Genomic DNA, 56,226 nt, shown 5'->3' with positions numbered 1-56,226 from the left:
GTGCTGCAGACCCGTCGTCCGGTACAGATCCTGCGGGGAGACCTTTTCCCATACGCGCTCGGGGGCGCCGTCGGTGCGGCTGTCGCGGTAGTGGTGCGGCGTGCCCAGCAGCGCGCCGTCGCGGTCGAGCAGTCCGTAGTCCACGGCCCAGGTGTCCACGCCGACGGAGGCGATCTCACCGCCGCGCCCCGCTTCCCGCAGCCCGTCGAGCACCCCCTGGAACAGGGCGGGCAGGTCCCAGTGCAGCCCCGTCGGCAGCCGTACGGGTGTGTTGGGGAACCGGTGCGACTCGGTCAGGCCGAGGTCGTGCGGCCCGACCCGGCCGACGATGACGCGGCCGCTGGTGGCGCCGAGGTCCGCGGCGGCGTAGCGGGTGGTGCGGGGCATGGGGACTCCGGGGAGGTGCGGGGGAGATGTCAGGAGCGGTGGCGGGGCGCCGGATGCGGTCGGCGCCCCGCCCGGCGGCTCAGCGCAGGAACGCCGCCGCGACCCCCGCGTCCACCGGAATGTGCAGCCCGGTGGTGTGGGTGAGTTCCCCGCCGGTCAGCGCGAACACCGCGTTCGCGACGTGTTCCGGGAGCACCTCGCGCTTGAGCAGGGTGCGCTGGGCGTAGAACTCGCCGAGCTTCTCCTCCTCGATGCCGTACGTGGCAGCGCGCTGCGCGCCCCAGCCGCCCGCGAAGATGCCCGAGCCGCGCACCACGCCGTCGGGGTTGACGCCGTTGACCCGGATTCCGTGCTCGCCCAACTCCGCGGCGAGTAGGCGTACTTGGTGTGCCTGGTCGGCCTTGGTCGCCGAGTACGCGACGTTGTTGGGTCCGGCGAACACCGCGTTCTTGGACGCGATGTAGATGATGTCGCCGCCCATGGCCTGCTCGCCCATGACCCGTGCCGCCTCGCGCGAGACGAGGAAGGAGCCGCGGGCCATGATGTCGTGCTGCAGGTCCCAGTCCTTCGCCGTGGTCTGCAGGAGCGGCTTGGAGATGGAGATCCCGGCGTTGTTGACGACCAGGTCGACGCCGCCGAACGCGAGCGCCGCCGCGCGGAACGCCTCGGCGATCTGCTCCTCGGACGTGACGTCGACCGCGACGGCGACGGCCTTGTCCGGACCGCCAAGATCCTCGGCGACGGCCGCCGCACCCTCGGCGTTCAGATCGGCCACGACCACGCACGCGCCCTCGGCGACCAGTCGCTGCGCGATCGCCTTGCCGATGCCGCTGCCCGCGCCCGTCACCAGGGCGACACGGGTGGCGAGCGCCTTCGGCTTCGGCATCCGGCGCAGTTTCGCCTCCTCCAGCTCCCAGTACTCGATACGGAACTTCTCGGACTCCTCGATGGGCGCGTACGCCGAAACGGCCTCCGCGCCGCGCATCACGTTGATCGCGTTGAGGTAGAACTCGCCCGCGACCCGCGCCGTCTGCTTGTCCTTGCCGAAGCTGAACATGCCGACGCCTGGCACCAGGACGATCGCCGGGTCCGCGCCGCGCATCGCCGGGGAGTCCGGGGTGGCGTGCCGGGCGTAGTAGGCGGCGTACTCCTCGCGGTACTCCGCGTGCAGCTGCTTCAGGCGGGCCGCGACCGCCTCCAGATCGGCCGTCGGCGCCAGGTCGAGGACGAGCGGGCGCACCTTCGTCCGCAGGAAGTGGTCGGGGCACGAGGTGCCGAGCGCGGCCAGGCGCGGGTGCTCGGCGCTCGCAAGGAAGTCGAGGACCGTGCCGGAGTCGTCGAAGTGGCCGACCTGGGGCCGGTCCGTGGAGGCCAACCCGCGGATCAGCGGGGCGAGTTCGGCCGCGCGCACCCTGCGTGCGTCGGCGCCGAGCTCGTCGTACCCCTCGATGCGCGGGCCGAACGGCTCGGCCTTGCCGTGCTCGGCGAGGAAGGCCTCCGCGGTGCGGATGATGAACAGCGAGTTCGCCTCGCACTCCTCGGCGCTGTCACCCCAGGCCGTGATGCCGTGCCCGCCGAGGACGCAGCCGATGGCCGCCGGGTTGGCGGCCTTGATGGCGGCGATGTCCAGACCGAGCTGGAAGCCGGGCCGGCGCCACGGCACCCATACGACCTGTTCGCCGAAGCACTCGGCGGTGAGCTTCTCGCCGTCGGCGGCGCAGGCGAGGGCGATACCGGAGTCGGGGTGCAGATGGTCGACGTGCGCGGCGTCCACCAGGCCGTGCATGGCGGTGTCGATGGAAGGCGCGGCGCCGCCCTTTCCGTGCAGGCAGTAGTCGAACGCGGCGACCATCTCGTCCTCGCGCTCCACCCCCGGATACACGTCCTTGAGCGCGCGCAGCCGGTCGAGCCGCAGCACGGCGAGCCCGCCCTCGGTGAGCGTGCCGAGGTCACCGCCCGAGCCCTTGACCCACATCAGCTCCGTGTCGGCGCCGGTCACCGGGTCGGTCGCGGTCGCCTTGGCGGAGGTGTTGCCGCCGGCGTAGTTGGTGTTACGGGGATCGGCGCCGAGGCGGCGGGAGCGGTCGAGCAGCGCGGCGACCTGGGGGTGGGTGGCGGAGGCCATCGGATGTCCTTGGGGCTCAGGGGTGTACGGGAAGGGGCGAGGGGGCGTGCCAGGCGTCGCGGGCCCGCGTAGATCCGCCGGAGGGCTCAGGCGCCCCAGCCGGCCTGCTCGCCCCCGACGCGCTCGGCGACGATGTGCTCCTGCCAGCCGCTGGCGCGGTAGGCAGCCATGGGGTCGGGGTGCAGGCCGCGCTCCTCGCGCAGTTCGCGCAGGAGGGGACGTACATCGGTGTTGTAGGCGTCCATCAGGACCGAGTTGGCGGTCAGGACGTCGCCCTCGCGCTGTGCGGCGGTCAGTGCGTCACGGTCGACGAGGAGCGCCTTGGCGGTGGCCTCCTGCACGTTCATCACCGAGCGGATCACCGCGGGGATCTTGGCCTCGATGTTGTGGCACTGGTCGAGCATGAAGGCGACGTTCATGGCGGGCTCGAAGCCGCCGTTCTTGTCGACCTCGTGCAGGATCCGGAAGAGCTGGAACGGGTCCGCGGCGCCGACCATCAGGTCGTCGTCGGCGAAGAACCGCGAGTTGAAGTCGAAGCCGCCGAGCCGTCCCTCGCGGAGCAGCAGCGCCACGATGAACTCGATGTTGGTGCCGGGCGCGTGGTGCCCGGTGTCCACCACGACCTGGGCGCGCTCGCCGAGCTTGAGGCACTGCAGGTAGGAGGTGCCCCAGTCGGGCACGTCCGTCGCGTAGAAGGCGGGCTCGAAGAACTTGTACTCCAGGAGCATCCGCTGGTCGTCACCGAGCCGCGCGTACACGGTCGCGAGCGACTCGGCGAGGCGGTCCTGGCGGGCCACGATGTCGTCCTGGCCCGGGTAGTTGGTGCCGTCCGCGAACCACAGCTTCAGGTCCTTCGAGCCGGTCGCGTCCATGACGTCGACGCACTCGAGGAGGTGCTCGACGGCCTTGCGGCGCACCTTCGGATCGGGATGGGTGACCGAGCCGAGCTTGTAGTCGTCGTCCTGGAAGGTGTTGGAGTTGATCGCTCCGAGCTCCAGGCCGCGGTCCTTCGCATACGTCGCCAGGGCCGCGTAGTCGTCGACCGCGTCCCAGGGGATGTGCAGCGCCACCTTGGGTGCGATGCCGGTGAACTCGTGCACCTTGGCCGCGTCGTCCAGCTTCTCGCGCGGGGTGCGGGGCACTCCGGCCTGGGCGAAGACCTTGAACCGGGTACCGGAGTTCCCGTAGCCCCAGGACGGCGTCTCTATCCGCTGGTTGGCGAGTGCGGCCTTCACGGCGGCGATGTCAGGCATGGTCACCTCGGGATGGGCGGGGAACAGACAATGAAACGAATAATGAAACGATTCAGCCGCCACGGAAGCTAGCCCCTGCCTCTGGTGCCGTCAAGGGGGCAGGAAACCGCGAACCGCGTTACTGAATCGTGTTGTTGATCTGGGTGATCCCACGGAACCCGGGCTCTTCCTGCACTGTTCAGGGACATGGAGCCCATGATCGCCGTCTCCAGCGGCACGAGGTGCGGGCTTCGGGGTGCGCCGAGCTCTTGACCGCCGTCGCCGGCCCCCGTTAGCTTCCGGGCAACTTCAATGAAACATTTCACGTCGGCCGATCCGGGGCGCAGCGGCCGACGTCCCCGGAAGTCTTCTGGCCCGGCCCTTGGCAACCCCGGCACACAACGGAGAACCTCATGACGCAACCCGAACCGGATGCCGTTCCGGTGCTCGCACTGGAGGGGGTGAGCAAGTCCTTCGGCGCCGTACGCGCCCTGCGCGGCGTCTCGTTGAAGCTGTACGCCGGTGAGGCGCACGCCCTCGCGGGTGAGAACGGCGCCGGCAAGTCGACCCTGATCAAGGCCCTCGCCGGGGTGCACCGACCCGACAGCGGCACCGTCGTCCTCGACGGGAAGCCGGTCGAATTCCACGGTCCCGCCGACGCCCGCGACGCCGGTGTCGCCGTCATCTACCAGGAGCCCACGCTCTTCCCCGACCTGACCGTCGCGGAGAACATCTTCGTGGGCCGCCAGCCCGCACGCTCACTGCGCCGCGTCGACCACCGTGCGATCAAGCAGGCCGCCGCCGAACTCTTCGCCCGCCTCGGCGTCGACCTCGACCCGGAGCAGCCCGCCCGCGGCCTCTCGATCGCCGACCAGCAGCTCGTCGAGATCGCCAAGGCGCTTTCCTTCGACGCCCGCGTCCTGATCATGGACGAGCCGACCGCCGCGCTCACCGGCAGCGAAGTGGCCCGCCTCTTCGGAGTCGTGCGGGCGCTGCGCGAACAGGGCGCCGCGGTGCTGTTCATCTCGCACCGCCTCGAGGAGATCTTCGAGCTGTGCCAGCGCGTCACCACCCTGCGTGACGGCGCCTGGATCGCGAGCGAGCCGCTCGACGGCCTCACCGAGGACGATCTCGTACGCCGGATGGTCGGCCGTGACCTCGACTCCCTCTACCCCAAGCAGGACACGGAAGTCGGCGAAGTCGCCCTCGCCGTGCGCCGGCTGACCCGCGAAGGTGTCTTCACCGACGTCACCTTCGACGTACGCCGCGGCGAGATCGTGGGTCTCGCGGGCCTCGTCGGAGCCGGCCGCAGCGAGGTCGCGCGCGCCGTGTTCGGCGTGGACCGCTTCGACGGCGGCGAGGTCGAGGTGCTCGGCAAGAAGCTCAAGCCGGGCGCCCCCAGCCTCGCGATGGCCGCGGGCCTCGCCCTCGTACCCGAGGACCGCCGCGCCCAAGGCCTCGTGATGGACATGTCCATCGAGCGCAATATCGGCCTGACCGGCTTCGCCGACACCACCCGCGCCGGTCTGATGGACCGCAGGGCCGAACGCAGCCGGGCCGTCGACTGGGCCGTGAAGCTCCAGGTCAAGTACGCCCGCCTCGCCGATGTCGTCGGCACCCTGTCCGGCGGCAATCAGCAGAAGGTCGTCCTCGCCAAGTGGCTCGCCACGGCGCCCCAGGTGCTCATCGTGGACGAGCCGACCCGCGGCATCGACGTCGGCACCAAGGCCGAAGTGCACCGGCTGCTGTCCGCGCTCGCTGCCGAGGGCGTCGCCGTCCTCATGATCTCCTCCGACCTGCCGGAGATCCTCGGCATGGCCGACCGCGTCCTCGTGATGCACGAAGGACGCCTGAGCGCCGAGATCTCCCGGGCCGACGCCACCGAAGAGACCGTCATGGCCGCGGCGACGGGCCGCGCCGCTCGAGGGAGTGACGCGGCATGACGACCACCGTGGAACCGGTCCGCAGCTCACCCGCCCCGCAGGCCACCGCGTCCCGCAAGTTCATGGACAAGGTGTTCAAGGCACGCGAACTCGCCGTCGTGGCCGTGCTCGTCGTGATGCTCGGCGCCACCCAGATATCCAACGGCGAGTTCCTCTCCGAACAGGGCATCAAGGACCTGCTGCTCAACGCGACCATCCTGGTCCTCGTCGCCGTCGGCCAGGCCGTCGTCGTCATCACCCGCAACGTCGACCTGTCGGTCGGCTCGGTGCTCGGCATCTCGGCCTTCGCCGCCGGCATCTACCTCCAGGACGGCGGCAGTCCGCTCATCGCCGTACTCCTGGCCGTCGGACTCGGCGCGCTCTTCGGCGTCCTCAACGGCGCGCTCGTCAGCCTCGGCAAAGTACCCGCCCTCGTCGTCACCCTCGGCACGCTCTACATCATCCGCGGCATCGACTCCATCTGGGTTGGCTCCCGGCAGATCACCGCCGACGCCCTGCCCCAGTCCTTCGTCGACTTCGGCCACGACGGCATCTGGGCCGTGCCCTACCTCGCCCTGCTCGCCCTCGTCGTCCTGTTCGCGGCCGGCTACTACCTGCGCAACTACCGCAGCGGACGCGACATGTACGCCCTCGGCTCCAGCCCCGAGGCCGCCACCCTCGCCGGCGTACCGGTCCGCAAGCGGATCATGACCGCCTACGTGCTGTGCGGCGCCCTGGCCGGACTGGCCGGCGCGCTGTACCTGGCGCGCTTCGGAAACGTCGACTCCGCCACCGGCAACGGCTACGAACTCACCGTCGTCAGCGCCGTCGTGGTCGGCGGCGTCGCCTTCACCGGCGGCTCCGGCAGCGTCTGGGGCGCAGCGCTCGGCGCCGTCCTGCTCACCTCGATCAACAGCGTGCTCCCGGCGATCGGCGTCAGCTCGGTCTGGGTCACCGCGATCAACGGATTCCTGCTGCTCCTCGCCATCGCAGCCGACCGGATCCTCGCCCTGCGGGTCGCCGCAGTCCTTCGCAAGAAGGCCGCACAGATGAGGAGTGCCCGCCACCATGACTGACACCCCCCTGAAGGCCGCCCCGCGGTCCTTCTTCGGCACGGCGATCCGCTGGGACACCGCCGTCGGCGCCCTGCTCATGGTGCTGCTGCTCTGCTCGTTCTCGTTCGTCGACAACTTCGGCAACGCGCTGAACGTCTCGTTCCTGATCGGCAACACCCTGCCCATCGCCCTGATCGCGCTGCCGATGACGATGCTCGTCATCTCCGGCGAGGTCGACCTGTCCGTGGGCTCCACGGCCGGCCTGTCCGGCGCGGTGATGGGCGCCCTGTGGAACCAGGGCATGACCATCGAGACGATCATCCCGCTGTGCCTCGTGCTCGGCGTCGTCTGCGGCCTGGTCAACGGACTGCTCGTGACCCGCCTCGGACTGCCCTCGCTCGCCGTCACCATCGGCACGATGGCCGCCTACCGGGGCATCGCGCAGATCGTCCTCGGCTCCGACTCGGTCACCGACTTCCCCTCCCAGTACCTGGACTTCGGCGCGGGCCGGATCGGCGACACCTTCATCCCGTACGCCTTCCTGCCCTTCCTCGTCCTGTTGGCCATCGCGGTCGTGGTCCTGCATGCCACGCCCGTCGGCCGCTCGCTGTTCGCCATCGGCGCGAGCGAGGATGCCGCCCGGTTCGCCGGTGTGCGGGTCAAGCGGCTCAAGCTGTCGATGTTCGTCATGACCGGCGCGCTGTCCGCACTGACCGGCGTCTTCTGGGCCCTGCACTACGCCAGCGCCCGCTACGACAACGCCACCGGACTCGAACTGTCCGTCATCGCGGCGGTGCTGCTAGGCGGCATCGACTTCGACGGCGGCAAGGGCACCCTCGGCGGCGCGATCGCCGGTGTGTTCCTGCTCGGCACCCTGCAGAACGTGATGAGCCTGCTCAACGTCTCCGCCCAGTCCCAGATCGTCGTCACCGGCGTGCTGCTCGTCGTCTCCGTACTCGCCCCGCGTGTGGGCCGGCAGATTGCTGATGCGCGGGCCCGCGGCAAAACGGCGGCCGGACCACCGCCGGCCGGACCACCGTCGGCCACCTCCGAAGCGGCCGGACCACCTGCCGCCGCCTCCACCTAACGCCAAGCACCACGCCGGCACACAGCCCCGCGAACGTCACGTCACGCCACGTCCCGTAACTCACCACACTGACGAAAAGGCAGGACCCCCATGTCCCGGACCGCCACCGCCAGAAGCCGCCGCCTCACCGCCGCACTCGCCGTCACCGCGGCGCTCACCCTCGGTGCCACCGCCTGCGGAGGCACCACCAAGGACGACGCCAACAAGGAGGACGCCAAGTCCGCCGCCGCGGGCAAGGCCGACCCGAACGCCGCCATCAAGAAGGGCCTCACGGTCGCCTTCCTGCCCAAGCAGGTCAACAACCCGTACTTCACCACCTCCGACAACGGCGGCAAGGCGGCACTCGAGGAGCTCGGCTCCACGTACAAGGAGGTCGGCACCAGCAGCGGCACCGACACCTCGGGCCAGGTCTCGTACGTCAACACGCTCACCCAGCAGCAGGTCGACGGCATCGCCGTGTCCGCGCAGGACCCGGGCGCCCTGTGCACCGCGCTGAAGCAGGCCATGAAGAACGGCGTCAGCGTCGTCACCTACGACTCCGACACCAAGGCCGACTGCCGCCAGGTGTTCGTCTCCCAGGCCAGCGCCGAGGACCTCGGCCGCACCCAGGTCCAGGAGATGGCGAAGCAGATCGGCGGCAAGGGCGAGATCGCGATCCTCTCGGCGGCCCAGACGGCCACCAACCAGAACACCTGGATCGACTTCATGAAGGACGAGCTGAAGAAGCCCGAGTACAAGGACATCAAGCTCGTCAAGACCGCGTACGGCGACGACGACGCGCAGAAGTCCTTCCAGCAGACCCAGGGCCTGCTCCAGGAGCACCCGAAGCTGAAGGGGATCATCTCCCCGACCACCGTCGGCATCAAGGCCGCGGCCCAGTACCTGTCGGGCTCGAAGTACAAGGGCAAGGTCAAGCTCACCGGCCTCGGCACGCCGAACGACATGCGTGCGTACGTCAAGAACGGCACCGTCGAGGCCTTCGAGCTGTGGGACCCGGCGAAGCTGGGCGCGCTCGCCGCGCACACCGCGGTGGCCCTCGAGTCGGGGCAGATCACCGGCAAGGAGGGCGAGACGTACAAGGCCGGCGACCTCGGCGAGTTCACCATCGAGAAGGACGGCGTCGTCACCCTCGGCAAGCCGACCGTCTTCGACAAGTCGAACATCGACGACTTCAAGTTCTGAGCCGCACCGGTGCGGGGGCCGTCTCCAGGGGTGGCCCCCGCACCTCTTGTGCAGGACACCGAGTGGAGGACACCGACCCATGCAGCGCGTCTGCTTCCTGCTCCAGGTCAAGGCCGACCGTATCGACGAATACCGGGCCCGCCATCAGCACGTATGGCAGGAGATGCGCGACGCCCTGACGGCGAGCGGCTGGCACAACTACTCGCTCTTCCTGCGCGAGGACGGCCTCCTGGTCGGCTACGTGGAGACCGAGGACTTCGAGGCGGCCCGCGCGGCGATGGACGCCACCGACGTCAATGCGCGCTGGCAGGCCGAGATGGGGGACTTCTTCACGGACCTGGACGGACAGGCGCCGGATGCGGCGATGCGTCCCCTCACCGAGGTCTTCCATCTGACATGAGCGCACCTGGCATGAGCGCACCTGGCATGAGCGCACCTGGCATGAGCGCACCTGGCATGGACACACCTGGTCTGAGCACCGGGCACAGCTTCTTTGGCAGGATGAAGTCCTGCCGGACCCCTTTCGCGCGACGTCGGATCATGCGATGACGGGGACGGCACGTGAGAGACAACGGGGAGACGGCATGGCGGGCATCCGGCCGAAAGTCGGCATCAAGTACGTCGCGCAGGAGGCCGGCGTCTCCATCGGCACGGTCTCCAACGTGCTCAACCAGCCCGACCGCGTCTCCGAGGAGACCCGGCGCCACGTCGAGAAGGTCATCTCCCGCCTCGGATACGTCCGCAGCGAGTCCGCCCGGCAGCTGCGCGCGGGCCGCAGCCGGATGATCTCGCTGCTCGTCCTCGACATGGGCAACCCGTTCTTCGTCGACATCGCACGCGGCGCCGAGCGCTCCGCGCGCGAGGCGGGCATGGGCGTCATGGTCTGCAACAGCGGCCAGGACGCGCACGAGGAGGGCGAGTACCTCAACCTCTTCGCCCAGCAGCGGGTGCGCGGCGCGCTCATCACACCCGCCGACCCCAGCGGACGCACCCTGCGCGAGTTCCGCCGCCACGGCATCCCCTTCGTCCTGGTGGACCGGGTGGCCGGCGCCGAGGACGGCTGCTCGGTCGCCGTCGACGACGTGGCGGGCGGCGCGCTCGCTGCCCGCCACCTGGCGTCCGCCGGCCACCGGGCCATCGCCTTCGTCAGCGGCCCCGGCCACCTCAAGCAGGTACAGGACCGCCGGACCGGAGTGCAGCGGGCGCTGGCCGAGCTGGACCTGCCCCCCGAGACCCTGCAGGAACTGCCCACCGAACGCCTCGACGTCGCCGCCGGCCGCGACGCGGGCGCCCGACTGCTCGGTCTCGCCCAACGCCCGACCGCCGTCTTCTGCGCGAACGACCTGCTCGCCCTCGGCGTCCTGCAGTCCCTGTACGCGGCCGGGGTCAAGGTCCCCGACGACATGGCCATCGTCGGCTACGACGACATCGAGTTCGCGGCGGCGGCCACCGTCCCTCTCACGTCGGTACGCCAGCCGGCCGTCACGATGGGCGCGATGGCCACCGAACTGCTCCTGCAGGAGACCGGCGACCTGGCGGACGAGCACGAGCACCAACATGTGGTGCTGCAGCCGGAGTTGGTGGTGCGGCAGTCGAGCGCGGGTTGGAACTGACGTCCTGCGCACAGCGGTGACTGTGATCTGACCGGTGGGGCGTGGACCTCCGCGTACGCCGGTATCTGCTTCAAGTGAACGAAGCCAGGCGTGAACACCGTGATCGCCTGGTGCCGGATCCGGATCATCAACTGTCAGTGGTGCCGCTGAGAATGAACGGCATGAGCCACACGATTCCCGTACGCCTGCCGTCCGCACTTATTGAGCATCATGCGATCGATCTGGAGCGCAGGTACACCGACGGCTGGGGAATGCGAGTCGACGACGTGGCCACGGCCCCGAGCGGCGACCTGTACGTCCTGGCGTACGTGTACCGGAGCACGGGCAGCTGGGGTGATGATGCTGCCGACATTGACCCCGACGCCACCAAGGCGAACTTCGGCTACACGGTGCTCACCAAGTACGCGCCGGACGGCACCGTGTCGGCGACCGCCGTTTCCGGACAGGACCGGCACCTGCGCCAGGACACCACATACGGCGGCCCGAAGCCCGGCCTGGGAGACGACCTGTGGTGGGCCAAGGGTCTGTGCTTGCTGCCGGACGGCACACTCGCGGCCACCGGCCCGGACGACCACACCCACCTGATCACCGCCGACCTCGCCACGGTCACCGCCCGGCACACCATGCCCCGGCGACGACACGACGACGGGCCGAAGAACCCGTTCGCCAGCTGGATCAGCGCCACCCCCGGCGGCCGTCTGCTGTGCACGACCGGCGAGTACGGCGTGTACAACTACGGCAATCTCCTCACCAACATCGTCTCCCTCACCGACCAGCCGCTCACCGCCGACTCGAAGCCGACCCTGCGGGCGCTGGTGTCCATGGAAGCCGAGCCGGAGAAGCACACCGAGGCGGACCTGCGCCCCGACCTGCTGTGGCGCGGTGAGCCGGTCGGCATGGCCCACCGGCCGCGGCCGTCGCTGTCCGAGCACCTCACCCAGCTCGAGCCGACCGCGGGCTCGTTCGCCTGGAGCGACTCGCGGCTGGGCCGGCCCGCGGTCCTGCGCGAGGACCTGTTCGTCGTCCCCGTCTTCGGGCACATCTACCGCGGCGGCAGCCGCGGGCAGCGCTTCGCATTCGTCCTCGTCGATGACCAGGGCCAGATCGTCGGTCAGCTCGGCGGCATGCACCTGCACCGCGACAGCCCTTTCACCGGGCACATCTTCGAGATCGCCGCCGACCCTGTGCGAGGGCGGGTGTACCACCTCAATCGCTACGGCCTGTTCGTCTGGACCGCCGACGGCGTCCGCGTCCAGCGCCTGGACCTCCAGGACAAGCGCTACAAGCTCCTCAAGCACTTCACCCTGCGCGACTGCACCCCCGACGGAGAGCTCATCCTCGTCCACCACACGCAGCACCTGATGCTCCGCATCCCCTGCCCCAGCACGCCCGGCGGCCTCGGCCCGCGGGTCGAAGACGCCCTGCGCGCCTACGCCAGGGAGCGCACCGCGCTGAAGAAGCAACTGCAGCCGGTGAATTGGCACTGGATCGACCACACCACGCCCGTGCACCGCCTGTAGGACAAGCGCAGCAGGGGAACGAGTCGCGGTGTCCGGACTCCCGGCCCGTCGCCAAGCTGCCCACCAGGAACGGTAGTCGGTGCCATGAGTACGGGTACTCATGGCACCCGCGTGCGGCAGCGAGAAGGATGACAGGCATGCGGCTATGGGTGGACATCGGCATCGCCTGCGCGCTGCTACCCGCCGACGCCGTCTTCGTCGGGTGGCTGCTTCTGCGTACCGCGTTTCAGGGGTACGACTTCGGATCGAGCGGTCCCTCTACGTACAGGGCGGCGCGCCAGGGAGCTCTCCTCACCGGGGCCTCGCTAGCTGCTGGGCTGGCCTTGTTCTCGGCTTTTCAGCTGTGGATCGCCGGCGCCGTCCACACGGTCATCGTGCTCACGGGAGCACTGTGGTTGTCTGCTGTGGCTCGCGCGAATCCGGAGCGGCACTCAAGGCGTGCAGGGCGCAGGAACCCGTCGGCGCACGGCGCCACCTCAGGCCCGCGGGAGCGGACGGTCCATTTGACGCGACCGGCTCCGCCGCCTCCTCCCGGAGTGGCTGAGCGCGGCACATGGCTGGTTGCCGAGCTGGCGACGACGACAGAGATTTGCCTTGATGCCGGCACCGTTCAGGTCTTCGCATACGACGCAGATGACGGAGACCCTGGTCGCCCATCGATGGGCCATGACCTGACTGAGTACCTCGGCGCCTGCGACGCCCCGGAGACCGGCAGGTCCGACAACGGCGATGTGGCCGTCATCGTCGCCGTTCTGCCAAGAGCGCGGAGCAACGACAGCGCCCCGTACGCCCCCATAGCTGACGCGACGCTCTACGCATCGCGAGGCCGTCTGGCAGTGAGGGGCTCCTGGAACGGGGTCCCGGACCGGACCAACTTCGAGTTGCCGCCCGGTTGGGCTCGCATCCGCATGTCCCGCACGACATTCGAGAGACCAGGCGGCGCACCCATGGATGGTGACGTGAGCAATCAGGTGGTGGCGGTGCTCCGTATCGAGGTCTGGCCCGTGCCGGAGCCGGGGGCCGGACGCATCTATGCCGGCACTTCGCGCCTGTAGATCGTCGCCGGCGCCGCGCCCATCTACCGCGGCCAGCCTGGTTACCGCTCCGGCCTGGACCGCGACGGAGACGGCATCGCCTGCGACCGGTAGGCCACTGGGACGTCACACCCTCAAGCCCGTTCTGCAGGTTCGGCAAGCTGGTGCGCTCCTGCGGCAACTGCTCGACCCAGTACAAGCGCACGATCATCATCAACGACGTGGACATCACCGCGCCCGGCAAGTCGATCGTCGGCATCAACACCAACACCAACTACGGCGACACGGCCGCGCTGCGGAACATCCGTATCCACGGAGACAGCAGCAAGAAGATCGAGACGTGTGTGCGCTTCACCGGGAACAACTCCGGTGACGAGCCGGTGAAGACGGGCGTCGGCCCGGACGGCACCCACTGCCGCTTCACGGCCGCGGACCTCGGCTACGAGTAGCCGCCGCGCATGGACCAGAGCCCTGCCGGCGGAATCAGGCGGGGCTCTGTGCGCCGTCGTGGCAGCCTCACCGGTGCGGCGGAACGAACTCGGGCTGGTCGAGCACACGCAGCCAGCTCCCGTCGGGCTGGCGCCGCACCACCTGCGCCCGGGCGCCCGTCCCGTCCTTCGGCGGGGTCGACGTGAGAGCGAGGTCGCCGCTGACGAGTGTCGGAAGCGGCTGCTCCGGCTCGAACCGGGGCCGGTTGGCGAGGACCTTCTCCCACAGGATCCGGATCGCCTCCCGTCCCACCGTCATCTCGCCCGGCGGGTAGGCCAGCACCGCGTCCTCCTCGTACAGGGCGGCGACCCCGGCCGCGTCCCCCGCGTTGGACCGCTCGACGAACAGGCGGGTGATGTCCTCGGGCCGCATGGCCTTCTCGTACTCCGGCATGGTTCCTCCGTAGGAGACGTCCGTCATCGGACGGTCCGGGAGAGGCCGTCCGGTACCACCAAGTGTTCGCCCCGGCCGATCAGAAATCCAACAGATGCTTCTTCTGCAAACTAGAATCAACGGTTATGGAGCTGAGGCAGCTTGACTACTTCGTCGCGGTGGCCGAGGAGCGGAACTTCACGCGAGCCGCGGAACGGGTGCACATCAGCCAGTCCGGCATCAGCGCCCAGATCCGCCAGCTCGAACGCGACCTCGGCGCCGAGCTGTTCGACCGCTCGGGCCGCACCGTCACGCTGACGGTCGCGGGCAAGGCCGCCCTCGAACACGCCCGCGCCGCCATCGCCGCCGGCCGGGCGGTTGCGCAAGCAGTGGACGAGGTGTCCGATCTGGTCCGTGGACATCTCACCGTCGGGATGGTCGTGGGCTGCACCGTGACACCGCTGTTCGATGCCCTCGCCGCCTTCCACGCGGCGCACCCGCGCGTGGAGATCTCCGTCCTCGAGGACAGCTCCGACCGGCTCACCGAGGGAGTACGGACCGGGGCCATCGACGTGGCGCTGATCGGTGCCGCAGCCACCACGCCCGACGGCCTCGACGCCCTGACCCTCATCGACGAACGGATCGTCGCGGTCATCCCCGCCGAACATGCCCTCGCGCAGCGCAGCCACGTCACCCTGCGCGACATCACCAGCCACCCGATCATCTGCATGCCGGAAGGAACCGGCCTGCGCGCGGTCTTCGACCAGGCCTGCGCGGAACAGGACCTCCACCCCACGATCGCGCTTCAGGCCGGCGCCGCAGACGCCGTCGCGGCCCTCGCCGCCCGAGGCCTCGGCATCGGCATCCTCAGCAACTCGATGGCCGCCGCATACGGCGACCTGCTGACCGCCCGCACCATCGAGGACGCCGATACACCAGCACTTCTGGCCCTGATCTGGAAGGGCGCTCACAATCCTCCCGTACGGGAACTGCTGGTCCATTGCCGGCGGGCTTTCCGGATGGCCGGCCCGATTACCGACCGGTGACCTCGTGGCGCTCCGGCGCGAGTCGAAGTCCACGAGGGCCAGGACGTCGTGAGCGCTTGATCGACGCATGTGGGCCCGGCCGCACACCGCCCATGCGCTGCGACAACAGCCCGGGGCTGCTCACGCGGCGACAGGCGCCGCCAGCAGGTCGCCGACCGAGTCGAGGACCGTGTCGGCTGACGCCGCCAGATGCGCGGGTGCGCGGAATTCGCCCGCGGAACCCACGAGTTCGGTGATCGCGGGAACCGACAGCGTGCAAGGCGCCGGGCGCAGGCCGACGCGGGTGAGGACCGGGTGGAGCATGGCGAGGGCAGGCGCGCCGCCGGAGGTGCCCGCGCTGTAGCTGACCAGGCCGACCGGCTTGCCCTGCCACTCCGCGTACAGGAAATCGACCGCGTTCTTGAGCGGAGCGGTGAAGCCGCCGTTGTACATCGGCAGGACAAAGAGGAAGGCATCGGCCGCCGAGACGGTCGAGCTCCAGTCCTTGGTGTGCTGATGGACGTACCCGCCGTCGGCGGGCAGGCCCGGCTCGTCGAAGAAGGGCAGGGCCAGTTCGCCGAGGTCGACGAGTGTGGTCTCGAACTTCGCGTGGCCGGTGGCCCGTTCGGCGAGCCACTGCGCCAGGGGGCGGCCTGCGGAGGTGGGGCGGGTGCTCGCGGAGATGACGAGCAGGCGGGCGGTCATGGTGAGGGCTCCTTCATGGGCTGTCGCAACGTCAGGCGTCGCAGGGCGAGTTGAGTCAGCGGTCCGATGGCGGCGGCGAACAGCACGGTGCCGACACCGACCGTGCCGCCGAGCAGCCACCCGACCGCCAGCACGGTCAGCTCGATCGCGGTGCGTGCTCTGCGGATGGAGATGCCGCGGGCCGCGAGGCCGGTCATCAGGCCGTCCCGCGGTCCGGGGCCGAGACCGGCTCCGACGTAGAGCCCGGTCGCGAGGGCGTTGAGTGAAATGCCGACCGTCAGGAAGGCCAGACGCAGGAAGAGGGGGCCGGGCGCGGGCAGCACGCTCAAAGTGGCGTCCGCGATCAGGCCGACGGTCAGGACATTGGCGAGGGTGCCGACGCCGGGGCGTACCGCGAGGGGAATCCAGGCGAGCAGCACCAGCACGCCGACACCGTTGACCACCCAGCCGAACGGCAGGCCCGTGCTGTGCGCAAGGCCCTGGTGCAGTACGTCCCAGGAGGGGACGCCGAGTCCGGCCGTGACCATGAGCGCGATGCTCACGCCGAACAAGGTGAGCCCGGAGCCCAATCGCAGTCCTGCGATCACCGAACCCCCTCCAAGTGATTGACATGTCACTCACTCCGTCGCGTCCGACGGTAGGTCGACATGGATGACGTGTCAATCAAATGTGAGTACGGTGAGGGCGTGACGAAGCAGGATCCCCACTGGCTCACCGACCGCGAGCAGCGCGCCTGGCAGGCGTACCGCAGGATGTTTCTCCTGCTCAACGCGCAGATCTCACGCGACCTCCAGCAGGACAGCGGCCTGTCGGACCCCGACTACGACGTCCTGTCCAACCTCGCGGCGGCCCCCGACCACCGACGCCGTATCAGCGAACTCGCCGACCGGATGCTCTGGTCCCGCAGCAGGCTCTCGCACCACCTGGCCCGCATGCAGCAACGAGGCCTGGTCACACGCGATAGCTGCGCCACCGACGGCCGCGGCGCCGTGGTCGTACTCACCGCCGAGGGCCGGCAAACCCTCGACACGGCCGCTCCCGCCCATGTGGACTCAGTGCACCGGCACTTCATCGACCTGCTCACGCCCGAGCAGCTCGACGCCCTCGCGGAGATTGGCGAGACGGTCGTGGCTCGGCTGGCCGACGAGAGCTAGGTCATCGGGGCCGTCATCGATGCGGCGGCAGGCATGCGGTGGGAGCAGTGAGCGGCCTGTGGAACTGGGGCGCTAACACCCTCCGTGACGCCCTTGCAGCGGCCACCCGGGAATGCCTACTGGAAACGGCCATCGCGGGGAGTCCTCAATGAGCTGGCGGCGTACTACCAGGACAAACAGAAGGCCATGGTGAACACTCTGGACACCCGCTCGGCTGACCCTATCCGTAGCGTCTGGGAGGGCCCGGACCCGGACTTCGCCGGTCACCAGGCCTGCGCGGGACGAAGGCATCAACAAGACCGTGCTCAGGCAGAAAGGCCCTGGCGACTTCGAATGCTGGCAAATAGGGGCACCGCATGCGTCAGCCGCGAGAGCTACCCCCGCCAGCCTGGGCACCACGCTCTACGCTCAGACCTTCGAGCGAGCACTGGGGCGACTGCAGTGATCAGGTCACATGACTGACCGCGACGGGCGGAGCGCGCCGTGGGCCCGAGCCCTCGGCGTGCTCCTCGCGCCCATAATTCTCCTCATCCTTGTTCTCGCCGCCTTGTTCCTCTACGGGCAGCGGCAAGAGGACAACCGGGAGAAGGCAGCCCGGGAGGAAACTGTCTCGCTCGCCCGACGGTTCGCAGACGACATGGCCGCGCGCACGACCGACTTCCCACGCGACCAACGCGCTGCGTACCAGCTGGCGATCCCGTACCGCGGCACCGTCTTCGGATACCAACGCCAAGGAACAACGGCGGGCATGACGGTGAAGTTCTCCGCGAGCTACGAACTCGCCGGTCCGCACTTTGGAGGTAGTACCGGGCAAGCGGATGTCTGCTACGTCCTTGTGTTCCACAACACGGGCTCACCCGGCGCGCGGGCAGTGACTCGGCAGCCCGCCGATAAGGCATGCTCCACAGTGTCACCCCTGTGATCGTCGGGAAAGTGGACGACAAGGACCACACGTAACAGCCGAGAAGCGGCTGAAGCGGGTCTACGCCCGGCCTCGGCCGAGCGGCACACTGAACTGATAGCGGCCGTGCACAGGTAGAGCGCCGGCGACGCCATGCGTTGTCCTGTCCCGGTGTGGACTGCGTCGTTGCCGGTGGGCCTCCCGGCGGTCAGCCGGCGAGGATCTGCTCCACTCCCTCGCAGTAGCTCGTGACGGGGAATTCGGGGAAGCGGGCGGCGAACATCGAGCTGTCGAAGATGTTGTCGCCGCGGTAGCGGACGAGGAGTTCGTACATCTCGTCGAGCGGCTTGACGAAGCGGCGGCCGAGGCGGAAAGCGGCCATCGGCAGCACCGTGTAGCCGATGGTGCGGCCGGTGACTTCGCCGGCGAGGTCGATGAGCCGGGCGTAGGAGTGCCGGTCCGGGTCGACCGGCAGGTGCCATGTCTGGCCGTAGGCGTCCGGCGTGTTGCCGAGCAGGGCGAGAGCGCGGCTCGCGTCGGGGGTCCAGATCAGGGAACGCTTGGCGTGGGCGTCGATGGGGACGAGCGGCCGCTTGCCGGCCTTGATCCGGTCGAACACCAGCGAGTTCGTGTAGCTCTTGGTGCGGCCGGGACCGTAGAACTCCGGTGCCCGGCCGATCACGGCTTCGACGCGGCCGGTCCGCATGGCATCGAGCAGCATGGTGGTGATCTGTGCGCGGACGCGTCCCTTGCGTCCGCCGGGTGCGAAGGGTGTCGCCTCGGTCTGGGGCGTCGGCGTTCCGGGATACATGTAGGTGTTGTCGAAGAAGACGAGCTTCGTGCCGTGTGCTGCGCAGGCGTCGATGACGTTGCGCACGATGACGGGGAACTGCCGCTCCCACAGCTCCGAGTCCAGGGGCAGGCCGACGGTGAGGTAGGCGATGTCGCTGCCCGCGACGGCGCGGCTGGTGGCGTCGGCGTCGGTGAGGTCTGCGGCCACGAGCTCGTCGGTGTCGTTCACTCTCGACGGGGTGCGGCTGACGAGGCGGATGTCCTTGGTGTAGTTGCGGTGGAGCTCGTTCACGAGCTCGTCGGCGATCGGTCCGCCGGCGCCGAGAACGGTCTGCATGGGTGCTCCTCGAGGTGGATGGTGCGGGTGGCGCGACAGCACGGCAGCGCGGGGCGTCGTGTCACGCGATGCGGCGGCCGCCGTGGCCTGGTCGATGAGGGCGGGTAAAGGCCGCGCCGGCTCGTTCCCACGCGCTCAGGCCAGCGGGCGTACTCTATGTTTACGGTGCTAACAACCGTAGGAGCGTGAAGTAAGCAATGTCAACATCGGGGAAGAGCGGCTACCATCACGGCGATCTGCGGGCGGCGCTGCTGTCGGCCGCGATGGAGATGCTGGAGGGCGGCGAGCCCTTCTCGCTGCGCGCCGTCGCGCGTCGGGCCGGCGTATCGCCGACCGCGCCGTATCGCCACTTCAAGGACCGCGACGCGCTGGAATCCGCGCTCGCCGTCGAAGGTTTCCGGGACCTGCTGGCCGATCTTGGCGGTGCGAACGACCTGCCCGCCTCGCTCCCGGACCTGGCCGAGTTCGCCGTCACCTACGTCGCCTTCGCGCTCCGGCGCCCGGCTCTGTTCCGCGTGATGTTCGGCAAGCCCTGCGACGACGCCGACGACGAGCGGGTCAAGGCCGCCGACGCCCTGCACGAGCTGCTGGCCGACGCGCTCGATCGCGTCGTCCCCGGCGCGGACGCCTCGGCCCTGGCCTCGGCCGGCTGGGGGCTCGCCCATGGGCTGGCCTGCCTGTACCTCGACGGGAAGCTGCAGGCCGCGTCGGACAAGGAGGTCGCCAACCGGGTACGCGGCGCCTTCCTCGCCATCACATCGGTCGGCCCCTGACACCCGTCGGCCGCCCGCCGCCCCGCCATTGCGGCCCGCACGAAAAGAGAGATCAGCCATGACCAAGCGCATCCTGAACGTCGTCACGAACGTCGCCCACTACGACGACCCGTCCCACCCCACCGGCCTGTGGCTCTCCGAGCTCACGCACGCCTGGCACGTTTTCGAGCAACACGGCTACGAGCAGACACTCGTCAGCCCGGCCGGCGGCGCCGTACCTCTGGAGCCGCGTGCGCTGAAGTTCCCGAACCACGACAAGACCGCCAATGCATGGCGCGCCGACCCCGCGAAGATGGCCCTGCTCGAGAACACGGCGAGCCCGGACCGGATCGATGCATCGGACTACGACGCGATCTACTTCACCGGCGGTCACGCCGTGATGTACGACTTCCCCGACAGCGAGGGCCTGCAGCGCCTCACCCGTGAGATCCACGAGCGCGGCGGCATCGTCTCCTCGGTCTGCCACGGCTACTGCGGCCTGCTCAACACCCGGCTCTCCGACGGCACCTATCTCATCGCCGGCCGCAAGATGACGGGATTCGCCTGGACAGAGGAGGTCCTCGCCCGCGTCGACAAGCTGGTCCCGTACAACGCCGAGGAGACGGCCAAGCAGCGCGGCGCGCTCTACGAGAAGGCGACACTGCCGTTCGTGTCCTACGTCGTGGCCGACGGCAACCTCGTCACCGGCCAGAACCCGGGCTCGGCCAAAGCCACGGCGAAGAAGGTCGTCGAAGCCCTCGAGGGCGACGCGTCGTGAGGGGACGTTCAGAGGCCGCCTTGACCTGAACTTTGGTCGAGGCCCTACGTCATGCAGGCGCCCTGGTGGGGGAGCTCCATGAGCATGTCGGCGAGGGGCTGTGAGGACTCACCCGTGATGCTGTGCAGGAGCCCTCCCCCCGAGGGTGTCGAGGTCGTGGAGGGGGACTTGGCGCGGCCGATGTCACTTAAGTCCGCTCTCCAGGGTGTGCGCTCGATGTTTCTCGGGTTGTGCTCGGTGCGACGAGGGGCTTGGGTGCTGCCGAGCTTCAGATGTGAGCCCGGATCTGCTTCGCCGGATGGCCCAGTCGTTCCTCCAGCGCCGCCAGTTCGTCCTTGCTGAACCAGAGGCGTTCGGGGTTCCAGATGCCGATCTCGAAGCTGGCGAAACCACAGGGCCAGTCGTATTCGAGAGCGTCCAGAGTGGTTGATCCTCCACAGCACGGAACCTCGATCGCAAGCGTGGTGAAGCCGACATCGCAATGAGCCTCAAGGAGGTCGCCCCACCACTCCGTGTCGATGGACGCCTGACACAGGGGGCAGCCGATCCTCGCCAGGTTGCCCCCGCAGTCGACGGCGGTCACCACGTCGTACCACGTCACGTCGATCTCAACGTCCACATCATCGGCAGCCCCAGGAGCCAGGTCCTCCACGAGCGCGATGACGCGATCAACCGCATCGCGATCCGGCTGCCACCACGGATCACTCGGAATGATCGACAGGACGTCATCACTCACGGCTTCCCCACCTCGTCAGGCCACTGCCACGTCGGGACGTGATGCTATCGATCACGCGTTCTGATACTGCACCGCCACGGACCCGACGCGGGGCCTGTCTTGAGTTCCGTGTACGCCCGGTATGACCGGATGGCATCGGGGTGACTGGTGCCGGGAAGGATCATGATGGGCGACAAGAACGAGCCCGGCAAGCGTTCGAACGTCGTACGTACGGGCGCTGAGTTGACGCAGCGGCAGATGCAGGACCAGGAGATCGCCAGGGAGTTGGTCGAGCGGGCCCGCAGTGAGGGTGTGAGTCTGGTCGGGCAGGACAGTCTGTTCAAGGGGCTGTTGAAGAGGGTGTTGGAGGGTGCTCTTGAGGCGGAGATGTCGGAGCATCTCGGCTATGAGAAGGGTGATCCGGCTGTCCGTGGGACGGTGAACGCACGCAACGGGACCGGTTCGAAACGCCTCCGCACCGACATCGGCGAGATCGAGATCGCCGTGCCTCGGGATCGTGAGGGGACGTTCGAGCCGCAGATCGTGGCCAAGCATCAGCGCCGCCTGGAGGGCTTCGACTAGGCCGTGCTCTCGCTCTGTGTGAAGGGTCTGACCACGGGTGAGATCCAGCAGCATCTCGCGGAGATCTACGACATGGACGTCTCAGGGGGCGGAACGCGGCGTTCGACCCGACCCTGCACTACCACGAGTTATTGCTCATCTGCGTTACGTTACCAACGCCAAGACGTTGGAACGCCCTGATCAGGCACACCCGACCACAGGTCCCGCCCAATGCGTCGCCTCACCCGCACTCCGTCACCGTCAACCTCAACAGTTCCTCAACTCGCTTATGCAGCAACGGAGTTCACGCATAAGTTCACGTGCGCACCATCGATATGGCACCCCAGCACCAGGAGGACATGCGTGAAGCGCCTTGTCAGTACCACCATCTCCGCCGCCCTGATCGGCGCCGGTCTCGTGGCCGGGGCGGCGGCCCCCGCCTCGGCGAGGCCGAACTGCGACGACACGACGCAGTACTCGATCGGTAACAAGAAGACCGTCTGGCGTACCACTCAGGTGCACAGCGACTGGGCGAGGCCCGGTGTGACCATTTCGTACGCCAAGAACAAGACCGGTTCCGTGACCGCGACGGGGACTGCGACCCTCGGCGCCGAGGCCGGCGTCGTCTTCTCCAAGGCGTCCGCCTCCTTCAGCGTCTCTGTCGGCAAGACCTGGTCCAAGTCGGACACCTGGACCTACTCTGCCAAGGTCAAGAACAAGGCGGGCAAGTCCCGTGGCCGGTTGATGATGTACCACCAGGCCAAGGGCTTCAGCGTGACCAAGTGGCGGTGGGTGCCCGCGGCCACTTCCTGCAAGAAGAAGGTCTACTGGAAGAAGAGCAACATCGTGGCTCCGGTGAAGAAGAACAGCAACCTGTGGGGCATCCAGTACAGGTAGCCCTCGCCGGTGCAGTGCGGACCGTCATGAACGGAGGGTGACGGTCCGCCTTCCCTGCCCCGCAAGTCGCCGAAGACGCCCTGGAACCGCTCGGCCACAGGGCGCCTTTGGTGCACGCGGTGAACGGCCAGACCCCTCGTACCGGGGTCCTTGAGGACCATCGGGGCAGTGACCGGCAGCTCCACGGGGCGAACGCGCCACCTGGGGATGGGTGACCCGCTACGCGGACTGATGCACCCGGCTGGACACGGTGGAATCCGGCCCGGTCATCGGGCCTGACTCGCTGATGCCGAAGCGTGCGTGCAGTCGACGCAGCGGCCCGGGGGCCCACCACATCGCATTGCCGCCAAGCCTCATTGCCGCGGGCAGGAGCGCGCCACGCACGATCGTCGCGTCCATCAGGACGGCGAGCGGAAGGCCGACACCGTACGCCTTGACGAAGGTGATGTCCGAGACCAGGAAGGCCAGGAAGACGATCGAGATCAGTACGGCGGCCGCGGTGACCATCCGCCCGATGCGCTCAAGTCCCATGGCCACCGCAGCCGTTTCGGACCGGGCGTGTTCGTATTCCTCCCGGATCCGGGCGAGCATGAAGACCTGATAGTCCATCGCCAGTCCGAACGACAGGGCGAACAGCATCACCGGAACGATGGAGGTGATGGTCCCGGTCACGGTGAAGTCGCCGAACAGGAAGGCGAGATGGCCCTCCTGGAAGATCCAGACGAGCGCGCCGAACGTGGCCGTCAGGCTCAGCCCGCTCAGCACCAGGGCGAGCAGCGGTAGCAGCACGCTGCCGGTGAGCAGAAACAGCAGCACGACCATGGCAACGGCCACGGCTGCCAGGGCGTAGGGGAGCCGGCCGCTGAGGGACGCGGTGGTGTCCTCGTTGACCGCCGCCATACCGCCCACCAGCGTCGGGAAGGGGGCGTCGACCGCGCGGATCTCACCGACGAGGTCGGTGGCGGCCTGAGCGGACCCGCTCGACGGGACGACCGAGAAGTACGTGCCGTCGCCGAGGTCGAAGCGTTTGTGCTGCTCGGTGGCGGGCGCCAGCAGCTTGCCGTCCGCGTAACTGCCGCTTGTGGTGTCGATGCGGCCGGCGTGCGGCAGCCGGGAGAGCTCGGCTGCGTAACGCTCCACGCTGACACCGGACCTGGGGGTCTTCTCCGCAACCACCTGCAGGGCGTTCGCCTCGGCGGAGCCGAAGCCTTCACGGACCGCGGTGGCGACCTGCCGGGACTGTGAGCTCTCGGGCATGCTGCGCTCGTCGGGCATGCCCAGCTTGATACCGAGGGCCGGAGCCCCGAGGACCAGCAGGACAAGCATCGCCAGGGTGGCGATGGGAACCGGACGGCGCATCACGAAGACGGCGAGCCGGTGCCAGAAACCCGTCTCGGCGTTGTCGGCCGATGGTTGCGGGCGACGCCTTCCGAGGAGGCGGCCCTTCTCGATACGGGGGCCGAGCACCACGAACAGGGCGGGCAGTACGGTCAGCGCGGCAACGGCAGAGAGCAGCGCGGTGATGATGCCGCCGTAAGCGAGCGACCGTACAGCCTGCAGCGGGAAGAAGATCAGTCCGGCGAGGACCACGGCCACGGTGACGGCGGAGAACGTGACGGTGCGTCCAGCGGTCGCCATGGTCCTGCGCAGGGCGTGTTCCTTCGAGACCGAACCGAGCTCTTCGCGGTACCGGTTGACCATGAGGAGGCAGTAGTCGATGGCCAGCCCAAGGCCCAGGAGCGTGACCACGCTCATGGCGAAGACGGACAGGTCGGTCACGCCCGCGAGGAGCCACATGAGTCCCATGCCGACGAGCATCGAGAAGAACGCCACGATCAGCGGAAGCAGCGCCGACACGATGCTCCCGAAGATCATCACCAGGACCACCAGGGTGACGGGGAAGGCGATCATCTCCCCCTTGGTGGCGTCCTTTTGACTCAGCGCCGCCGATTCCTTCTGGAACAACGCGTAGCCGCCGGCGGTGACCTCCAGACCCTCCTGCTTTCCCTCGTACCGCGGCAGCAGTTCCTCGAGACGCTGACCCGCAGACGTCTCGTCACCCACGATGGTCGCGACGACCAGTGCCTGCTGCCTGTTCGTACTGCGCAGTTGGGGCGACTTTCCCGAGGCCCAGTAGGAGGAGACGTTCCGCAGCGCTGGTTCTTCGGCCAGGCGCCGGGTCAACAGTGAACCTGCTCGAGTCGCCTCGGCCGAGTCGACCCCCTGGCGGGCGGTGACACGCAGCGTCAGATTCGGCGCTCCCTGCCCCGCCTCTTCGAGCACCTGGGCCGCCTGTCCGGATTCGGCTCCGGTGTCCGAAAGCCCGCCTGTGATGAGCCGGTCGAACAGTGTCGCGCTCAACCCGCCGCCGACCACGGCGAGCAGCGCGACGGCCACGAGCAACGCCTTGCTGCGATACCAGATCAAATCTGCCAGCCTTGCCAACATGCCTGGCCCTCTCCTTTGCCTTGCCCTGCCCGCGCATCCGGTGCAGGTCGTGCAGAAGAGAGCCGCGGTGTGCTCCGTGTGTGACATGAGAGGCCGAGGTGAGATGTGGATCACATCGAGGAGTGTGCGGTGACGTAGGGTCACGCGGATATGCGGTGGGGCATGGCACGAGAGGGCGGGAGACCGGAATGAACGCGAGCGCGTCGACCTCCGCGTACGCGGGACAGGACACGGGGACCGGAGAAGGGGCTGCGGCGGCAGACACTTTCCAGCAGCACCGGACCCTGTTGTTCAGCCTGGTCTACCACCTGCTCGGAAGCGTCACGGACACGGAGGACGTACTCCGCGAGCGACACATGCTCGCCCCGCAGAACGTCCGCCTCCGCACACCCCGCGGTCGCGACCGGCTCCGGCAGCCAGACCCCGACGTACTCCTCGGGCGCGTAAACGGGTACAGGACCGCAGGCCCCGCTACCAGTCCGACGCCCACGCCGTGCGGGCTGCCACGGAGCGCTTTCTGGACGCCGCCCTCGGGGCCGATCTGGACGCGCTGATGAAGATCCTCGCGCCGGACGTGCAGTTGTGGAGCGACGGCGGAGGCAAGCTGCGGACCGCGCTGCGGGTCGTCGAGGGCCGAGACAAGTTCCTGCGACTGGTCGCCTCGACCGCGCAGCGTCTGCCGGCCGGACTGTCCGCAGCACACCTGGAAGTCAACGGGGCTCCGGCCGTGGTGCTTTCCGCGGCCGGCCGGACGTGGGGGCTGATCGCCCTCGACCTGTGCCCGGATGGGCGGGTGCGGACCATCTACAACGTGATCAACCCCGACAAACTCTCCAGGTTGATCTGAGGCCCCGCGATGACCAGGCCCACCAAGATGACCTGGACCACTGAGACGACCGGGTTCACTTTGACGGAACGCCGCGCTCCATGGGTCGTGTTCACCTCGCCGGCCGACGCATGGCTTGCGTCGGAAACGGCCGCGCTCATGGAGTGAAACGGTCTCGTCCTGCGCCTGGACGGCCGGGACATGGGTGACCCGGCATCCGTCTTCCGCACCTTCGCCCGGGAGTTGTCGTTCATCGGCTCCTTCGGCCACAACTGGGACGCGCTCGTCGACTGCCTCCAAGACTGGCACGGTCCCGGCCACGGCAACCAGGACCTCGCGATTCTGATCGAGTACGCCGACGGCCTGCTGGACTCGGATTTCCTTGGTCTGTTCGTATCGGTTCTCGCCCAGGCGGCCTGGAACTCCAACCTGCGCCTGGACGCCAACGGCGAGCTCGATGAAGGGCGGCCGCGCATGGCCCAGCACTTCGTCTTCCTCCTGGACCACACAACTCCCGTTGCCTTCATGGATAAGACCGCGCGCGGCACGGACGTGGCGGTGGCGCTCGACGGCGGCCGCCTCCTCGCCACGTTGACCGACGTCGACTGGCCAGGCGGAAACCCCGCGTCCGCCCCCTGGACGGCCGGCCCGCTCTCCTTCGCAGACCGGGAGATCCTCGACGGCATGATGCTCCAGGCCGTGAAGCTGTTCCGAGGCCACCTCGGCTGCTCGATCCACGAGGCTCTGGACATCCTCCAGTCCCGCTCGGAGCACCTGCTCCAAAGCCGGAACCCTCCGGCCTGAGGACTACACCGACCTCACCCCCGTCCAGATCGAGATTGCGCCGCTCGTTGTCGAGGACACCACGCCACCCCGCCCCGCCCCGCCGCCGAACTGGGCGGGAGTGGCCCGGCGCCGGGTGATGGACGAGGCTCACGCGCGTACCGTGCCGTGCCGTGCCATCGGATGGTGCGCGCGTGAGATGTCCGTTCAAGGACTCGGGCAGGCTGGCCGCCGGGTTCGGCGGGTCGCGGACCGCGATGGAGTCATCCGGACCACGTGCCGGGTGGGGGAGCCGGCTCGGGCACCGGGAGCAGGTTGAGCACGAACACCGCATCGATCACCAGATGCGACAGCGTCGCTCCGCCTCCGGCAAGCCCGGGAACGATCCACACCACCGGCGCGCACAACAACGAAGCAACCAGGAGGCGGAACGACTTGGGGCGCATGCGGTGCCGAGAGGACGCTGCGATCATCATGGCGATGAGGTCCCACAGGCCGAGGAGCACGAGCACCATCCAGGTCATGAAGGCCGTGGCCAGAGCGTTCTGCCAGTACGGAGAAGTGCCCCCACCGGAAGGGTCCGACGGAACGACCAGGCTCATCGGGATGGCCAGTGCGACGAATGCGAGCACATGGCGACCCACTGGCTTTGTTCACGTTCAGCAGCAGCGTTTGTGTGCCGGTTTGGGCGTCAGTTGGTGATCACTGGGCCTCGGAATGTTCACGAGAGATAGCGTCAGCGCATGGATCAGCGCGGCCTGGACCGCTGGCTCGGGTTGTCAGGGGGACATGTTGGTGGCCTGGAAAGACGTTCGCCGCCTGCCGTCTAACCTCTCTTTGTGAGGGGTGGGATGATGGAAAAGTCGATCTTGGTTGAGTCCATCAGGTACTCTGCCGTGTGCCAGGGATGCGGCGCCGAGGCGGAGTGGTGCGGCGTTCAGGCACTGGTGGGTGAGGCACTGCGGTGGGATGTTGAGTCGACGTGTCCGACCTGCGGGTTTGCCCTGGCTGTGTGTGACGGTGACCTGCCGGAGGAACTGCGTGACCGACTGCTCTCCGAGCGCGGGCGGGCAAGGCTGCTGGTAGCCCCGCCAACGAAGAACGCCGCCATCATGCGGGTTCTGCGGGCGGAACTCGGCATCGGCCTGGACGGAGTCCGGGCCGTACTGGAGCAGGTCTTGACCAGGCAGTATTCAGGGACCCTGCCCGAGATGGAGCTCCTGGCGCGAAAGCTGCGGGCATCAGGCATCGAAGCGGCCGCTTCACGGACGGTGGATTGAGTGAGCTTGCCGGTCGGAACGACTGAGTTCGGCGAGGACGGCCCGCCGCCCGGAGGGCGGCGGGCCGTCGAGGCAGGTAGCGGCAGGGATCAGCCGGCCTTGGCCGACTCCTCGGCGCGTGCTCGGGTGCTGGCGAGGCGGTAGGAGTCGGTGCCGGTCTCGATGATGGTGCCGTTGAAGGTGAGGCGGTCGACGATGGCCGCGCAGAGGCGGGGGTCGGTGAAGGTCTTGGTCCAGCCGCCGAAGGACTCGTTGGAGGCGATGGCGACGCTGTTCTTTTCCTCGCGTTCGGTCAGCACTTGGAAGAGGAGCCCGGCGCCGCGGCGGTCGAGTTCCATGTAACCGAGTTCTTCGATGCAGAGGAGGTCGACGCGGCCGTAGCGGGCGATCGTCTTGGAGAGCTGCTTCTCGTCGGCGGCCTCGACGAGCTCGTTGACCAGCTTTGTGGCCAGCACGTACTTGACCCGGTAGCCGGCTATCGCGGCCTCGGTGCCGAGCGCGATCAGCATGTGGGACTTGCCCGTGCCGGAGTCGCCGATCAGGCAGAGCGGCTGACTCTTCTTGATCCACTCGCAGTTGGCGAGTGTGTGGACGGTGGCCGCGTCGATATTCGGGTTCGCGTCGAAGTCGAAGGTCCGCAACGACTTGTCCCGGGGAACCCGGCCGCCTTGATCCGCCGTTCCGAACGGCGCCGGGACCGGTCGGTTCGTGCGGACCGCGATCTGGCTGTAGCGGTCGACCCTCGGAGTGAAGAGCCGGCCCGTCTCGAACGGCTCCTCGGGCAGCGGCCTCAGCAACGGCCGCTCGACCTGGAAGTACTCGTCGATCGTCCGCGGCCGCGAACCGATCCGGCGACGTCCGTCCCGCAGGTCCCACTGATTGACGAGCTCGTTCAGCTCGGCCAGCGAGTCGACCTCGGGCACCGGCACCGATGGCGCTGGCAGACGCTTGGGTGGCTATGTGTTGGGCGTGCACGGGAATACGGCAGGGGCGGTGCCACCACGTTGGGGCGGTCGACGAAGATGTGCGCATGGTTGCCCATATACCTGCGGTCGGTTCCCTGGTGGACGAAGCGCAAATGTACGAGTTGATCGGTGGAGCCGCCGCCGTGGATCGGTTCGCTGTCAGCGGCGCAGATGTTCTTCTCGGCCCGGCAGGAACGGCGGTCATCACACAGGCAGGGGACGATGCCGGCCGCAGTGGCGTCTGGAGTGCCGGCGAGGTACGGGTGCTTGGGCCGGCTCCCGCGCCGGTGACGGAGCGCCTGGTCGGGAGGCCTGCCACCCGCGGGACGGACGACACGACGTTGCCGCTTCACCTGCTGGCCCGCGTTGACGAAGGGCTGCTCTACCTGGGCAGCGGCCGCCTGGGCATGGCCCACACCGAACATGGACCTGACCACCTCACCGAACAGCAGCTCATATCGTGTGCGCTGCGGCCGGACGCACCGTTGGACAAGGTGGTTCTCGATCGAGTGAGGCCCGTTGGCGCCACTGCTGACCTGCCGGGCCTGGCATGGCTCGGAAGTGTGAACAGTGACCGGGGTGCGGCCTTGAAAGAGTTCACCACCGCATGGCACTCCACCACCGTTGTTGCGGCCACCGCCTCTGGGCCGTTTCACGCGGATCTCCCGCAGCCTCTACGCGACTTCTACCGCCTGGCACAGCAAAGGCCCGCCGCGCTGGGTGTGCAGAACTACATCCTGCCTCCGAGCAAGATCCGGGCCGACGGTGAGTTCTTGACCTTCGGGTTCGAGAATCAGGGTTGCTTCGACTGGTCTCTGCGGTGGATGCCCGGGGAACCGCAAGCGGACCCGACGGTCTGGTTCCGTGCGGACAATGACAATCCGGTCGCCGAACAAGAACCCCTCAGCGGCTTCCTCATTCAATTTGCCCTCTACGAAGCCGCTATGGGAGCCGAATTTCTCGCAACCGCGCTCGGCGTCACGCCCCAGCAGCTCGAACAGCTGACTGCGGGACTGGTCCGTGTACCCCTGCGCCCCTTCCTGCCCTGGACCCCCACTGACTTCTACGTGGCACCAGGCCTCGTGATGCACATCGGCAGGAGCGACGACGAGCAGTTCGAGATCTGGGCCGGAGCAGCGCACCGCAGCGCCCTCCTGGCCCTGGCCGACTCGGACATCGACTGGAACACCTTCGACGGCTGACCGGGTGGACGTCGAACGTCCCGACGTCGTCGGCTTGCTAACGTCTGCCGGGCCCATCTCGCACGTGGTGCCGTGTCGTCGAAGCCGGGGGTGTGGGGAGCCGATACGGGCCTGACGATTGCGGCTTCGTTGCTCCGGAGCTGGCCAGTCTCGGCAAGCGTCACCACGAAGCCGCGCCCGGATGAGGCGTTGTGGCAGGTGTTGTCCAGACCGCACACACAACGATCAGGTTCCGCAGACCTAGACCATGATTACAAGGTGGTCCGTGGGGCTGTAATCGATCTTCCAGTCGGCACAGACCCCCATGGCGCCGTCCTCCTGACACCGGAGCCCAACCGTCACCCATCGGACCGACCCGTCGTCGGCGAGCGAGAACGCGACCGCGGTCTCGAACTCCTCGCCCCCGCACGGACAGCTCACCTCGCCTGGTTCCGCGTCCTCCCAGAACTGCTCGCTTTCCGCGATGAATGCGTGGCTGCCACAACCTGGCATCACCGGTTTGGCCTGGCCCCACCTCCAACGACACACCAACCCTGGGCAACATGCGCGCCACCTGCGAGCGGAAATGGACAGGTGGCCTTGCGGCTGCATCGGTAGTCTCCGCGGGTGTCGTTGACTCAGTACGTCTTCTTTGCGATCTCCAGTGTGGGCACCACTGCCGACGAGATCACCCAGTTGCTTGGCGTCGAACCGGACGAGACCACGGTCCGGGGAAGTTTGACCACCTCACCCCACATCATCCCGTTCTCTCATGTGTGGAAGGTCCGCTGCAGCGAGCCCGGCCTGCGGGTCGATGAGCAGATCAACCTGGTTATCGGCAGGCTCCAGCCCTGCATGGTGGCACTCACCAATCTGACAACCCGTCTCGCAACCGAGGAGGGTGCCGGCGGCGCGATTCTGCAGGTCCAGCGCTATTTCAACCGGCATGACGAGCAGTCCACCGGCTCGCCGGACGACACGAACCTCCTTGGGTGGCACCTGGACCGCGCGATGGTGGACTTCCTCACCGCAACCGGCGCAGAACTGGGTGTCGACGAATTCGACATGACGTCCGGCGACGACTGACACCGCGCGCTTCACACCGCGGCCACTACAGACCGGAGTCGGGGGCCGATTCGGGCCGGAACACAAGGCCCCGTCGCACCAAGCGGTCGCCAGCGGTGTTCTGGAAGAACACCGCGAGTTGCGCCGAGACACCCTCGCCAGCCTGAACATCAGCATGCACAGGCACATCGCTGCAGACTCCCGAGCCAGTACCCATCCACCTTGAGCGGAGTGATAGCGGCACTGTGCGGCCGCGTACAACGGTGGCAGTGTCGAGGTCAGCGCGCTTGAGCGTCGGGCCCGGGCACGTCCGGGGCGCGGGGCGGGCCGCCCGAAGCCCACCACAGTCATGGGCCGGGCCTCCTGCATCCGGACTTCGGCTTCATCCGGTGTGGCCTTGCCTGCCATCACCTCGTCGGCGGACCCACCCAGAAGTCCTGTCCCCTCCTGCATGCACATCCGCTGGCCAGGGTGACGATTCCTGCTGATCAGCGTGTGGTTAAGCTGCCCACCACTCTTGCTTCGGGGACGAGTTGCATAGGGGTGGGGATGCTGAGAGTGCAGAGATCGTCGGTGCTGGCGTTGTACGCCGTGGCCGTGACTCTCGTGGCCGGCTGCTGGGGCGGCGGTGAGCGCGACAGGGACGACGTGGCAAGTAAGACCCCGGCGCAGCAGATGAACGAGGCACTGTCCAACCTGAAGGGTTACTCGTCGTTGCGCTTGTCCGGGCTGTATCAGCGTGACCTTCCCGAGCTTTTGGACCTGCGAGTCGACAGGGAAGGGAACTGCGTCGGCACTCGCACTGTCGTGGAGGGGGTCACGGAGATAGTCAGCCTGGCGGGTGGCCCTACCTGGGTCCGGCTGGACGAGAAAGCGCTGGAGGACGCACGTGCCCTCAGCACGCTCGTGGCGAAGCACGAGGGTGCAGCGGTCGATGCTGCAGTGAAGAGGGCGCGTGGCAAATACATCGAGGTACCCGCCCGCGTCTGGACGGAGTGGCGGAAGCCGGATGCCGCGCTGAGCCTGTGTGACTTGGATTCGGCGCTGGCACCGGTCCCGTCGACCGTGCGAGACGCTGCCCGCGCGAACACGCTGAACAAGGACGGACACAAGGTCGTGCCCCTGGAACAGCAGACAGACGGATATCCCGTGACCGTCCACATCCCCGAGAAAGGCCCGTTGGCCCCCACGTACATCGAATATGCATTGGCCGGCGATCCAGTTGCGCTCGATCTGGCCGAACCCGATGCTCCGGTTGAACCAGTCGCACCCAATCCCGAAGACAGCATCGCCTACAGCGATGTCGAGGCGCTGTTCGAGTACTGAGATACCTGGAAGGCTCAGCACTCGCGTTGGCTTGGGACGATCTGAGTAGGTGCCGCAATTGCCGGGCGCTGCATCGACAACCTCAGCGGTCGCGACGAACTGACACTGCGTAACGTCCGTCGGCCCGGGCCAGGGAGATGATCTCGGTGGCCTCAGCAGGTGGCGGAGTACGACAATGGCGGAATGTCGTCGCTTGAGCTCACTGAGACTGAGTATGAGAGAACCGTCGAAAGTCTGCGCGGCACGCGCCTTGCCGGAGTGACCTACTACCCGCTGAGCTGCGGCGACGACGGCACCGAGGTCGAAGAGTGGGACTTCGGTGTGTGGCATCTACCCACGATGGGTGTCGGTCTGCTTGCTGAGGACGGAACTCACTACGCGGCGGTGTGGGGCAGCAGCTTCGACTACTACGGTCTGGAGCTTTTCCGAGCACCCATGTCCAGCCACCTGACCATGATCGGCGAGCCCGGAGGCTCACCCGCAGTGGTGGTGACTGGCCATCCTTCCTGGGCAGAGTTCATCGGGGTTCCGCTCACGGGAGCTGAAATCGTCTGGTCCGAAGGTGACTACGGACGCAGACTGCCGGTTGCTGTTGAGCTTCGCTCACCAACTGCCACCGCTTGGCTTGTGGCTGGCTGTCCGACTCAGTGGCCACCAGACGGACAGTTCTGGCTCGGAACCGACGATGTAATGACCGTCTTCACGCGCGAGCTCGCCGACGCCATCCATCTCCCCTTGGAAGGCAAGGAAGGGAAACGGGAGGCGGCTTCGAGCTAAGTCGCTTGACTCGCCAGTCTGTTCGGACATCGGGAACCTCCTCAGATCCCGCCATTACGCCAAGGACGGTACAGACCCAGCCGCGGAGCCCGCCGTTAGGTTGGCGACGTGAGTGATCGACCGAATCTCGACGCTGCCTGGCGGCGTCTGACCGGCTGGCTGCAGGTCAACGCGCCTGTGTCGTATGCCGCCCTGCTGCCGCCCGTACCGGAGAAGGAGATCGCGGCCGCGGACGCGAACCTGCGGCACCATCTCGGGTTCGAGCTCCCTGCCGGCGGCCGTGCTGGTGGTCTATCTGGTGATGCCCGGCATGGCGGCGCCGTTGCACGTCCCCGCGGCTGGGGGGTTCACGATGCCGTCGTTACGGCGAGTCACGACTCCGGGCAGCAGGCGCTGAGGTCCGGCGATGTGACCGTGCAGGCGCGCAGTACGGCGTCCCCGTTCACCCCTGGTCGGGTCTGCTCGATCCGACGAGCCGCCTTCGGCGTGAACTCGTGAACACGGTTCGGACAACCACCGGTTGAGGAGCGAGGGCGGCCGGTCGGTGTGCGGGGTGTGGGGTGTGGCGCCTCGGCGGGCCGCGGTGGTTGCGGTGGCGCCACGCCCACCCATGGGTGAGGGTTCGCGGGGAAGCCGGCTCGGCCTGCAAGGGTCACGCTCATGATCAACATGAGCATGCGGCGCGTCTCCGTCGCTGTCGCGACCGTCGCCGCCTCCCTTGCCACCGGCCTTGCGGCCCCCGCATCCGCCACCGCCACCGCCGCCGGCTCGGGCGGGGCTGTTGCGTCGCAGCGTGCGTTTGCCGCGCCCGGCTGCCCCGTCGTCGAGGACAAGCTGCACGTGGCCATCGAGCGCATCGACCTGGAGAAGGTGACGCCCGAACCTGCGTTCCGGCAGGACTGCGCCACCCTGTATCGGGCCGACGGGCGCGGACCCGAGGTGATCTTCGAGGAGGGCTTCAAGGCGAAGGACACCGTCAACGGGCAGTACGACCTTGAGAGTTACGTACTCAAGAACCAGCCCTCGCCCTATGTGTCCACGACCCGGGACCACGACCTGTTCAAGAAGTGGGCGAAGTGGCTGAAGCCGGGGGCCTTCAACTACTACATCGACGCCCCCAACGGCATCGACGTCAACAAGACCATCGGCGACGACCATAAATACGCGGACCAGCTCGAGATCGCGTTCCCCGGCGGTATTGCGCCCGAGTACATCATCGGCGTCTGCCCGATCCACAAGCGGACCAAGACCGAGATCATGTCCGAGTGCGAGAGCAACCCCGGATATCGGCCGGTCCAGGCGGCCTAGAAACCGGGCTGTGACACGGCCCGGCGGGCCACCCTGGGTACCGAAGGCGACACTCGGCGCCCACGGAAGCCGGGGATCCTGCATGGCGGCCACGGTGGTCGTCATGCAGGTAGGCGGTTCCGTACGAGGACCGTGAAGACCCGAGCCTGCCGTCCGCACTTATTGAGCACGACGCGATGAAGAAGCAACTGCAGTCGGTGAATTGGCACTGGATCGACCACACCACGCCCGTGCACCGCCTGTGGGACAAGCTCGTCCCTGGTCCTGTAGGTGCTTGCCGACGATACGCGGGTGGTTGCGGCCGGTGATGGCATCGAGGTGTTGTGATCATGCTGTCGTCGTGGTGACGACTTGCTGGTCAGTGCCGTGCAGATTCCAGAGCAACGGCCCTGAAGTCAGCTGAAATCGGTGTAGGCGAGGTGATCGCCGCAGATGGTGCATCGGAAGAGCATGGCGCTGGCACCGCCGCCGAGGTTTTGCACGAATTCCTCGAGTTGGTCGGCGTCATGCCAGCCGCCCAGGCGCAGGTCGGTGCGGAGTTGGTCGAGGGTTTCGGGGTGTTCGGCGAGTTCGCTGTAGCCGACTTCACCGAGAAAGGCGGCGGCGTCGTGGCAGTGGACGAGCCAGCGGGGGTCCTGCCATGCGGAGAAGGCCGGTGTGCGGCGGGTGACTTCCTGCAACACCTCCAAGGACACCCCGTCGAGCCCGTCCGCGTCGACGAACTCGCCGTCGAACCGTTCCGCCGCAGTGCCGTCAGCGATGCACCACGGGCAGACTCGACCCGGCACCTCCTGCTCGGTGTAGAGAGGCAGGGTGTAGATCCATCCGCGTTCCTGCCCGCAGCAGACGCACACCGCACCGCTCGCCGCGATCGCCCCGGTGGTGACGGGATCGGGGTGGTACCGGAACGACGGCAGCGGCCGGCTCACTGCCGGCCCTCTGTGAGGTAGAGGGCGGCGAGGCGGGGGAGGCGCCGGTGCATCTCGCCTGGATCGTCGAAGTCGAAGTCTTCGCCCATGTCGTACGCGCCGGCGTCGGCCAGGCCGTGGGTGGCGCGGTAGTGGTCGAGGGCTGGATAGAAGTCGTCCTCGTCACCGGTGAGCTGCCGGTAGCAGTTGGGGCCGACAGCGCCCAGTTCCTCGTAGAACACCGCCTCCTGATCGCCCGTCGCGGCCGATCGTTGTACGACAGGGTGCTCGGCGAGGTCGTCGGGGCAGCCGACGACGCGTTCGTACCAGGTGCGGCCCAGGCCGATGACACCGGCTTTGAAGTCCATGAACGCATCGTCCGAGCAGCCGCCGTGGATGAGGTAGCCGGCCGCCCACACGTCCCACCGGTCGATCGCCGTGTCCAACTGGTCCATGCGGACTTCGAAGGCCAGCACGTGCTCCTCGCCTCGTGCCGTCAGCAGATCGGTCAGTGCTTCGTGCAGCGGCGCATCGGCTGCGCGGGCGGTGTCGACGAGCTGCCAGAACGTATCCGTGTCCATGGCGGATGACTGTGCCATGAGCCACTGACAGCGCCACGAGGTGGCTCACACCACGGTGTGCAGATCGATGTCAGGACAACGCGGTTTGCGGTGGCACCCAGGTGAGTGCGGCGGTGCTTGGACGGCCGCGGAGAACTGACCACCGAGGACGTCCGGTTGGTCGCCCGGTCAGTGGGGGTGTCGCTGCGACCTCGAGCACGCCGCAATCGCATGCGGCACCATCCTCCCCAGCAACTTCGGCACGGCGCGGTCACTTTGAAAGCCTTGAACAAGACATTGCTGAACCATGCTGAGTGCGCAGCCTCGACGCATCCCGTTCCGACCGATGGCGAAGCGGCGTCCCTGCTGCGTGCGGCCGGCGCACGGGTGTACCCGAAGACCGATGAAGGCTGAACGTGTGCGTGGAGGCCTTGAGGCACATACCGGCGATCACCGCGTCGGCGATTGGGGCGCTGCTGGCACCAGCTGTGCCCTCTGGAGACGAATGCCCACCCTCATGGCGGTGAGCACAGCCAATGACGTGCGGCCCCATGGACAGCACGCGCACAGAACGAGCGAGGGGCATGTGAAGAGGCGAGCAGCAATCGCCACCCGGTGTTGGCGTACACCTGAATGTGAATGTGCCCAGTTGCGTACAGGTGAACGGGCTCACGGTCCTTACAGCCGAATCAGATTCTCCGCCGGTACACGCCGGGGGCCAGCCCGTGCGTGCGCTTGAACGCGTTGGCGTAGGCGAACTCGGAGGTGTTCCCACCTGGGCAGCGATAGATCTCAAGGGCGCTTCCGTCGCCCGTAGAAGGCGCGCTGCCGTTGTCATCCGCCACCAGGTCAGGTAGCCCAGGGGCGGTTGACCGCTCGTCTAGGAGAAGTTCCTGGCAAACGTCGCCCGGGAAAGGCCGGGTACCGCGGCGAGCGTCGCTACGGTCCAAGGCACTGCCGGGTCTCGGTGGATGGCATGGAGGGCGGCGGTGACCGCCGGGTCGTTGAGTGCCCCGGCGATCTCCACGTGGTGGATGATGGTGACGCGTCCTGCACGGCTGGTCACGGGCGCCAAAGGGCAGCCCGCGGGCCGACGCTTCCAACGAAGACAACCGGAATGTCAGTCACTGACTGGGTCAGATCCGCGAACTGCGCCACACAGGTTTCTGCCAGTGGCCGAGGCACACATCTGCGGAGCCCTGAACGTAGCCTCGTTGTCCGCGATCGTGCCGCGGCCCCGACCAGCGCGATCGCTCCTATGGCACTGATCTCATCGTGGCCGTCGGCTCCTGTTCCGGATCGCTCTGATGAAGTGTGCGATGCCCCAAGCAAGGCCCCATGGCACCAACGTCAGCAAGCCTACGTACACGCCGAGGAACGCAGCGGCGTCCTGCCTGTTTGCTGGCGTACCGGAGGAGCTGAATACGTCGAACAGGACTGCGGCCGGCGCACCGACCGTCACCGCCGGCACGAGGAGGGAACTGATGCGGCCCGCCGTGCGAACCTGTCCGGGAGGTTGTGCACAGCACGCACCCAAGGCGGCCATGATGAAAGGCCCCAACGGGATCCACAGCAGCACCACTCCGTAGACAACGGCAGCCCAACCCTCCCCAGATCCGAACATCACGGGTGTACCCCCTTACTGCACCGGTCGCCTTGCTGGACGATCACGCTATGCGGGGGCTGCCACGGTGTGGTGAGTACTCATACTCACATTCGACGCTTCGGCAACGGGGCTGCGTGGCTCTGGCCGCGTGAGCAGTGCAGTGACGAGCTGGCGGAGACCTGTAGCGTGCGGCATCAGGAATGGCGGCGTGTCCAGGACGTGATGGACGAGCAGAACTGGAGGGTGTACGAGCCGTTGAGGGATGCTGAAGGCTCTGCCTGGGCGTGGGAGCGGGAGAAACGCCGGCACGAGGCGGCGGCCGGACAGGCGGGTGGTGAAGCGTGGCGGCGCGGTGACGCGTTCGGGCTGCGCGTGGAGTGTGGTTGGCGGCGGCGAGCGATCGCATCAGGTGGGCGGGCTGACCTGTCGGCCAGGTAGGCGGGGCAGTCCCCGGTGGGTCCGGCCGGGGTCGTGGCGCAGATGCTCGAACGCATGGTGCTGGGGGAGGACGGGGTGGTTTCCGTTCCGGCGTTCCGGCCGTCCGCGGACGGGTCCGAGCCTTCAGCCACGTGAGACCAGGGACCATGCTCGGGTGTCACCGGGCCTGCGTGCTCAGCTGATACGTGCACCTGACGCTGCCTTGAGTTCCGCCGGCTTTTTGGATGTCGACGACCCGGTCGTTCACGAATATGCGGCAGCGGATGCTGTCTGCTGCCGTGAGCCCCGCATAGCGCGCGTTGAGAATGAGTTGCTGGCCGGAGTTCCGGGTCTCGCCGGTGGACTTGAAGAGCAGATGCTCGGAGGCCGCAGGGTGGTCGGATTCGGTACCGGAGTAGGAGATCTCCGCCTGGGACATCGTTCCGTCGACCTGAAAGGTGAAGGAGACCGGGGGATCGCCGGCAGGGCTCGAGCAGCCGCTCGCGCCGCACAGAAGTGTGAGCAGCACAGCCGCCCGCAGTCGGCGTATGGCAGTCATCAGATCCGAGCTCCTCACTGATTGTGGGGTGACGGGGTGCGGGCTGATCAAGATATACGCCGCTCTGTCCAGGGTGAGGCCGTGGGCGATCCGCGCGAAAGCGTGCACGCGGGCGGTGGCGCAGTCGGTTCGCCAGATCAGGCCCCAGCGCAACGGCGGAGCGTCGCTGACCGGGACGTAAGTGCCGTCGGGGCGTGCGTAGTAGCGAGTGGCCCGCTCGCCGATGGGCAGGGTGTCCGGTAACGGGGTGATCGTTTTGGGGCATGTCCTCCGGGCTCGTCGACCGGGAAGGTGCCGCGGCATGTCGATGTCGCCGTTGCGCAGCTACGGTATGAGGTCGATGTCTGTGCTTCGCGGAGACTGACGTCGCAGTCGGGGTGGCGTTCGCGGAACATCCGGAGGTGTGATGCTCGTGGAATCCGGTAGACGAGGACGTGACTGACCCAGGTGCATTGGTCACGAGCGTTGTTGACACCCACGTGATCGCTTCTGGGCAGCTGGGGAGGACTCCAGTGGCCTGGGGCCAAAGGTCCGGGGATCACGGGACCATCGGCGAGTTGCGCGGGTCCGGTCAGCCTGTAGCTTGGAAAGTGCGTCAGGAGATCGCCGCAGGTATTCCGGTAGATCCTGTCGTACAGGCGCTCTGCGCTTGGCAAGAGAAAGTAGAACCAGCGTCGGCCCGCCTGCCCAGGCCGCCATTTCAGACGCGTAGGGCACACCCAGTTGATCACATCCTGGGTTCCCTGGTGCTACTCACAGCTCGATCCTCACTTCAGCTCCGTCATCCGGGAACCCCACCCAGAAGACGGAGTTTTCCCATGTCTGAGCAGACCCAGCTCGACCGCAACAAGCAGATCGTCGTGGACTATTACCAGACGGCCTTCGGCGGCAACCCGGAGAAGGCCATCGCCGACCATTTCGGCCCGGTCTACGTCCAGCACAACCCGGACGCGGCCGACGGCCCCGAAGCGTTCATCGGCTTCGTCCAGTGGCTGCGCGGCGAGTACCCGAACGTGCAGCTGAACATCAAGCGGATCATCGCCGAGGGCGACATGGTCGTCACGCACTCCCATCTCGACCTGGAGCCGGGCAACCCCGAGAACCCGGGCCGGGCGCTTGCGGACTACTTCCGGCTGGAGAACGGCAACGTCGTCGAGCACTGGGACGTCATCCAGGACGTTCCGCTGAAGGCCGCCAACTCGAATGGCATGTTCTGATGCCCACGTCGGACGCCGGCCTGTCGCCGGTCGAGGTGGTGCGCCGCCAGTACGTCGCGGCCGCCACCGGCGATCTGACGGCTTGGCGCGAGGTGGTCGCCGAGGACATCGAGTGGACCGAGTCGGCGGGCTTCCCGCTGGCGGGCACCTACCGCACGCCCGAATAAGGCCACCGGCAAGCCGATGGAGGCGCGCGTCGCGCACTCTTTCATCGTTCGCTCCGGCCAGATCGTCCGCATGGAGCAGATCGTGGATTCCGCCGCGGTCCGCGCCGCCATGGCCTGATGCCCGCACCGCCTGGGGCGCCCTCAAGGCGCCCCAGGCAGGACCCGTCCGGACCGCAGGACAACCTCCGATTCTTTCTGCCTGACTGGGGAGAACCCCTTATGCGTATCGATTTCTGGGCCGACGTCATCTGCCCTTGGTGCTATCTGGGCCACGCCCGGCTGCGCACCGCGCTCGACCGCTTTCCGCACCGGGACGCTGTGCGGGTGGTGCACCGCTCCTTCGAGCTCGACCCCGGCCGGGCCAAGGAAGACATCACACCGGTGCCCTCCTTCCTGACCGCGCGTTACGGCCCGGACGCCGCGGCCATGGACAAGCGAGTTGCCCGCATCGTCCATGGCGAGGGACTGGGTTATCGCACCGACCGTCAGGTCGGCAGCACGCTGGATGCCCACCGACTGCTGCACTGGGCCGGCGAACAGCACCGTCAGGAGCAACTGCTGCAAGCCATGATGCGAGCCAACTTCGCCCAGGCGCGCGACATCTTCACGCCCGAAGGGCTGCTCGCCATCGTCGGTGAGGCGGGGCTCGACGCGGCAGAGGCGACCGCGGCGCTCGCCGATCCGCAGTGGTATCTCGCATGCGCATCACCGCCCCGGCCCGCCTCGCCGACGCCGGTGTGGACCTGGAGGCGGCCCCGGCCGTCCTGGACGCGGCCCGCGCCGCCGTCACCGACGGCGTGCTCGGCTACGCCCTCCTGGTCGCTGAGAAGTCACCCCGACGGCCCCGCCATCTACCGCCGGGTACGTAAGCGCCCTCACATACCTGCATAGGCCCTGCGTCCTAGCGTCAGCGATGAGAACGGAAAGTCACTCCAAAAGGGAGGACGATCACCATGGCCACCACCGTGCAGGCATCCCCGAAGACGGCCGCGATCCCCGTGTCCGCAATGTGGGGCGCTGCGGCCGGACTGGTCGGCGGCGTCGGGATGGGCATCTGGATGTCGGTGTCGAGGCCGATGATGGACACTGCCATGATCACCATGGTCGCAGGGCTCCTCGGCTCCACCAACGCCTTCGCCGGCTGGCTGATCCACCTGGCCATCGCCACCTTCGCCGGCATCACCTTCGGCGTGGTGCTGGGGCAGTTCGCCCAGCGCCTCGCGCCCGCCGTCGTCCTCGGCCTCGTCTACGGCGCCGTGTGGTGGACCGTCGGCGCACTGTGGATCATGCCCGCCAACATGGGCATGCCGGTCTTCGAATGGAGCGACGTCACCGCCTCCAGCCTCGGCGCCCACCTCGTCTTCGGCCTGCTCGCCGGAGCGGCGTTCGCGTGTATCGCGCAGGCGATGGGCAAGGGCACGGGCCCGGCCTGATGAACCGCGAGGCTCCCGCGTCGACCCCCGCCCCACCGGGCGCGGCACCGCGCCGCATAGCCATCGACGGCGGTGCGGTGCCCTACTGTCTGGCCAGCAGCGCCGATGCGCTGGCCAGCCCGGCGTGGGGCGCCGCACCCCCACCGTGGGCCCCGGGACGACGCGAGGAGACGCAGCACATGAACCACGCCGCATCGGACGACGATGCCGAGCGGACCTGGTGCCTGGCCGAAGTCGACATCTTCTGCGACCTGAACGAAGCAGAGATGGAGGACATCGCCGCCGCGGCACCGATGAAGACCTACAACGCGGGCGAGATCCTCTACTCGCCCACCCAGCCCTCCGAGGTGCTCTTCATCCTCAAAAAGGGCCGGGTCCGTGTCTTCAGGGTCTCCGCCGACGGCCGCGCGCTCACGACCGCGATCATCTCCCCGGGCACCATCTTCGGCGAGATGGTCCTGCTCGGCCAGCACATGTACGACAACTACGCCGAAGCCCTCGACGACACCGTCGTATGCGTCATGAGCCGCGCGGACGTACACACGTACTTGCTGTCCGACGCCCGGATCTCCGCCCGGATCACCGCGATCCTCGGCCAACGCCTCGCCGACCTCGAACAACGCCTGTCCGACAGCGTTTTCAAAACCGTCGCCCAGCGCGTGGCGACCACCCTGGTCACGCTGAGCACCGCCCAGCCGTCGGGCAGTCCGCTGCTGCCCGGCGGACGCCACCCACAGATCGCCCTCACCCACGAGCAGCTCGCCGCGCTCGCCGGCACCTCCCGCGAAACCTGCACCAAGGTACTGCGCGACATGGCCGACCATGGACTGCTCCGCCTCGCCCGCGGGCGGATCACCGTGCTCGACCGTGAGCGTCTGAAGGACGCGGCCGGCTGATCGCCGGGAACGTCACCGAACCGTAAGACCGCCATCAACCCCCGAACCCGCAAAGGGACTTAGTCTCGCCTCCGGTCCCCGACAACCAGGAGTCACCCATGCGCGCCCGTATGGCCCTTCCGGCCGCCCTTGCCGCCGCCCTGTTCGCCCTCGCCGGGTGCGGTTCAAACGGCTCCGACGATATGGGAACCGCCACCCCGTCGAAGACGGCGTCGCCGGCCCAGCCGCCCGCGGGATCCGATGAGAGCGGTACCGGAAAGAGTGAGGTGCCGGTTCCCGAGGCGCTCACCTTCAAGGCCACCACGGTGGACGGCAAGCCTTTCGATGCGAGGACACTGGCGGGCAAGCCGACGGTGCTGTGGTTCTGGGCGCCCTGGTGCCCCAAGTGCAAGGCCCAGGCAGAAGAGACCGCCAAGGTTGCCGCCGACTACCAAGGCAAGGCCAACGTCGTAGGCGTCGCCGGCCTGGACACCAACGCCGCGATGCAAGACTTCGTCTCCGACACCGGTACGGGCTCCTTCCCGCAGCTGTCGGACGAGACGGGCGAGGTGTGGAAGCGGTTCGAAGTCACCGAGCAGAGCCGCTACGTGATCCTCGACAAGACCGGCAAGACCGTCTACGAGGGCGTGCTGCCCGGTGGCAAGGGTCTCGCCGACAAGGTCGCCGGACTCACCGGCTGAACCGTAATGTCCAACCTGCCTCTCGCGCTGGCGCTCGGCGCCGGGATGCTCGCCGCCGTCAATCCCTGCGGTTTCGCCCTGCTCCCCGCCTACCTTTCCCTTCTCGTCCTCGGTGACGACACTCCCAGCCGCACCGTCGCCGTCGGCAGAGCGCTGGCCGCCACCGCCGCCATGACCGCCGGATTCGCCACCCTCTTCGCTGTCTTCGGGCTCGCCATTCAGCCCGTCGCCGGGCAGGTCCAAGAGCATCTGCCCTGGTTCACCATCGCCTTCGGCCTCCTCATCGCCGGCTCCGGGGGCTGGCTACTCGCAGGCCGCCAACTGCCCATCCTGGCCCCCAAACTCCGGCGCGCACCGAAGGTGACCCGCTCCCTTCCCTCGATGGCACTGTTCGGCGCGGCGTACGCCACCGCCTCCCTGGGCTGCACCATCGCCCCGTTCCTCGCGATCGTCGTCTCCGCCTTCCGTACCGGCGCCACCGGCGAGGGCGTGATCCTGTTCGCCGCCTACGCAGTCGGCATGGGACTGATCGTCGCCGCCGCCTCACTGACCGTCGCCCTCACCCGCACCACCGCCGTCACCCGCCTGCGACGCCTCGGCATCATCGCCCCCCGCCTCGGCGGCGCCCTGCTCCTGATCGTCGGCACGTACGTCGCCTACTACGGCTGGTACGAGATCCGCGTCCAGGACAACCCAGCCACAACAGACCCCGTCATCGACACAGCGGGCAGCGCCCAGCGCGTTCTCGCCGACACGCTGGACACAGCCGGACCGGCTGTGATCGCAGCCCTCGTGGCCTTCCTACTGCTCGCGGCATTCCTGATCCGCCACCGCAGGCGCACCCGCCGTCACCCGCCAAGCGCGTAGGACCGGAGCCGACAGTGACATCTACGAGCTCGGCGTTATGGCGTACGAGCTCATGGTGCCGTGCCTCCCCTTCATGATGCCGAACCGGCCTCTGTCGGACGGCCGACGTCGAGAGGGTGGCGGGGTTGTGTTCGCCGCGACCCTTGACGGTGACTCCGGGGCCTCACATACTGGCGGCCAAATCGATTTGGCCAAATCGATTTGGCTCTCCGTCCAGGGCCGGATCGCGGCTGAACTTACGAGCGTTGCCCTGCGCCCGAATGGAGCCCGAACGTGTCCAGTCCCCGCCAGAGCCGGCCCGTCGTCGGCAGTCCATCCCCATCCGGCCGTGTGGCGGAAACGCCCACGACCGGCTCTTCCTTCAGCGAGCCCGCCGAGCCCGCCGAGACGCGCCACCCCGGAGTCCACCCCGTGGACGAGTCCCGCCCCTGGGGGAGGATCCTGCTCTTCGGGATCCAGCACGTGCTCGTCATGGCTGCCACACCCATCTCGGCGATCTTCCTGATGAGCGCCACCCTTGGTCTCGAAGCCGGGCTCACCGTCGACCTGCTCTCCGCAGCCTTTGTGCTCTCGGGCGTCGGTTCGCTGATCCAGTCGCTCGGGCTGTGGAAGTTCGGGCCCCGGCTGCCGTTCGTGATGCTGCCGGGCGGGGCGCCCCTCATCCTGTTCCTCGCGATCGCCGAACAGCACGGCCTGCCCACCGCCACCGGCGCCGTCGTGCTGACGGCGGTGTTCTACTTCGTCGTCCTGCCGGTCTTCTCCCGGCTGCTCAAGTTCTTCCCCGCCCTCGTCATCGGCACCATGATCGTCATAGTCGGCGTCAACCTGGTGAAGGTCGGCGCGGTGCTCGTCACCGGACGCCCCGGAGCGCCGGGCTTCGCCGATCCGCTCAACCTGGGTCTCGGCATGGCGACGATCGGGTTCACCGTCGTCTTCTACCTGTTCTTCTCCGGCATCCTCCGTCAGCTCGCCGTGATGCTCGGCCTGCTCGCCGGCACCGCTCTCGCCGCCGTGCTCGGAGCGGTCGAAGCCGCACCCGCCACCGACGGCGGACTGGTGAACCTGCCGCAGCTGATGCCTTTCGGCTCACCGGAGTTCAACCTCGTCGCCGCGCTGCCGCTGCTGCTCTACAGCCTGGCCTCCATGGCCGAGGCCACCGGCCAGACCGTCATCAACGCCGAGGCCGTCGGCAAGGAGATCGACAAGCGGGCCGATGTGTCGAAGACCATCCGCGGCGACGCGGTCACCTCGCTCTTCGGCGGTGCCTTCGGTCTGCCCCTCATGGTCACCAGCGGGGAGAACATCGGCATCGTCCGGGTCACCGGCGTCCGCAGCCGGTTCGTCACCGCCGCGGCCGGTGTCGTGCTCGTCCTCATCGGGCTCTTCGCCCCCGTCACCCGCGCGATCAGCGTGATCCCGTCCGCGGTCGTCGGCGGCACCGCCATGGTGGTCTTCGCCGTCATCACGGTGCTCGGTATCCAGATGCTCGGCCGCTCCGACCTCGACCAGCACACCAGCACGTTCATCTGCGCCGTCGCGCTCGCCCTGGGACTGCTCCCGATCCTCATCCCCGGCGTATACGGGGGGTTCCCGCCGAACCTGCGCATCCTCCTCGAAAGCGGGGTCGCCGTCGGCGCGTTCGTCGCCGCCATCCTCAACATCCTGTTCCACCACGTCAGGCCGGGCGTCGCAGCCCGTCTGACCACCACCCGTACAGAAAGCGACCGATGAACCATCCAGACCGTGACCGTCTCTTCGCACCCGGCCCGCTCCTCCTCGTACCGGACGCTGTTCTGCTGGCCGAAGGCCCTGCCGACGACTGGGCCGTCGTGGTGGAAGGCGACAGATTCCAGGACGTCGGACCGGCGGACGAACTGACGCACAGGCACCGACAGTTGCGGCCCATCCGGCTCACCGGCAAGCTGCTGATGGCCGGCTTCGTCGACGCCCACCACCACCTCACCCAGAGCTTCGGCGCCGCGCTCGCCTTCGGGGAGCCGTCGGAGATATTCCGCCGGGTCTGGGTGCCGCTCGAGGGCGCACTGGACGAGGAATCCGCCTACACGGCCGCCAAGCTGGCGGCTCTCGAGGCGCTGCGCGGCGGATTCACCACCATCGCCGACGCCGGTACCCGCGCGGACGTCGACGTCGAAGTCGTCGCCTCGGCCGCGCGCGACGCCGGGATCCGCTGCGTCCTCGGACTGGTCTGCAACGACGCGGACGAAGGAGCCGACGCGAACGCCGGCGCAGCTGCCCTGGACAACGCCGAGAAGCACCTCGCCCGGTACGCCGACGACCCACTCGTCCACCCGTCGCTCGCCATCTCCATCCCCGAGGCCGCCACCGAACGGACTCTGCGCGCCACGGCCAAGCTGGCCGCCGAGGCCGGGGCCGTCGTCCAGATCCATGTCAACGAGCACCTCGCGGGAGTCGAGCGCTCCCTGGTCAGGAACGGCCTGCGCCCCCTCGAACATCTGCACAGCATCGGAGCACTCGGACCCCAGCTCCTCGCCGCGCACGCCACGCTCCTCACGCCGCGCGAGCTGACCCTGCTCGCCGACACGGGAACCGCCGTCAGCTACAACCCCGTCGCCAGCGCGTGGAAGGGCAACGCGGTCGCCCCCGCCACCGCCATGGCCGAGCGCGGCATCCGCTTCGGGCTCGGCACCGACGGCACCCGTGGTGACGGATTCCGGCTGATGGAGGCCGCCGAGTTCGCCCAGCGGCTGGCGTACGGACTGGCCGGCGGCGACTCTTCGTCCGGGGCCGGCTGGACGTGGCTTGAGCATGCCTGCAGTGGTGGCGCGGACGCCGTCGGCCTCGGCGCCCGCACCGGAACCATCGCCCAGGGCATGGCGGCCGACTTCCTCCTCGTGGACACGGACACCCCGGAGCTCGGACTCAGTTGGGACCTGCCCTGGGAACTGGTACGGCGCGGCAACCGCGACCAGATCACGGCCGTCTTCGTCGCGGGCCGCCTGCGCATGTGGCAGGGACAGCCCGTCGACTGGGACGGGCCAGCGCTGGTGCGACGGGCGGTCGAGCTGTCCCGCGCCGTCGTCGGCAGGGCAGATGTCACCCGGATCCACCCCACGGCCACCGCGGCGCGGGCGCTCCACCGGGCACAGAAGAGGAGCGCGGCACAGTGACCTTGGCCATGCTGGCGGTCCTCGCCGTCACGGTGGCGGTGGCCGCGTTCGTCCAGGGCGGCAGCGGGATCGGCTTCGCACTGATCGTCGCGCCCGTCGCCGGGCTCCTCGACCCGAACCTGGTCCCGGTCTTCGTCCTGGCGTCGATGATTCCGCTGAACCTGTATGTGGCCTTGCGTGAACGGGCCTCGCTCGACCTGCGGGGCGCGGGCTGGATCACCGGGGCGCGGCTCGCCGCGACCCCGGCCGGCCTTGCGCTGCTCTGGCTGATCCCGGAACGCAGCCTCGGCGTCTTCGTGGGCGCTGCCACCGTGCTCGCTGCGGTGGTGAGCCTGGCCGCGCCCGCGTTCCGGCCCGGCCGGGTCGCCTATGTCGGTGCGGGCGCGGTGACGGGTCTGACCGAGACCGCCACAGGCGTCGGCGGACCGCCGCTCGCGCTGGTCTACCAGCACCGGCCGCCCGCCGAACTGCGCGCCACCGTTGCCGCCTGCTTCCTGGTCGGCGAAGTAGCCTCCCTGGCCTTGCTGTTCGCCACGGGGAAGGCACATGCCACCGAGCTCGGCCAGGTGGTTCTGCTCCTGCCGGCGATTGCCGTCGGCGCATGGCTCAGCCGCCTGGTGCACCAGCGCCTGGACACGCGCAGAATGCGCCTGTTCGTGCTGGTCTTCGCGCTGGTCTCCGGGCTGGTGCTCATGCTCGGGGTCTGACGTCGGGCCATCATCCCCGGGACCGATCTTCAGGCGCCGACCCGGAGTCCGGCTCCATGGTCACGCCGGATCGTCCTCGGATCCGATGACGATCCGGCGTGACCACGGCTGCTCAGGCTGGTGAGGTCCGTAGCGATGACGCCCGGGCGATCACCCGCGGCTCCGGGGGCACCGCCACCAGCGGGGTGGTGGTGTCCCCGCGCAGCCGGCCGAGCAGCAGATCCACCGCGTCCGACGCCGCCCGGTCCAGATGCAGGTCGACAGCGGTCAGCCGTGGCTCGCAGGTGCGGGCGCGCAGACCGTCGTAGCGGGTGACCACCATGACGTCGTCCGGAACGGCCCGCCCGCTGTCCTGGATGGCCCGCACCGCGCCCACCGCGAAGGCATCCACCAGCGCGCAGACCGCGTCCACGGCGGGATGCTCGGCGAGCAGCGCCGCACACTGTTCGTAGCCCGCCTGCTCACCGCCCGACTCCGGGGCCATGGCCACGATCGGTGTCCAGCCGTGCTCCTGGGCGAGGCGCTCGTACGAGGCGAGCGCGTCGACGGAGGAGTGCCGCGAACCGGACCCGACGATCAGCGCCGGCCGACGGGCACCCTGCTCGTGCAGATGCCCCAGCAGCAGTTCGGCGACCAGCCCGCCGCGCAGGTCGACGTACGGGGCTTCCTCGCCGGGCGACACGGGCCTGCCGAGCGCCACGTACGGCAGCCCGCGCTCACGCAGTTGAGCCGCTGCCGCATCGCCGACGTCCGGTTCGACCACGATGGCCCCGTCGATGTCGACGGAGTACAGCGCCGAACCCGACTGTACGGGCGGTACGAGCACCAGGGCGTAGTCGTGCAGCAGGGCGCTCTCCGCGGCGGCCGCCGCGACCTCCATGTAGAAGCCGAGCCGGGACGGCCCGCCCGCCACGGCGAACGGCATCGAGGAGGCCAGCGCAATGGCCTTCGCCTGCCCGCGGCGCAGCCGCTGTGCCCGGAGGTTGGGGCGGTAGCCGAGGTCCGACGCGACCTGCTGGATGCGTTCTCGCGTCCGGGGGTCGACCTTGCCGAGCCCGTTGAGGGCGTGCGACACCGTCGTACGCGAAACCCCGGCGACGCGCGCGACGTCCGTGATCGTCGGTGGCCTCGGACCGGGGGCGGATGTAACCATCTGGGCGGACACTCCTGGCTGACGGAACGGCTGACACGACCATCTTCGCCGAACGCCCGCCCGCCGGTCAGCGGATCGGGCCGTGCAGTTCCTCGACGCCGACGAGGTCGGGTCGGTACGGCCGGGTGGGACAGGCGCCGTCGAACCATCGGCGTTGCTGATCGGGCCCGGCGCTGGTCGGCGTACGCCAGGCTGTAACGCGGCACCACGCCCACGGGCGCCCTGCGTGCGGGTGCGCGACCTGGACCGCAGCCGCACGGATCTCAGGACAGGCCCACGGAACAGCTCTCCCGCGCAATTCTTGGCGGAGATGACCTATGGCGAGCTGACTTGGATGTTCTGCATCCGTGACGGGCTGTACTCGTGACGGATGGAGACGGGAGCCAGATGGAATCCGTGCATCAGCGAAGATCAGCCTCCGTCCTGGCTTAAATCATGCTTTCCATCCTTGTTTCACTGATCGTGAGTAACGCTGTGGATTGGCCTCGGGAAAAGATCTGGCAGAGGTCCTCGAGCGTCCAGGGTGCGTGCGCTTCGCACGCATATGGGCAGGTGCGGTGGCAGGCCCCGAGGCCGGCTTTGGATCGTGAAGGTGCAAGATGAGGGAAGCGCAGTTGGTGGGCCGGGAGCGTGAGCTGGCCACAGTGCCGATCAGATTGGCGAATTGGCGCCTGGTGTCCGTCGTGGGGCCGGCCGGTGTCGGGACCAGCCGGCTCGTTCGGGAGGCCGTAGCGGATCTGAAGAGGCGAGGGCAGCGCGATGTGGTGTGGGAATCGGGGGCGGACCTCGATGGACCTGCGCTCCGCGGGACCCTGGTGCGGCTCCGCCACACGCTGCGCGGGCGGTGGGGAGCGCTCCTCGTGCTCGACGACTGGGGGCTGCTCGGCGGCGCCGGTACAGATCTCGTGGCCTCGCTGTTGGAGGAGCTGCCCGGCCTCACCATCCTGCGCGCCGCGGATCGGCCCAGTGGACTGCCGGGCGAGTCGGTGCTCGTGGTGCCTCCGCTGCCCGAGTCGGGAGCCCTTGCCGTCCTTCGTAGCGCCGTCGGGCCCTGGCTGTGCGCCGATGCCCGTACCAAGGCCCGCGCTGCCGCGCTCTGTGCGCGTCTCGACGGCCTTCCTGGAGCGCTGTTGGCCGCGGCCGAGCGGCTGCATGGCCCCGAAGATCTCGCAGCGGTGGAGCGGGACCCGCACGACGAGCTTGCCGTGAGGGCAGCCCAGCGGGCCTACGCGTGCAGTTCGCGTCGTGAGCAGCAGCTCTGGCGGAGTATGTCGGTGTTCGAGGGGGAGTTCGATGTGGACGCGGTCCACGAGGTGTGTTCCTCGGGGGGCGGGCAGACGGCCGACACCATCGCCCTGCTGGACCGGATCGGATCCTGCGTGCTCGTGCCCGGCCGCGGAGCGCCCGGGGGTGACGGCATGGAACGGCGGGCTGCCGAACTTCGGATGACGGGTCCGGCGCGGCATGTGGGTGCCCAGGCGCTGAACGCTCGCGGCGAGCGATGGGCCCTGGTGCTGCGTCACCGGCAGTGGTGTCTCGGTCTGGCGCGACAGGCCGAGATCTGGTGGAGCGAGGGCCGTCAGCGCGAGGCAAGGGAGTTGGCCCTGCGTCGGTTGGCCGATTTCACCGTTGCCGCGGATCCTCGCACCAACCCGTTGTCACCGAAGACCGAGAGCGGGATGGCGCTGGAGATACTCGTGCGCCTCTGGTTCGTCTGGGCCGTGTGCGGGCGGGCCAGACTGGGACGGGCGCTGCTGCAGAGCGCCATGGAGCAGTGGCACGGCCGCGAGCCGATGCCCGCGCGCGTGTTGTGGCTGAATGCCTGGCTGGAGTTGGAGGCTGCCGGAGAGGTGACCGGCGCCGAGACCGCGCTGGCCCAGGCACGCTCCGCTGCAGAACAGGAGGGTGACGACCACTGCCTTGCCCTGGTCACTCACTTGAGCGGCGCAATCGCTCTGTGGCAAGGACAACCGGACCGCGCCGTGGAGGAGTTCCGTCAGGCCATCGAACTGCTGGGCACAGAACTGGACTTGGGCCCCGGGCCCATCGGCTTTCGGGCGGCCCTTGCGCTGGCTCTGGTGCGTACGGACTCGGAGTCCGGGCATGTGGCGGTGGAGCGTGCATTGCGAGGTGTGCACTCACCGCGTGACGAATCCGCCGAGGCCTGGCTCTGCTATGCACAGGCCGAACTGCTGAGCTGGGAGGGCCACCGCGCCGCCGCGGCCCGCTGGGCCCAGCGGGCCATGCGGGACCACCTTGCATTCGGCAACCGGACGGCAGCGGCCTGCGCCGCCGAGCTTGCGGCCGATATAGAGGCGGCGCTCGGCCGACTGCCCGCAGCGCGAGGCCTCTTCGAGTCGGCCGCCCGGATCCGTCCCGCCGACGCCGATGTCGCTGAGTACTGTGCCCCTCGGCGGCTCCGCTGCGAGGCCGTGCTGAGTGCCGGGCCTGGCTGAGGCGCCGATCCAGGGCTGGTGTACCGCCTGCCGGACGGCAGGGTTGACCAGATGTGGTTCGCCGACGGTGCCTCGATGCGGTCCGCCGGACTGCTCAGCGGCGAGGGCGTCGAACGGGTGGTGCTGCTGTTGGACGGCCGCATCGGCGGTGCCACAGCCGTGGGCATCACGGTGGAGCCGGCAGGCGGCTCGACCCGGCCCACGACCGAGCCGCCGGGATTGATGGATCTACCGGCCTGACGGCCCTTGGTATGTGCGTGACCTGCGAGTACGCGGTGGCGCAGGGTCCGATCGGGTGAATGACCAAGCCGGGTCTCCCCACCGCTACGAATCAACTAGGTGAACACAAGGGCAAGAGCAGTCGCGCACGGCACCTTGGCCGCACTCGGTGGTTTGGTTGCCGGCGTTGCCGCGCCGGCCGTCGCCGAGCTGGTCTCCGTCGCCGCGCGTCCCGCGGCCGGGCCGGTCACCGCGGTCGGCGGAGCCGTCATCGACCTTCTCGCGCTCTTCGCCGTGGCCCTGGGGCTGTTGTCGCTGCGTCGGCGGCGGGTCGCCTCGGCCGGTGTGCTCGTGATCGGTGTGGTCGGCGCGGCAGCGGCGCTGTCCCGACCGGACTCGGCCGGCCTTGTGGACGCTGTTCTGCCACGCGGCGTGGATCTGAAAGTGCCCGGTGTGGCGCCGTTCACCACACCGAACCGCGACTTCTACCGCGTCGACACAGCGCTGACCGTGCCCCAGGTCGACGCCGACACCTGGCGGCTCAGCCTGCACGGCACCGAAGTCGGCGGCCCGTACATCAGTTCCGCGCTGGCTCGGCGTTCCCCTGGCCGCACTGTTCGAAGAAGCAGGGGTGCGCCCGCCCTCCCGGGGTGGTCCCGCCCTCCCGTGGCGGTCCCGCCGACCAGCTCGTGGCCCGCTCGGTGGACGGCATGACCATCGGCACCCCTGTCGAGACCGTCGTGGACGGACGGGACGCGATGCTCGCCGTCGGCATGAGCGGTGAACCGCTGCCGTTCGACCACGGCTTCCCGGTCCGGATGCTCGTACCGGGCCTGTACGGCTACGTCTCGGCCTGCAAGTGGATCAAGGACATCGAACTCACCACCTTCGACGCGTACGACGCCTACTGGGTGCAGCGGGACTGGGCACCCAAAGCACCGATCAAGACCCAGTCCCGGATCGACAGCCCCAAGCCCTTCGCCCGGCCGAAGTCCGGCAAGGTCACCGTGGCCGGTATCGCCTGGGCCCAGCACCGGGGGATCGACAGGGGCGAGGTGCGCGTCGACGAAGGCGCGTGGCAGCGGGCGGAGCCGGCGGCCGAGGGCCCGCTGGACACATGGCGGCAGTGGCGCTGGGACTGGCCCGCCACATCCGGTTCGCACACCCTCCAGGTCCGTGCCACCGACGGCACCGGCACCCCACAGACCAGCAAGCGCACCCACACCATCCCGGATGGCGCGTCCGGATGGCACTCGGTGGTGGTCAACGTGACCTGACCCGCCCCCGGTTGCCCCCCACGCACAACACCCGGCTCGCGCCCGCGAGCCCGACCCCCCGAGGAGAACACCATGCATGCCACCCTCCGCCTTCGCCGCACCGCCATCGCGGCCACCGCCGCCCTGGTCCTGCCGATCGCGCTCACCGCCTGCTCCGACGACAAGGGCAGCAACCAGGCCGCCGACAAGACACCCGCCGCCACCCAGAGCGAGGAGAAGCCCGCCGAGGACCCCATGTCCGGACCTTTCGGACCGGCCTGTGACGCCGTGCCCAAGGACGGCGCCGGCAGCTTCGACGGCATGGCACAGGACCCGGTCGCCACTGCCGCGTCCAACAACCCCGCCCTGTCCACCCTCGTCACCGCGGTGAAGAAGGCCGGCCTCGTCGATACCCTGAACAACGCCCAGAACATCACGGTGTTCGCGCCCACCAACGACGCCTTCGCCAAGATCCCGAAGGAGGACCTGGACAAGGTCCTGGCCGACAAGGCCATGCTCACCAAGGTCCTCACCTACCATGTGGTGGGCGAGAAGCTCACCCCGCAGCAGCTGGAGAACGGCTCCTTCGAAACCCTCGAGAAGAGCAAACTCACCACCTCCGGCTCCGGTGAGAACTACACCGTCAACGACTCCTCCAAGGTCGTCTGCGGCAACGTCCCCACCGCCAACGCCACCGTCTACATCGTCGACACCGTCCTGATGCCCAAGATGTAGCGCCCGAGCACCGTCGAGACATCACCGTGCCCGGTCACCGAGCTGCCCAGCTCCATGACCGGGCACGCCCGTGTGGTGGGCCGCGGCAGCCGCGCTCCCTGCGCGGACTGTCAGGCGGGAAGCCGGCCGGTGACGGCCCAGGCCAGCATCGACTCGGGTTCCGACCGTGCGGCGTGCCCGTACCAGCGCTCGTAGTCGACGGACCCGATGAAGTCACGGGCCTCGCGCGTGCCCTGCTCGCGCAGCGGCGCGACGTCCGGGGTTCCCCGCTGAGGGTGACCGACAGCCTGCCAGTAGCGGTCGCCCGCTCCGTACGCGAGGGCGGAGGACTTGCCGTCCTTGGTGGCGGCGAGGGCGGCGGCGAGCATGTCGAGGCCGAGCGCGATGCCGAAGCTGTCGCCGATCCGTTGTTTCGAGAGGAGCATCGCGCGAGCGTGCTCGACGGCTTGTGTGGCTCGCTGCTCCACCAGCCCTATGACGCAGAGTTGGTACTCCGCGTACGACCGTGTCCAGTGCTCGCCGATCGCGGCGCACTCGTCGCGCAGCAGCTCCGACTCATGGCGTGCCCGGTCGAGCTGGCCGGATCCGGTGAGTGCGAAGGCGCGTACGAGCCGGCACATGAGCGCGGGCCCGGCGGCGCCGTCCTGGCGGCCGTCCTGCACCGCGGCCAGGACGTCGTCCACGCGTTCCATCGCCTCGCGGGGCTGTCCCTGCAGGAGATGGCTCAGCCCTTGCAGGTATGCCGCCCGCAGCATGCCGACCTGATGGTCCGGGGTGGCGGCCGCCTCGATCGAGCACGCCGCCGCATGAGTGTGACCGTTTGCGTAGTCTCCCTGCAGGATGTGGATGAGGCCCATCGCCCACTGGCCCTGGCACCGCAGCGGACCGCGCACATCGGTCGCGGCCAACGCGCGGCCCACATACCGCTGGGCCTCGTGCAGCCGCCCGCTGCACGTCCACCAGAAGGCGACCAGCCCGGCAAGCTCCAGCGCGTCGTCAGGGCGCCAGGTGAGCAAATGATCCGCGGCCGCGCAGATATCAGAGTGCAGCGCGGACACGGTGCGATACCAGGAGGCCTGTCCCGGACCGGCCCAATCGTGCTCGGCCTGCCGCACGAGATCCAAGTGATAGGTCGCATGCCGGTCGGCGGCCTGCTCGGCCTCGCCCAGTTCGTCGAGCCAGAGCCGGCCGTATTCCCGGATGGTGTCGAGCATGCGGCAGCGGCCGCGCTCGGACGTGACGACGGACTTGGTCACCAGCCCGGCCAGTCCCTTACTCAAGTCCGTCGGCGACAGCGGCGGGTACGCGCAGACTACGCGGGCCGCGTCCTCGTCGAATCGCCCGCGCAACACCGACAACCGGGCCCACACCAGCCGCTCTTGCGGTGTGCACAGCTCATGGCTCCAGCCCACCGCCGTCCGCAGCGCACCGTGCCGCCGCGGGCCATTCGGCCGAGGCGTATCCCGCGTTTCCAGGCTGAGCAGCGTCCGCGCGCCGAGCTGCTCGATGGTCTCACTGCGCAACTGCGCGGCGGCAAGTTCCAAGGCCAGCGGCAGCCCGTCCAGTTGAGCGCACACCTCGGCGACCAGCTTCCCGTCGCCGACAGCCTGCAGACGCAGGCCGGCCTCGGTCGCCCGGATGGTGAACAGCTCGATGGCGTCCGTCGCCCCGGGCAGCGGATCGACCCGGATCACGCGCTCCGTCTCCAGACGCAGCGGCTCACGGCTCGTGGCCAGCACGGTCAGGTTCGGGCAGGCGCCGAGCAGTTCGGCGACCATGCGGCGACAGGGTTCGAGCGGGTGCTCGCAGGAGTCCACCACCAGCAGTTTCGGCCGTTCGCCGATCCACATGGACAGTGCCTCGATGGGCATCCGCGGGGTGTGGTCGGCGAGATCGTAGGCGTCCGCGACGAGCGGTACGAGCAGTTCGGGATCCTGCAGCTGCCAGAGGTCGGCCCAGCACACTTCTCCCAGCTCCGCGGGCAGGCCGAGGTTCACGCGATGGCGGGCCAGGCGTGATTTTCCCACGCCGGCGACGCCGGTCAGCGTGATGAGCCGGTGTTCCCGAAGTGCCTGATCGACACAGGAGAGTTCGCGCAAACGGCCCACGAACAGATTGTCTTCCTCACTGCCTTTGAACTGCACCACCACAGTCTGACGTGTGGGCGACCACACTGTCCCGAGGACGGCGATCGAGGTGCCGGATCCGCCGTAGACTGCCGGCCGACCCTTCCGCCCCTTCCGCCTGATCAACCGAAAGGCTGCGGCCGACTTGACCGCCGAACGCGAGATCACCGCGCCCGTCGACCTGTGCCTGCCCGACGGGCGGCTCAACCCCGGTGCGGTCGGCTGGAGTCGCCGCCCCCTGCACCGCGCGAACCTGCGCGGCTGGGGCCGCGGCAAGCGCTGGGAGTACTGGGGCATTGTCACCCCCTCCCACATCGTCGGCCTGGTCGCCTCCTCCCTCGACTACGCCGGTGTGCACGGTGTCTACGTCCTCGACCGTGCGACGGGCCAGGAGGTGTCCAAGGACGCGGTGACGCCGCTGGCGCGCGGTGTGCGGATGCCCGAACGCAGCGGCGCCGGCACGGCCGTCGTCCGGGGCGGCGGGGTGTCGATCGAACTCGTCCAGCACGAGGCGGGCACCA

Annotated in this window: 53 protein-coding genes and 5 pseudogenes (2 of these 58 running past the window's edge); 41 read left to right on the top strand and 17 right to left on the bottom strand. The window is 68.5% G+C overall.

Annotation, left to right across the window (positions count from 1 at the left end; all coding sequences use genetic code 11):
- The 3 genes from ACIBI4_RS04710 to rhaI form a co-directional block, all read right to left on the bottom strand.
- Positions 1-387 carry the beginning of a rhamnulokinase family protein gene (locus ACIBI4_RS04710; protein ID WP_399202137.1) on the bottom strand. Its footprint begins 1,110 nt before the window's first position, so only the first 387 of its 1,497 coding nucleotides appear in the window; it begins with the start codon at positions 385-387; the stop codon falls past the left edge of the window.
- A gap of 79 nt (positions 388-466) precedes the next feature.
- A complete protein-coding gene (locus ACIBI4_RS04705; RefSeq protein WP_399202136.1) occupies positions 467-2,512 on the bottom strand; it encodes a bifunctional aldolase/short-chain dehydrogenase in 2,046 nt (681 codons plus the stop codon).
- 86 nt (positions 2,513-2,598) lie between these two features.
- Positions 2,599-3,765 carry an L-rhamnose isomerase gene (gene rhaI, locus ACIBI4_RS04700; protein ID WP_399202135.1) on the bottom strand — a complete coding sequence of 389 codons (1,167 nt, stop codon included), beginning with the start codon at positions 3,763-3,765 and terminating at the stop codon, positions 2,599-2,601.
- A gap of 392 nt (positions 3,766-4,157) precedes the next feature.
- Here rhaI and ACIBI4_RS04695 point away from each other — a divergent pair, with 392 nt between their 5' ends.
- The 10 genes and pseudogenes from ACIBI4_RS04695 to ACIBI4_RS04650 form a co-directional block, all read left to right on the top strand.
- Entirely contained in the window at positions 4,158-5,687 is a 1,530-nt protein-coding gene (locus tag ACIBI4_RS04695; RefSeq protein WP_399202134.1) for a sugar ABC transporter ATP-binding protein, read from the top strand.
- On the top strand, positions 5,684-6,742 hold the full coding sequence (locus ACIBI4_RS04690; RefSeq protein WP_399202132.1) for an ABC transporter permease: 1,059 nt from the start codon (positions 5,684-5,686) through the stop codon (positions 6,740-6,742). Before ACIBI4_RS04695 ends, ACIBI4_RS04690 begins: the two co-directional genes overlap by 4 nt.
- Positions 6,735-7,808, top strand: a complete 1,074-nt coding sequence (locus ACIBI4_RS04685; protein WP_399202131.1) for an ABC transporter permease — start codon at positions 6,735-6,737, stop codon at positions 7,806-7,808. Before ACIBI4_RS04690 ends, ACIBI4_RS04685 begins: the two co-directional genes overlap by 8 nt.
- Before the next feature lie 90 nt (positions 7,809-7,898).
- Positions 7,899-8,990, top strand: coding sequence for a rhamnose ABC transporter substrate-binding protein (rhaS, locus tag ACIBI4_RS04680; protein WP_399202130.1), 1,092 nt, complete (start codon positions 7,899-7,901; stop codon positions 8,988-8,990).
- A 79-nt stretch (positions 8,991-9,069) separates the two neighbouring features.
- Complete coding sequence (locus ACIBI4_RS04675) at positions 9,070-9,390, top strand: L-rhamnose mutarotase (RefSeq protein WP_399202129.1); 321 nt, start codon at positions 9,070-9,072, stop codon at positions 9,388-9,390.
- A gap of 184 nt (positions 9,391-9,574) precedes the next feature.
- Positions 9,575-10,603: a LacI family DNA-binding transcriptional regulator gene (locus ACIBI4_RS04670; RefSeq protein WP_399202127.1), complete on the top strand. Its 1,029-nt coding sequence runs from the start codon at positions 9,575-9,577 to the stop codon at positions 10,601-10,603.
- A 161-nt stretch (positions 10,604-10,764) separates the two neighbouring features.
- A complete protein-coding gene (locus tag ACIBI4_RS04665) occupies positions 10,765-12,123 on the top strand; it encodes a hypothetical protein (RefSeq protein WP_399202126.1) in 1,359 nt (452 codons plus the stop codon).
- Positions 12,124-12,260: 137 nt separating this feature from the next.
- The gene (locus tag ACIBI4_RS04660) at positions 12,261-13,178 is read left to right on the top strand and encodes a hypothetical protein (RefSeq protein ID WP_399202124.1); all 918 of its coding nucleotides are present in this window, start codon (positions 12,261-12,263) and stop codon (positions 13,176-13,178) included.
- Entirely contained in the window at positions 13,179-13,271 is a 93-nt protein-coding gene (locus tag ACIBI4_RS04655) for an excalibur calcium-binding domain-containing protein (RefSeq protein WP_399202645.1), read from the top strand.
- Positions 13,272-13,309: 38 nt separating this feature from the next.
- Positions 13,310-13,606 (top strand): annotated as a pseudogene (locus tag ACIBI4_RS04650) (pectate lyase); the annotation flags it as partial.
- A 67-nt stretch (positions 13,607-13,673) separates the two neighbouring features.
- Here the strand turns inward: ACIBI4_RS04650 and ACIBI4_RS04645 are convergent.
- A complete protein-coding gene (locus ACIBI4_RS04645) occupies positions 13,674-14,039 on the bottom strand; it encodes a YybH family protein (protein ID WP_399202122.1) in 366 nt (121 codons plus the stop codon).
- Between the two features lie 125 nt (positions 14,040-14,164).
- Between ACIBI4_RS04645 and ACIBI4_RS04640 the strand changes: the two genes are divergently transcribed.
- Complete coding sequence (locus ACIBI4_RS04640; RefSeq protein ID WP_399202121.1) at positions 14,165-15,064, top strand: LysR family transcriptional regulator; 900 nt, start codon at positions 14,165-14,167, stop codon at positions 15,062-15,064.
- A 120-nt stretch (positions 15,065-15,184) separates the two neighbouring features.
- On the opposite strand, the gene ACIBI4_RS04635 is transcribed toward ACIBI4_RS04640, so the two are convergent.
- Positions 15,185-15,748 (bottom strand): NADPH-dependent FMN reductase, encoded by a 564-nt coding sequence (locus ACIBI4_RS04635; protein WP_399202120.1) that lies wholly within the window; start codon positions 15,746-15,748, stop codon positions 15,185-15,187.
- Positions 15,745-16,290 (bottom strand): YitT family protein, encoded by a 546-nt coding sequence (locus tag ACIBI4_RS04630; protein WP_399202119.1) that lies wholly within the window; start codon positions 16,288-16,290, stop codon positions 15,745-15,747. Before ACIBI4_RS04630 ends, ACIBI4_RS04635 begins: the two co-directional genes overlap by 4 nt.
- A 144-nt stretch (positions 16,291-16,434) precedes the next feature.
- Here ACIBI4_RS04630 and ACIBI4_RS04625 point away from each other — a divergent pair, with 144 nt between their 5' ends.
- Both ACIBI4_RS04625 and ACIBI4_RS04620 read left to right on the top strand, forming a co-directional pair.
- Positions 16,435-16,902 carry a MarR family winged helix-turn-helix transcriptional regulator gene (locus ACIBI4_RS04625; RefSeq protein WP_399202118.1) on the top strand — a complete coding sequence of 156 codons (468 nt, stop codon included), beginning with the start codon at positions 16,435-16,437 and terminating at the stop codon, positions 16,900-16,902.
- A 454-nt stretch (positions 16,903-17,356) separates the two neighbouring features.
- A complete protein-coding gene (locus ACIBI4_RS04620) occupies positions 17,357-17,824 on the top strand; it encodes a hypothetical protein (RefSeq protein WP_399202117.1) in 468 nt (155 codons plus the stop codon).
- Between the two features lie 187 nt (positions 17,825-18,011).
- Here the strand turns inward: ACIBI4_RS04620 and ACIBI4_RS04615 are convergent, their stop codons facing one another.
- Positions 18,012-18,932 carry an NAD-dependent epimerase/dehydratase family protein gene (locus ACIBI4_RS04615; RefSeq protein ID WP_399202116.1) on the bottom strand — a complete coding sequence of 307 codons (921 nt, stop codon included), beginning with the start codon at positions 18,930-18,932 and terminating at the stop codon, positions 18,012-18,014.
- Between the two features lie 197 nt (positions 18,933-19,129).
- On the opposite strand from ACIBI4_RS04615, the gene ACIBI4_RS04610 reads away from it, so the two are divergent.
- Positions 19,130-19,705 (top strand): TetR/AcrR family transcriptional regulator, encoded by a 576-nt coding sequence (locus tag ACIBI4_RS04610; protein ID WP_399202115.1) that lies wholly within the window; start codon positions 19,130-19,132, stop codon positions 19,703-19,705.
- Between the two features lie 58 nt (positions 19,706-19,763).
- A complete protein-coding gene (locus ACIBI4_RS04605) occupies positions 19,764-20,462 on the top strand; it encodes a type 1 glutamine amidotransferase domain-containing protein (RefSeq protein WP_399202114.1) in 699 nt (232 codons plus the stop codon).
- 268 nt (positions 20,463-20,730) lie between these two features.
- On the opposite strand, the gene ACIBI4_RS04600 is transcribed toward ACIBI4_RS04605, so the two are convergent.
- The gene (locus ACIBI4_RS04600) at positions 20,731-21,198 is read right to left on the bottom strand and encodes a hypothetical protein (protein WP_399202113.1); all 468 of its coding nucleotides are present in this window, start codon (positions 21,196-21,198) and stop codon (positions 20,731-20,733) included.
- A 162-nt stretch (positions 21,199-21,360) separates the two neighbouring features.
- On the opposite strand from ACIBI4_RS04600, the gene ACIBI4_RS04595 reads away from it, so the two are divergent.
- Both ACIBI4_RS04595 and ACIBI4_RS04590 read left to right on the top strand, forming a co-directional pair.
- Positions 21,361-21,759, top strand: a complete 399-nt coding sequence (locus ACIBI4_RS04595) for a transposase (RefSeq protein ID WP_399202112.1) — start codon at positions 21,361-21,363, stop codon at positions 21,757-21,759.
- 342 nt (positions 21,760-22,101) lie between these two features.
- Complete coding sequence (locus ACIBI4_RS04590; RefSeq protein WP_399202111.1) at positions 22,102-22,635, top strand: hypothetical protein; 534 nt, start codon at positions 22,102-22,104, stop codon at positions 22,633-22,635.
- Between the two features lie 219 nt (positions 22,636-22,854).
- Here the strand turns inward: ACIBI4_RS04590 and ACIBI4_RS04585 are convergent, their stop codons facing one another.
- Positions 22,855-25,083 (bottom strand): MMPL family transporter, encoded by a 2,229-nt coding sequence (locus ACIBI4_RS04585; RefSeq protein WP_399202110.1) that lies wholly within the window; start codon positions 25,081-25,083, stop codon positions 22,855-22,857.
- A gap of 493 nt (positions 25,084-25,576) precedes the next feature.
- Between ACIBI4_RS04585 and ACIBI4_RS04580 the strand changes: the two genes are divergently transcribed.
- Both ACIBI4_RS04580 and ACIBI4_RS04575 read left to right on the top strand, forming a co-directional pair.
- Positions 25,577-25,930, top strand: a complete 354-nt coding sequence (locus ACIBI4_RS04580) for a hypothetical protein (RefSeq protein ID WP_399202109.1) — start codon at positions 25,577-25,579, stop codon at positions 25,928-25,930.
- Positions 25,931-26,089: 159 nt separating this feature from the next.
- Positions 26,090-26,713: a barstar family protein gene (locus ACIBI4_RS04575; protein WP_399202644.1), complete on the top strand. Its 624-nt coding sequence runs from the start codon at positions 26,090-26,092 to the stop codon at positions 26,711-26,713.
- A 242-nt stretch (positions 26,714-26,955) separates the two neighbouring features.
- Here ACIBI4_RS04575 and ACIBI4_RS04570 read toward each other — a convergent pair whose 3' ends face one another.
- Positions 26,956-27,207, bottom strand: a complete 252-nt coding sequence (locus ACIBI4_RS04570; RefSeq protein WP_399202108.1) for a hypothetical protein — start codon at positions 27,205-27,207, stop codon at positions 26,956-26,958.
- Between the two features lie 339 nt (positions 27,208-27,546).
- Here ACIBI4_RS04570 and ACIBI4_RS04565 point away from each other — a divergent pair, with 339 nt between their 5' ends.
- A complete protein-coding gene (locus tag ACIBI4_RS04565; RefSeq protein WP_399202107.1) occupies positions 27,547-27,972 on the top strand; it encodes a hypothetical protein in 426 nt (141 codons plus the stop codon).
- A gap of 89 nt (positions 27,973-28,061) precedes the next feature.
- Here ACIBI4_RS04565 and istB read toward each other — a convergent pair.
- A pseudogene (gene istB, locus ACIBI4_RS04560) lies at positions 28,062-28,675 on the bottom strand (IS21-like element helper ATPase IstB); the annotation flags it as partial.
- A 327-nt stretch (positions 28,676-29,002) separates the two neighbouring features.
- On the opposite strand from istB, the gene ACIBI4_RS04555 reads away from it, so the two are divergent.
- The 6 genes from ACIBI4_RS04555 (at position 29,003) to ACIBI4_RS04530 (ending at position 34,594) form a co-directional block, all read left to right on the top strand.
- Positions 29,003-30,139: a hypothetical protein gene (locus tag ACIBI4_RS04555; protein ID WP_399202106.1), complete on the top strand. Its 1,137-nt coding sequence runs from the start codon at positions 29,003-29,005 to the stop codon at positions 30,137-30,139.
- Between the two features lie 606 nt (positions 30,140-30,745).
- On the top strand, positions 30,746-31,204 hold the full coding sequence (locus ACIBI4_RS04550) for a DUF4279 domain-containing protein (protein WP_399202104.1): 459 nt from the start codon (positions 30,746-30,748) through the stop codon (positions 31,202-31,204).
- 576 nt (positions 31,205-31,780) lie between these two features.
- On the top strand, positions 31,781-32,509 hold the full coding sequence (locus ACIBI4_RS04545) for a hypothetical protein (RefSeq protein ID WP_399202103.1): 729 nt from the start codon (positions 31,781-31,783) through the stop codon (positions 32,507-32,509).
- A 159-nt stretch (positions 32,510-32,668) separates the two neighbouring features.
- Positions 32,669-33,286, top strand: coding sequence for a hypothetical protein (locus tag ACIBI4_RS04540; protein ID WP_399202102.1), 618 nt, complete (start codon positions 32,669-32,671; stop codon positions 33,284-33,286).
- Positions 33,287-33,394: 108 nt separating this feature from the next.
- Positions 33,395-33,784, top strand: a complete 390-nt coding sequence (locus tag ACIBI4_RS04535) for a hypothetical protein (RefSeq protein ID WP_399202100.1) — start codon at positions 33,395-33,397, stop codon at positions 33,782-33,784.
- A 162-nt stretch (positions 33,785-33,946) separates the two neighbouring features.
- Entirely contained in the window at positions 33,947-34,594 is a 648-nt protein-coding gene (locus tag ACIBI4_RS04530; RefSeq protein ID WP_399202099.1) for an ADP-ribosyltransferase, read from the top strand.
- A 395-nt stretch (positions 34,595-34,989) separates the two neighbouring features.
- On the opposite strand, the gene ACIBI4_RS04525 is transcribed toward ACIBI4_RS04530, so the two are convergent.
- From ACIBI4_RS04525 to ACIBI4_RS04510, 4 genes and pseudogenes are all read right to left on the bottom strand, one after another.
- Positions 34,990-35,523 (bottom strand): CbrC family protein, encoded by a 534-nt coding sequence (locus ACIBI4_RS04525; protein WP_399202098.1) that lies wholly within the window; start codon positions 35,521-35,523, stop codon positions 34,990-34,992.
- Positions 35,520-36,083 carry a DUF4240 domain-containing protein gene (locus tag ACIBI4_RS04520; protein ID WP_399202097.1) on the bottom strand — a complete coding sequence of 188 codons (564 nt, stop codon included), beginning with the start codon at positions 36,081-36,083 and terminating at the stop codon, positions 35,520-35,522. Before ACIBI4_RS04520 ends, ACIBI4_RS04525 begins: the two co-directional genes overlap by 4 nt.
- Positions 36,084-36,751: 668 nt before the next feature.
- Positions 36,752-37,080: pseudogene (locus tag ACIBI4_RS04515) on the bottom strand (helix-turn-helix transcriptional regulator); the annotation flags it as partial.
- Positions 37,081-38,263: 1,183 nt separating this feature from the next.
- On the bottom strand, positions 38,264-38,644 hold the full coding sequence (locus tag ACIBI4_RS04510; protein WP_399202095.1) for a hypothetical protein: 381 nt from the start codon (positions 38,642-38,644) through the stop codon (positions 38,264-38,266).
- A gap of 818 nt (positions 38,645-39,462) precedes the next feature.
- Here ACIBI4_RS04510 and ACIBI4_RS04505 point away from each other — a divergent pair.
- From ACIBI4_RS04505 to ACIBI4_RS04460, 10 genes and pseudogenes are all read left to right on the top strand, one after another.
- Positions 39,463-39,861 (top strand): ester cyclase, encoded by a 399-nt coding sequence (locus ACIBI4_RS04505; protein ID WP_399202094.1) that lies wholly within the window; start codon positions 39,463-39,465, stop codon positions 39,859-39,861.
- Positions 39,861-40,146: pseudogene (locus tag ACIBI4_RS04500) on the top strand (nuclear transport factor 2 family protein). Before ACIBI4_RS04505 ends, ACIBI4_RS04500 begins: the two are co-directional and overlap by 1 nt.
- Positions 40,147-40,247: 101 nt before the next feature.
- Positions 40,248-40,919 (top strand): DsbA family oxidoreductase, encoded by a 672-nt coding sequence (locus tag ACIBI4_RS04495; protein ID WP_399202093.1) that lies wholly within the window; start codon positions 40,248-40,250, stop codon positions 40,917-40,919.
- 62 nt (positions 40,920-40,981) lie between these two features.
- Positions 40,982-41,461, top strand: coding sequence for a hypothetical protein (locus tag ACIBI4_RS04490; RefSeq protein WP_399202092.1), 480 nt, complete (start codon positions 40,982-40,984; stop codon positions 41,459-41,461).
- A gap of 179 nt (positions 41,462-41,640) precedes the next feature.
- On the top strand, positions 41,641-42,357 hold the full coding sequence (locus tag ACIBI4_RS04485) for a Crp/Fnr family transcriptional regulator (RefSeq protein WP_399202091.1): 717 nt from the start codon (positions 41,641-41,643) through the stop codon (positions 42,355-42,357).
- Between the two features lie 98 nt (positions 42,358-42,455).
- Positions 42,456-43,037: a redoxin domain-containing protein gene (locus ACIBI4_RS04480; RefSeq protein WP_399202090.1), complete on the top strand. Its 582-nt coding sequence runs from the start codon at positions 42,456-42,458 to the stop codon at positions 43,035-43,037.
- A 6-nt stretch (positions 43,038-43,043) separates the two neighbouring features.
- Positions 43,044-43,904 carry a cytochrome c biogenesis CcdA family protein gene (locus tag ACIBI4_RS04475; RefSeq protein ID WP_399202089.1) on the top strand — a complete coding sequence of 287 codons (861 nt, stop codon included), beginning with the start codon at positions 43,044-43,046 and terminating at the stop codon, positions 43,902-43,904.
- Between the two features lie 273 nt (positions 43,905-44,177).
- A complete protein-coding gene (locus ACIBI4_RS04470; protein WP_399202088.1) occupies positions 44,178-45,635 on the top strand; it encodes a uracil-xanthine permease family protein in 1,458 nt (485 codons plus the stop codon).
- Complete coding sequence (locus tag ACIBI4_RS04465) at positions 45,632-47,053, top strand: amidohydrolase family protein (protein WP_399202087.1); 1,422 nt, start codon at positions 45,632-45,634, stop codon at positions 47,051-47,053. Before ACIBI4_RS04470 ends, ACIBI4_RS04465 begins: the two co-directional genes overlap by 4 nt.
- An 8-nt stretch (positions 47,054-47,061) precedes the next feature.
- Positions 47,062-47,760, top strand: a complete 699-nt coding sequence (locus ACIBI4_RS04460; RefSeq protein WP_399202643.1) for a TSUP family transporter — start codon at positions 47,062-47,064, stop codon at positions 47,758-47,760.
- A gap of 112 nt (positions 47,761-47,872) precedes the next feature.
- Here the strand turns inward: ACIBI4_RS04460 and ACIBI4_RS04455 are convergent, their stop codons facing one another.
- Positions 47,873-48,913, bottom strand: coding sequence for a substrate-binding domain-containing protein (locus ACIBI4_RS04455; protein WP_399202086.1), 1,041 nt, complete (start codon positions 48,911-48,913; stop codon positions 47,873-47,875).
- 860 nt (positions 48,914-49,773) lie between these two features.
- Here ACIBI4_RS04455 and ACIBI4_RS04450 point away from each other — a divergent pair.
- The 4 genes and pseudogenes from ACIBI4_RS04450 (at position 49,774) to ACIBI4_RS04435 (ending at position 53,579) form a co-directional block, all read left to right on the top strand.
- Positions 49,774-51,369 (top strand): tetratricopeptide repeat protein, encoded by a 1,596-nt coding sequence (locus ACIBI4_RS04450; protein ID WP_399202085.1) that lies wholly within the window; start codon positions 49,774-49,776, stop codon positions 51,367-51,369.
- A gap of 18 nt (positions 51,370-51,387) precedes the next feature.
- Positions 51,388-51,609 carry an anti-sigma factor gene (locus tag ACIBI4_RS04445; RefSeq protein ID WP_399202084.1) on the top strand — a complete coding sequence of 74 codons (222 nt, stop codon included), beginning with the start codon at positions 51,388-51,390 and terminating at the stop codon, positions 51,607-51,609.
- Between the two features lie 99 nt (positions 51,610-51,708).
- A pseudogene (locus tag ACIBI4_RS04440) lies at positions 51,709-52,865 on the top strand (molybdopterin-dependent oxidoreductase).
- 72 nt (positions 52,866-52,937) lie between these two features.
- Complete coding sequence (locus ACIBI4_RS04435; RefSeq protein WP_399202083.1) at positions 52,938-53,579, top strand: fasciclin domain-containing protein; 642 nt, start codon at positions 52,938-52,940, stop codon at positions 53,577-53,579.
- A gap of 110 nt (positions 53,580-53,689) precedes the next feature.
- Here ACIBI4_RS04435 and ACIBI4_RS04430 read toward each other — a convergent pair whose 3' ends face one another.
- Positions 53,690-55,729: an ATP-binding protein gene (locus ACIBI4_RS04430; protein WP_399202082.1), complete on the bottom strand. Its 2,040-nt coding sequence runs from the start codon at positions 55,727-55,729 to the stop codon at positions 53,690-53,692.
- A gap of 121 nt (positions 55,730-55,850) precedes the next feature.
- Here ACIBI4_RS04430 and ACIBI4_RS04425 point away from each other — a divergent pair, with 121 nt between their 5' ends.
- Positions 55,851-56,226: the 5' portion of a DUF2804 domain-containing protein gene (locus ACIBI4_RS04425; protein ID WP_399202081.1), read on the top strand. Its footprint extends 605 nt past the window's final position; the window shows 376 of its 981 coding nt (coding positions 1-376); the start codon lies at positions 55,851-55,853; the stop codon falls past the right edge of the window.

Source organism: Streptomyces sp. NPDC050418, from assembly GCF_044458745.1.
Lineage (GTDB): Bacteria > Actinomycetota > Actinomycetes > Streptomycetales > Streptomycetaceae > Streptomyces.
Note: the sequence above shows the minus strand (reverse complement) of the source record. Positions and strands in the feature narration are given on the sequence as shown.

What these genes read in the sequence shown, in the direction of transcription:
- ACIBI4_RS04705 (WP_399202136.1), bottom strand. Translation starts at nt 2,512, where the DNA reads ATGGCCTCCGCCACCCACCCCCAGGTCGCCGCGCTGCTCGACCGCTCC.
- rhaI (WP_399202135.1), bottom strand. Translation starts at nt 3,765, where the DNA reads ATGCCTGACATCGCCGCCGTGAAGGCCGCACTCGCCAACCAGCGGATA.
- ACIBI4_RS04695 (WP_399202134.1), top strand. Translation starts at nt 4,158, where the DNA reads ATGACGCAACCCGAACCGGATGCCGTTCCGGTGCTCGCACTGGAGGGG.
- ACIBI4_RS04690 (WP_399202132.1), top strand. Translation starts at nt 5,684, where the DNA reads ATGACGACCACCGTGGAACCGGTCCGCAGCTCACCCGCCCCGCAGGCC.
- ACIBI4_RS04685 (WP_399202131.1), top strand. Translation starts at nt 6,735, where the DNA reads ATGACTGACACCCCCCTGAAGGCCGCCCCGCGGTCCTTCTTCGGCACG.
- rhaS (WP_399202130.1), top strand. Translation starts at nt 7,899, where the DNA reads ATGTCCCGGACCGCCACCGCCAGAAGCCGCCGCCTCACCGCCGCACTC.
- ACIBI4_RS04675 (WP_399202129.1), top strand. Translation starts at nt 9,070, where the DNA reads ATGCAGCGCGTCTGCTTCCTGCTCCAGGTCAAGGCCGACCGTATCGAC.
- ACIBI4_RS04670 (WP_399202127.1), top strand. Translation starts at nt 9,575, where the DNA reads ATGGCGGGCATCCGGCCGAAAGTCGGCATCAAGTACGTCGCGCAGGAG.
- ACIBI4_RS04665 (WP_399202126.1), top strand. Translation starts at nt 10,765, where the DNA reads ATGAGCCACACGATTCCCGTACGCCTGCCGTCCGCACTTATTGAGCAT.
- ACIBI4_RS04660 (WP_399202124.1), top strand. Translation starts at nt 12,261, where the DNA reads ATGCGGCTATGGGTGGACATCGGCATCGCCTGCGCGCTGCTACCCGCC.
- ACIBI4_RS04645 (WP_399202122.1), bottom strand. Translation starts at nt 14,039, where the DNA reads ATGCCGGAGTACGAGAAGGCCATGCGGCCCGAGGACATCACCCGCCTG.
- ACIBI4_RS04640 (WP_399202121.1), top strand. Translation starts at nt 14,165, where the DNA reads ATGGAGCTGAGGCAGCTTGACTACTTCGTCGCGGTGGCCGAGGAGCGG.
- ACIBI4_RS04635 (WP_399202120.1), bottom strand. Translation starts at nt 15,748, where the DNA reads ATGACCGCCCGCCTGCTCGTCATCTCCGCGAGCACCCGCCCCACCTCC.
- ACIBI4_RS04620 (WP_399202117.1), top strand. Translation starts at nt 17,357, where the DNA reads ATGACTGACCGCGACGGGCGGAGCGCGCCGTGGGCCCGAGCCCTCGGC.
- ACIBI4_RS04615 (WP_399202116.1), bottom strand. Translation starts at nt 18,932, where the DNA reads ATGCAGACCGTTCTCGGCGCCGGCGGACCGATCGCCGACGAGCTCGTG.
- ACIBI4_RS04610 (WP_399202115.1), top strand. Translation starts at nt 19,130, where the DNA reads ATGTCAACATCGGGGAAGAGCGGCTACCATCACGGCGATCTGCGGGCG.
- ACIBI4_RS04605 (WP_399202114.1), top strand. Translation starts at nt 19,764, where the DNA reads ATGACCAAGCGCATCCTGAACGTCGTCACGAACGTCGCCCACTACGAC.
- ACIBI4_RS04595 (WP_399202112.1), top strand. Translation starts at nt 21,361, where the DNA reads ATGATGGGCGACAAGAACGAGCCCGGCAAGCGTTCGAACGTCGTACGT.
- ACIBI4_RS04585 (WP_399202110.1), bottom strand. Translation starts at nt 25,083, where the DNA reads ATGTTGGCAAGGCTGGCAGATTTGATCTGGTATCGCAGCAAGGCGTTG.
- ACIBI4_RS04570 (WP_399202108.1), bottom strand. Translation starts at nt 27,207, where the DNA reads ATGGTGCTCGTGCTCCTCGGCCTGTGGGACCTCATCGCCATGATGATC.
- ACIBI4_RS04565 (WP_399202107.1), top strand. Translation starts at nt 27,547, where the DNA reads ATGGAAAAGTCGATCTTGGTTGAGTCCATCAGGTACTCTGCCGTGTGC.
- ACIBI4_RS04555 (WP_399202106.1), top strand. Translation starts at nt 29,003, where the DNA reads ATGGTTGCCCATATACCTGCGGTCGGTTCCCTGGTGGACGAAGCGCAA.
- ACIBI4_RS04530 (WP_399202099.1), top strand. Translation starts at nt 33,947, where the DNA reads ATGATCAACATGAGCATGCGGCGCGTCTCCGTCGCTGTCGCGACCGTC.
- ACIBI4_RS04520 (WP_399202097.1), bottom strand. Translation starts at nt 36,083, where the DNA reads ATGGACACGGATACGTTCTGGCAGCTCGTCGACACCGCCCGCGCAGCC.
- ACIBI4_RS04510 (WP_399202095.1), bottom strand. Translation starts at nt 38,644, where the DNA reads ATGACTGCCATACGCCGACTGCGGGCGGCTGTGCTGCTCACACTTCTG.
- ACIBI4_RS04505 (WP_399202094.1), top strand. Translation starts at nt 39,463, where the DNA reads ATGTCTGAGCAGACCCAGCTCGACCGCAACAAGCAGATCGTCGTGGAC.
- ACIBI4_RS04495 (WP_399202093.1), top strand. Translation starts at nt 40,248, where the DNA reads ATGCGTATCGATTTCTGGGCCGACGTCATCTGCCCTTGGTGCTATCTG.
- ACIBI4_RS04490 (WP_399202092.1), top strand. Translation starts at nt 40,982, where the DNA reads ATGGCCACCACCGTGCAGGCATCCCCGAAGACGGCCGCGATCCCCGTG.
- ACIBI4_RS04485 (WP_399202091.1), top strand. Translation starts at nt 41,641, where the DNA reads ATGAACCACGCCGCATCGGACGACGATGCCGAGCGGACCTGGTGCCTG.
- ACIBI4_RS04480 (WP_399202090.1), top strand. Translation starts at nt 42,456, where the DNA reads ATGCGCGCCCGTATGGCCCTTCCGGCCGCCCTTGCCGCCGCCCTGTTC.
- ACIBI4_RS04475 (WP_399202089.1), top strand. Translation starts at nt 43,044, where the DNA reads ATGTCCAACCTGCCTCTCGCGCTGGCGCTCGGCGCCGGGATGCTCGCC.
- ACIBI4_RS04465 (WP_399202087.1), top strand. Translation starts at nt 45,632, where the DNA reads ATGAACCATCCAGACCGTGACCGTCTCTTCGCACCCGGCCCGCTCCTC.
- ACIBI4_RS04460 (WP_399202643.1), top strand. Translation starts at nt 47,062, where the DNA reads ATGCTGGCGGTCCTCGCCGTCACGGTGGCGGTGGCCGCGTTCGTCCAG.
- ACIBI4_RS04455 (WP_399202086.1), bottom strand. Translation starts at nt 48,913, where the DNA reads ATGGTTACATCCGCCCCCGGTCCGAGGCCACCGACGATCACGGACGTC.
- ACIBI4_RS04435 (WP_399202083.1), top strand. Translation starts at nt 52,938, where the DNA reads ATGCATGCCACCCTCCGCCTTCGCCGCACCGCCATCGCGGCCACCGCC.